General features: G+C 51.6%; 43 protein-coding genes and 1 riboswitch (1 of these 44 running past the window's edge). Of the genes, 20 read left to right on the top strand and 23 right to left on the bottom strand.

The annotated features are described in order from the left end of the window. The 4 genes from BUF15_RS09785 to BUF15_RS09770 all read right to left on the bottom strand — a co-directional run. On the bottom strand, positions 1-727 hold the 5' portion of the coding sequence (locus BUF15_RS09785) for a hypothetical protein (protein WP_073613294.1). The gene continues 14 nt to the left of window position 1, outside the view; the window shows 727 of its 741 coding nt (coding positions 1-727); the start codon lies at positions 725-727; the stop codon falls past the left edge of the window. A 671-nt stretch (positions 728-1,398) separates the two neighbouring features. Next, complete coding sequence (gene sstT, locus BUF15_RS09775; protein ID WP_073613292.1) at positions 1,399-2,655, bottom strand: serine/threonine transporter SstT; 1,257 nt, start codon at positions 2,653-2,655, stop codon at positions 1,399-1,401. Between the two features lie 422 nt (positions 2,656-3,077). Next, positions 3,078-3,239, bottom strand: coding sequence for a hypothetical protein (locus tag BUF15_RS27100; protein WP_159441276.1), 162 nt, complete (start codon positions 3,237-3,239; stop codon positions 3,078-3,080). A gap of 336 nt (positions 3,240-3,575) precedes the next feature. Further along, positions 3,576-4,774, bottom strand: a protein-coding gene (locus tag BUF15_RS09770) for an IS3 family transposase (RefSeq protein WP_234981148.1) whose coding sequence is annotated in 2 segments (ribosomal slippage) — positions 3,576-4,504 and positions 4,504-4,774 — 1,200 coding nt in all. Because the reading frame shifts where the segments join, the coding sequence is not laid out codon by codon here. 182 nt (positions 4,775-4,956) lie between these two features. On the opposite strand from BUF15_RS09770, the gene BUF15_RS09760 reads away from it, so the two are divergent. From BUF15_RS09760 to BUF15_RS09730, 7 genes are all read left to right on the top strand, one after another. Then, positions 4,957-5,847: a hypothetical protein gene (locus BUF15_RS09760; protein WP_073613290.1), complete on the top strand. Its 891-nt coding sequence runs from the start codon at positions 4,957-4,959 to the stop codon at positions 5,845-5,847. Between the two features lie 682 nt (positions 5,848-6,529). After that, positions 6,530-8,284, top strand: coding sequence for an acetate--CoA ligase (acsA, locus tag BUF15_RS09755; protein WP_073613289.1), 1,755 nt, complete (start codon positions 6,530-6,532; stop codon positions 8,282-8,284). 109 nt (positions 8,285-8,393) lie between these two features. Further along, positions 8,394-9,560: an isovaleryl-CoA dehydrogenase gene (locus tag BUF15_RS09750; protein WP_073613288.1), complete on the top strand. Its 1,167-nt coding sequence runs from the start codon at positions 8,394-8,396 to the stop codon at positions 9,558-9,560. 10 nt (positions 9,561-9,570) lie between these two features. After that, a complete protein-coding gene (locus tag BUF15_RS09745) occupies positions 9,571-11,157 on the top strand; it encodes a carboxyl transferase domain-containing protein (protein ID WP_073613287.1) in 1,587 nt (528 codons plus the stop codon). Between the two features lie 12 nt (positions 11,158-11,169). Beyond that, positions 11,170-11,964 (top strand): enoyl-CoA hydratase-related protein, encoded by a 795-nt coding sequence (locus BUF15_RS09740; RefSeq protein ID WP_073613286.1) that lies wholly within the window; start codon positions 11,170-11,172, stop codon positions 11,962-11,964. Between the two features lie 2 nt (positions 11,965-11,966). Further along, positions 11,967-13,982 carry an acetyl/propionyl/methylcrotonyl-CoA carboxylase subunit alpha gene (locus BUF15_RS09735; protein ID WP_073613285.1) on the top strand — a complete coding sequence of 672 codons (2,016 nt, stop codon included), beginning with the start codon at positions 11,967-11,969 and terminating at the stop codon, positions 13,980-13,982. Then, positions 13,969-14,868 (top strand): hydroxymethylglutaryl-CoA lyase, encoded by a 900-nt coding sequence (locus tag BUF15_RS09730; RefSeq protein ID WP_073613284.1) that lies wholly within the window; start codon positions 13,969-13,971, stop codon positions 14,866-14,868. The genes BUF15_RS09735 and BUF15_RS09730 overlap by 14 nt, the downstream gene beginning before the upstream one ends. Positions 14,869-14,949: 81 nt before the next feature. On the opposite strand, the gene BUF15_RS09725 is transcribed toward BUF15_RS09730, so the two are convergent. Continuing rightward, positions 14,950-15,870: a carbohydrate kinase family protein gene (locus tag BUF15_RS09725; RefSeq protein ID WP_073613283.1), complete on the bottom strand. Its 921-nt coding sequence runs from the start codon at positions 15,868-15,870 to the stop codon at positions 14,950-14,952. Positions 15,871-16,309: 439 nt separating this feature from the next. Here BUF15_RS09725 and BUF15_RS09720 point away from each other — a divergent pair, with 439 nt between their 5' ends. From BUF15_RS09720 to BUF15_RS09705, 4 genes are all read left to right on the top strand, one after another. Further along, positions 16,310-16,792 carry a hypothetical protein gene (locus BUF15_RS09720; RefSeq protein ID WP_073613282.1) on the top strand — a complete coding sequence of 161 codons (483 nt, stop codon included), beginning with the start codon at positions 16,310-16,312 and terminating at the stop codon, positions 16,790-16,792. A gap of 507 nt (positions 16,793-17,299) precedes the next feature. After that, positions 17,300-18,805 carry a methylenetetrahydrofolate reductase C-terminal domain-containing protein gene (locus tag BUF15_RS09715; RefSeq protein ID WP_073613281.1) on the top strand — a complete coding sequence of 502 codons (1,506 nt, stop codon included), beginning with the start codon at positions 17,300-17,302 and terminating at the stop codon, positions 18,803-18,805. Positions 18,806-19,328: 523 nt separating this feature from the next. Continuing rightward, positions 19,329-20,540, top strand: coding sequence for an ABC transporter substrate-binding protein (locus tag BUF15_RS09710; RefSeq protein WP_073613280.1), 1,212 nt, complete (start codon positions 19,329-19,331; stop codon positions 20,538-20,540). A gap of 178 nt (positions 20,541-20,718) precedes the next feature. After that, entirely contained in the window at positions 20,719-23,460 is a 2,742-nt protein-coding gene (locus BUF15_RS09705; RefSeq protein ID WP_073613279.1) for an ATP-binding protein, read from the top strand. Between the two features lie 35 nt (positions 23,461-23,495). Here the strand turns inward: BUF15_RS09705 and BUF15_RS09700 are convergent, their stop codons facing one another. Beyond that, a complete protein-coding gene (locus BUF15_RS09700) occupies positions 23,496-24,359 on the bottom strand; it encodes an NAD(P)-dependent oxidoreductase (RefSeq protein ID WP_073613278.1) in 864 nt (287 codons plus the stop codon). A 154-nt stretch (positions 24,360-24,513) separates the two neighbouring features. Continuing rightward, positions 24,514-25,494 carry an AEC family transporter gene (locus BUF15_RS09695; protein WP_073613277.1) on the bottom strand — a complete coding sequence of 327 codons (981 nt, stop codon included), beginning with the start codon at positions 25,492-25,494 and terminating at the stop codon, positions 24,514-24,516. Between the two features lie 245 nt (positions 25,495-25,739). Next, positions 25,740-25,867: riboswitch (molybdenum cofactor riboswitch) on the top strand. Between BUF15_RS09695 and moaA the strand changes: the two genes are divergently transcribed. From moaA to pepT, 4 genes are all read left to right on the top strand, one after another. Continuing rightward, positions 25,855-26,871, top strand: a complete 1,017-nt coding sequence (gene moaA, locus BUF15_RS09690) for a GTP 3',8-cyclase MoaA (protein ID WP_084553817.1) — start codon at positions 25,855-25,857, stop codon at positions 26,869-26,871. It overlaps the preceding riboswitch by 13 nt. An 8-nt stretch (positions 26,872-26,879) precedes the next feature. Further along, positions 26,880-28,088, top strand: coding sequence for a molybdopterin molybdotransferase MoeA (locus tag BUF15_RS09685; protein WP_073613276.1), 1,209 nt, complete (start codon positions 26,880-26,882; stop codon positions 28,086-28,088). Between the two features lie 214 nt (positions 28,089-28,302). Further along, on the top strand, positions 28,303-29,007 hold the full coding sequence (locus BUF15_RS09680) for a GAF domain-containing protein (RefSeq protein ID WP_073613275.1): 705 nt from the start codon (positions 28,303-28,305) through the stop codon (positions 29,005-29,007). Positions 29,008-29,036: 29 nt separating this feature from the next. After that, the gene (gene pepT, locus BUF15_RS09675; protein WP_200802362.1) at positions 29,037-30,296 is read left to right on the top strand and encodes a peptidase T; all 1,260 of its coding nucleotides are present in this window, start codon (positions 29,037-29,039) and stop codon (positions 30,294-30,296) included. Here pepT and modC read toward each other — a convergent pair. The 7 genes from modC to BUF15_RS27095 all read right to left on the bottom strand — a co-directional run bounded on the left by modC (position 30,293) and on the right by BUF15_RS27095 (position 37,896). Next, positions 30,293-31,348, bottom strand: a complete 1,056-nt coding sequence (modC, locus tag BUF15_RS09670) for a molybdenum ABC transporter ATP-binding protein (protein ID WP_073613274.1) — start codon at positions 31,346-31,348, stop codon at positions 30,293-30,295. The genes pepT and modC overlap by 4 nt on opposite strands. Positions 31,349-31,351: 3 nt before the next feature. After that, positions 31,352-32,032, bottom strand: a complete 681-nt coding sequence (modB, locus tag BUF15_RS09665) for a molybdate ABC transporter permease subunit (RefSeq protein ID WP_073613273.1) — start codon at positions 32,030-32,032, stop codon at positions 31,352-31,354. A gap of 48 nt (positions 32,033-32,080) precedes the next feature. Next, complete coding sequence (gene modA / locus BUF15_RS09660; RefSeq protein WP_073613272.1) at positions 32,081-32,845, bottom strand: molybdate ABC transporter substrate-binding protein; 765 nt, start codon at positions 32,843-32,845, stop codon at positions 32,081-32,083. A gap of 103 nt (positions 32,846-32,948) precedes the next feature. Further along, complete coding sequence (locus tag BUF15_RS09655) at positions 32,949-33,758, bottom strand: TOBE domain-containing protein (RefSeq protein WP_073613271.1); 810 nt, start codon at positions 33,756-33,758, stop codon at positions 32,949-32,951. A gap of 333 nt (positions 33,759-34,091) precedes the next feature. Further along, positions 34,092-35,708 (bottom strand): ABC-F family ATP-binding cassette domain-containing protein, encoded by a 1,617-nt coding sequence (locus BUF15_RS09650; protein ID WP_073613270.1) that lies wholly within the window; start codon positions 35,706-35,708, stop codon positions 34,092-34,094. Between the two features lie 271 nt (positions 35,709-35,979). Further along, positions 35,980-37,602, bottom strand: a complete 1,623-nt coding sequence (locus tag BUF15_RS09645; RefSeq protein WP_073613269.1) for an ABC-F family ATP-binding cassette domain-containing protein — start codon at positions 37,600-37,602, stop codon at positions 35,980-35,982. Positions 37,603-37,746: 144 nt separating this feature from the next. After that, a complete protein-coding gene (locus BUF15_RS27095) occupies positions 37,747-37,896 on the bottom strand; it encodes a hypothetical protein (RefSeq protein ID WP_159441275.1) in 150 nt (49 codons plus the stop codon). A 352-nt stretch (positions 37,897-38,248) separates the two neighbouring features. Here BUF15_RS27095 and BUF15_RS09640 point away from each other — a divergent pair, with 352 nt between their 5' ends. Further along, positions 38,249-38,725 carry a PaaI family thioesterase gene (locus tag BUF15_RS09640; RefSeq protein ID WP_073613268.1) on the top strand — a complete coding sequence of 159 codons (477 nt, stop codon included), beginning with the start codon at positions 38,249-38,251 and terminating at the stop codon, positions 38,723-38,725. A 64-nt stretch (positions 38,726-38,789) separates the two neighbouring features. On the opposite strand, the gene BUF15_RS09635 is transcribed toward BUF15_RS09640, so the two are convergent. From BUF15_RS09635 to pdhA, 5 genes are all read right to left on the bottom strand, one after another. After that, entirely contained in the window at positions 38,790-39,902 is a 1,113-nt protein-coding gene (locus BUF15_RS09635) for a Glu/Leu/Phe/Val family dehydrogenase (RefSeq protein WP_200802361.1), read from the bottom strand. Between the two features lie 61 nt (positions 39,903-39,963). Next, positions 39,964-41,391: a dihydrolipoyl dehydrogenase gene (lpdA, locus tag BUF15_RS09630; RefSeq protein ID WP_143170679.1), complete on the bottom strand. Its 1,428-nt coding sequence runs from the start codon at positions 41,389-41,391 to the stop codon at positions 39,964-39,966. Between the two features lie 9 nt (positions 41,392-41,400). Beyond that, positions 41,401-42,705 (bottom strand): dihydrolipoamide acetyltransferase family protein, encoded by a 1,305-nt coding sequence (locus tag BUF15_RS09625; RefSeq protein WP_073613267.1) that lies wholly within the window; start codon positions 42,703-42,705, stop codon positions 41,401-41,403. 14 nt (positions 42,706-42,719) lie between these two features. Then, on the bottom strand, positions 42,720-43,697 hold the full coding sequence (locus tag BUF15_RS09620) for an alpha-ketoacid dehydrogenase subunit beta (RefSeq protein WP_073613266.1): 978 nt from the start codon (positions 43,695-43,697) through the stop codon (positions 42,720-42,722). Next, positions 43,690-44,796, bottom strand: coding sequence for a pyruvate dehydrogenase (acetyl-transferring) E1 component subunit alpha (gene pdhA / locus BUF15_RS09615; protein WP_073613265.1), 1,107 nt, complete (start codon positions 44,794-44,796; stop codon positions 43,690-43,692). Before pdhA ends, BUF15_RS09620 begins: the two co-directional genes overlap by 8 nt. 419 nt (positions 44,797-45,215) lie before the next feature. Here pdhA and BUF15_RS09610 point away from each other — a divergent pair, with 419 nt between their 5' ends. The 4 genes from BUF15_RS09610 to BUF15_RS09595 all read left to right on the top strand — a co-directional run bounded on the left by BUF15_RS09610 (position 45,216) and on the right by BUF15_RS09595 (position 52,330). After that, positions 45,216-47,534, top strand: coding sequence for an HDOD domain-containing protein (locus BUF15_RS09610; protein ID WP_073613264.1), 2,319 nt, complete (start codon positions 45,216-45,218; stop codon positions 47,532-47,534). A gap of 306 nt (positions 47,535-47,840) precedes the next feature. Then, positions 47,841-50,048 carry an HDOD domain-containing protein gene (locus tag BUF15_RS09605; RefSeq protein ID WP_159441274.1) on the top strand — a complete coding sequence of 736 codons (2,208 nt, stop codon included), beginning with the start codon at positions 47,841-47,843 and terminating at the stop codon, positions 50,046-50,048. 9 nt (positions 50,049-50,057) lie between these two features. After that, positions 50,058-51,971, top strand: coding sequence for a hybrid sensor histidine kinase/response regulator (locus tag BUF15_RS09600; protein ID WP_073613262.1), 1,914 nt, complete (start codon positions 50,058-50,060; stop codon positions 51,969-51,971). A 20-nt stretch (positions 51,972-51,991) separates the two neighbouring features. Then, positions 51,992-52,330: a PilZ domain-containing protein gene (locus BUF15_RS09595; RefSeq protein ID WP_073613261.1), complete on the top strand. Its 339-nt coding sequence runs from the start codon at positions 51,992-51,994 to the stop codon at positions 52,328-52,330. Positions 52,331-52,338: 8 nt separating this feature from the next. Here BUF15_RS09595 and BUF15_RS28060 read toward each other — a convergent pair whose 3' ends face one another. The 4 genes from BUF15_RS28060 to BUF15_RS27090 form a co-directional block, all read right to left on the bottom strand. Beyond that, positions 52,339-52,467 carry a hypothetical protein gene (locus BUF15_RS28060; RefSeq protein ID WP_268753177.1) on the bottom strand — a complete coding sequence of 43 codons (129 nt, stop codon included), beginning with the start codon at positions 52,465-52,467 and terminating at the stop codon, positions 52,339-52,341. A gap of 74 nt (positions 52,468-52,541) precedes the next feature. Then, a complete protein-coding gene (locus tag BUF15_RS09590) occupies positions 52,542-54,620 on the bottom strand; it encodes a PAS domain-containing hybrid sensor histidine kinase/response regulator (protein ID WP_073613260.1) in 2,079 nt (692 codons plus the stop codon). 56 nt (positions 54,621-54,676) lie between these two features. Then, positions 54,677-57,385, bottom strand: coding sequence for a CheR family methyltransferase (locus BUF15_RS09585; protein WP_159441273.1), 2,709 nt, complete (start codon positions 57,383-57,385; stop codon positions 54,677-54,679). A gap of 1 nt (position 57,386) precedes the next feature. Next, positions 57,387-57,671 (bottom strand): transposase (locus tag BUF15_RS27090; RefSeq protein ID WP_073613258.1); only part of this gene is annotated, 285 nt, incomplete at its 5' end.

Raw genomic sequence — 57,671 nt, 5'->3', positions numbered from 1 at the left:
CTTTTTCAAAAGGCGATATCGGCATATCGTTTTGACCAATGGGAGCCGCATCGAGCATGTCAGAAGTTGGCGAACCGGGATGAGGAAGCGCGGTTGATGACTCCGGAACGCTTCCCGGCAGATCCAGTACTCCGGTTTTCGAACTACCGAGAGCATATAACGCCAGATAGACTGGTCGATCCTGAATCTGGTAATCAAATTTTACCGTAAGGGTGACAACCATCAGAATCGTCCCCAGCGTGGCCAGGATAATTCCGGGGGAACTGCTTGTCAGCATCACCTTGAAACCACCGGATTCCCCTGACAACTGACTTGACTCCTCCTTTAAGCGGCCAAGAATGAAAAAGGCGCCGACCATGGCCAGTACCATGCCGACCAGAAAGCCTGTCTGTCGGGTCCAGGTGCGCAGCAGAAGGGTCGCGTTGATTTGCTGGTAACGCATGCGGATAACGTCCTGTTCCAGGGAGACCAAGGTTTTCCACTGCACATATCCAAGCTGGCTTCGTTGACTTTCCGGTAGAGTATTTTCCAGCTGTTCCAATCGGTCGGGTTCTATTGGGCTGCCACTTCGCAGATCCTGATAGAGGAGATGGTATTGAACAAGGCTAACCAGGAAAAAAAAGAGTACCAGAGTTACGAGTCCACCACGCATGAGTGGGATCATTCGCCGTTGCCATTGTTCGACAGCCATATCTGGGTGCTTGCCGCTAACTTGCTTTGGTTCCATGCCTTACCTCCTGACGTTTTCTATCAAGGGTACCCACCTAAGCGCTTTGCTTATTTATGAGTTGCAGATTGCTTCAGCGGGGTTTGTTATGATTTGCATATCTGCATGACATCATTGACAATGTAAACCAGATCCGGCACTGATGGGGATGGATGCACACAATCTATAAAAACCTAACATAAACAGTATAGCAGATGAAGAGGTGTTAACGACAGGCGTACGCGTTAAAAAATAACGTGTTGAAAAAGCGCGGTAGTTATGCTGGTGGAGTGAAAGCATAGCAATTGGCGATGTATCTTTTTTTTGAAAACATCAGACTGCTTTTAAGGATACAAGCTAAAGGCCACAAAGCTAAAGAAGCTGATGGAAGGTTTCAGCTTAGAGAGGATCCCGAATGGTATATCACTGATCTTGACTCTAGAAAAGCCGGTATAGAGCGCTCCGCTACTCTCTATCCTGGAGAGAATGTCGTAAATTCCAATCTTTAGCGTGGTCAGTCCCACACACACAATCTTCCAATCTCAATGCGCTCCATGAGTCAGAGAACTCCGAACTCTGACTCATGGTTATCTGTCCTGTAACTGACAAATGCGCAGCTTGAAAATCGGGATTACTTCTCTCGCTTGCTACAGTATCGGGCTAATCCTGCAGCAAGGTGTTTGTAAGAAAAATTACGAACGCACTGTCTCAACAGATTGCTTTGCAACTACAGTAGTTGAGCAGTCGGATGCATAATCGGCCGCTGCGGTAAAGATAACATCTGTAGAACTATTGAGTGCAGTTTCAGCAGAATCCTGAATGACTCCAATAATAAAACCCACAGCAACAACTTGCAGGGAAATATCATTGGGGACCCCGAAAAGACTACAGGCAAGAGGAATCAACAAAAGGGAACCTCCGGCGACACCCGAAGCACCGCAAGCCGATACGGTTGAAACGAGGCTTAACAATAATGCCGTTGGCAGGTCAATCTGGATGCCAAGGGTATTGACAGCAGCAAGTGACAGTACAGTAATGGTGATTGCTGCACCGGCCATGTTAATGGTCGCCCCGAGGGGAATTGAGACCGAGTAGGTGTCTTCATGGAGGTTCAAACGCTTACAGAGATCCATATTCACAGGAATATTTGCTGCTGAACTTCGGGTGAAAAATGCCGTCACCCCGCTTTCGCGCAAACAGGTAAAGACCAGAGGGTACGGATTTCGTCGGGTTACGAAAAAAACAATAATTGGATTCACTACAAAAGCTATGAGCACCATTGAACCAAGTAATACAGCCAGCAAATGGGTATAGCCAGCCAATGCAGAAAAACCAGTTGTTGCAATGGTTTTTGCAACTAAACCAAAGATACCGATTGGAGCTATACGAATAACTATTTTTACAATACCAGAAATTGCTGTAGCGCTGGAGTGTAGTAGTTCCTTAACACTCTCAGCACTATGTCGAAAGAAGATACCAAGAGCAATGGCCCAGGCAAGGATGCCGATGAAGTTACCAGTCGCCAGGGCATGAACCGGATTATCGACAATCTTAAAGACAAGAACGTGAAGAATCTGGCCAATACCACTGGGAGGCGTCTGGCTAATATCGGATGAAACAAGAGAGAGCGTGGTCGGCATGAGAAAGCTCATGGTTACTGCTGTGAGAGCTGCCATGAATGTACCGAAAAAATACATGATGATAATCATCCGCATATTGGTCTGGGTGCCTTGATTTTGCCTGGCAATGGAATCCATAACAATGACAAAGACAAGAATAGGAGCAACAGCTTTTAATGCTCCCACAAATATGTCTCCCAAGATTCCACTTGAGATAGCGAATCCCGGGGAGAAGACAGCCAAAGCTATACCCGCAAGAATACCAACAATGATCTGTTGTACCAGGCTTCCAGATGCCAATTTTTTTATTATACTCAAGTCATTACCCATTTTAGATTTACCAGTGTTGAGATTTGTTTGTACTCAAAGAATGTCAAGTCTAAACCAATAGTGCAGGGCGGAGATATAATCGTAAATAGATGTATATGTCAATGCGAAGAAAAATAATGATTAAAAAACTAAATATGACTTGCTGTTATTGATGTAATTTGCAATTTGTGCAGGTGTGGTTGAGAGCCATCGGCCGAATGAACTCCTGTCACGAGGTAATGCTCTATGTTGTAGTCAGGATGTGAGGCGAGGTGGGTGGCCAATTTCAATCTCAGTAACTTCAACATACAACCTCACTTGATAGATCTACTGTTCGCCCACATTATATGTAAATTGTCACTGCTGTCCAGAAATAGGACAGACTTGAAAATTGGAAGCCTATAATCCGAGCAGTTACTGTTCTGAAAACAGATTTTCCGGGATCAGGTTCCCATGTTCACCTCTATCTTGATGATGGCTGTCCAAGACCTGGCAGCATTAGCTGAATCACAGGAGGAGACGGCGGCTGCCCAAATGGATCGTGAAGCTACTTCCCGATAGATAAAGAGATTGAGGCGCAGCATCGTCGTTGCCCGATTGGACATTGACCAACCAAACTTGGAAAGGTATTGCAGGTACTTGAGGAGTAGCAAGGTAATCAAGGCTGTTCAAATCGGAATACGTAGCGCATTTTCGTTAGTACCGATAAAGGTTTTCACCTTCAAGTGCTGCTTGAGATTCTTGAAGAAAATTTCTATCTCCTAACGATCTTTGTAGATAGCGGCAGTGAATGGTACTGGCACCAAACTCAGATTTATCTTCAGTAAGACATCCGAAGGGATTCGGCTCAGATTTTTACAGGTTGTGACAGTTCTCATTCTGCTGCAAATGTTCACAGGCGGTGTGACTGCGGTCGGTCGTCAATAACGGACACCAAAGCCTTAGGTTGAACTTTGCTTTTTGAAAAACTGTTGCTCATAGACCGCAGGTGACAGATAGCCCAATCTTTTCTGGCGCCTTTGGCGATTGTAGAAAATTTCTATGTACTCCGTGATTTCCTGCATTGCTTCACGCCTGGTGACGTCGCGACGATGGTATATTAACTCGTTCTTCAATACTCCCCAGAAGCTCTCAATGGGAGCGTTGTCATAGCAATTACCACGGCGACTCATAGAAGCTCGCATACCAAATTGGTCAAGCAATTTTCTATACTCCAGGGCGCAATACTGGCTGCCCCGATCTGAATGATGAACTAATCCTGGAGCTGGACGTTTGGCCGCTATGGCACGAAAAAGGGATTGGTAGACTAAGCTCTTGGTCATTCTCTCTCCCATCACATACCCGACAATTTCTCCTGTGAAGAGATCCTTATGGCCTGCAAGATACAGCCAGCCTTCAGCGGTAGCAATGTATGTCAGATCTGTAACCCAGGCTTGATTGGGAGCGTTAGCCTCGAATTTCTGCTCAAGAACATTCTCGGCAATCGGCAGAGCATGGTTGGAGTTCGTTGTCGCCTTAAACTTTTTCACCTGCTTGCAACGGATGCCGTGTTCTTTGCGGATACGCTTGATCCGGTGCACGCCGACCTGAATCCCATGCTCGGCAAGATCGCTTTGTAATCGTTCCGGGCCGTAGGTTTCCCGGTTTCTTTTGTGAGCCGCCTTGATCTCGAAGACAAGCCGTGCCTCTTCTTCCTGGCGTGGGGACTCTGAACGCTGCAGCGAGGCATAGTAGCCGCTTGGCGATACGTCCAATACCTGGCAGAGAAGAAGCACCGCAAACTCGGATCGTAGCTCTGTAATCATCGCGTACCGTGCAGCGACTCCTTGGCAGGTAAGCGAGCTTGCGAGACTCCGAAGTACGCGGCGGCTTTTTTTAGAATGTCGCGCTCCTGCTTGACGTGAGCCAGCTCTCGTTTGACTCTATCGAGTTCTAATTCGATTTCGGTCAGTGGCCGTTGCTGTCCGCCGATCTCGCCGAGTTTGCCGGCCTTGAATGCTCTTACCCAGCTCTCAAGAGTAGATTTTGGCAGTGCGAGCCGGCGTGAGGCCTCGTAGGAAGAAATGCCGCCTCCGACAACTAATTTTACCGCCTCATCCCGAAATTCCTTTGAGTAGCGGCCGTTGATACGTTTGGTCATTGAGACACCTCCATGTCGTGGGATTTGAAACATTGGTGTCCGTTTTATTCAACTTACCCCACCTGTAACTATGTATCATGGCAGGACATATAAATTATTTTTCAAATCTGCTAAAGAACTAAACAGTTCTTCCGATAAGAGACAATACGGATGTTTATGTCTTTGATTCAAGGAGGAACAGCATGAACAGTCTAGCACACAACATACCTTTTTCAGCATTGCCTTCACGGCAAAACCCTCTGTCGGATTACCGCTCGGCCGGATATGTTCAACAGCAGTCGATCAAGGCCCGGGAGAGTCTGGAAGCCGGTCTCGTCATCCAGACCAAGGATGGCGACCAGGTCACCCTTTCATCCAGCAGTTTTACCCAGATGGACGCCTTTTTGTACAATAGCAAAGGGTATGTCCAGAACGAAAATGGAACCGCCGCCTTCGGCACATCCCATCGCGAACTCACCCTCGCCTCAGGCCAGAGCTTTTCATTTTCCGTGGAAGGCAGTCTCAGTGAAGAGGAACTGAAAGATATCGAAAATATCCTCAAAGGAATCGATGGGGTCATCTCCAAGATGACCACGGGTGACATGGCCGCAGCCATGGACAAGGCCATGACAATGGGCGGCTATGACTCTGTCTCAGCCTATTCCGCAGATATCAGCTACCAGCAATCCTACGAGATGAACTCGGTGGAAGCAGCCACCGCAACCCGGTCATTGGCATCCTTGCATGACACCGAACCACAACCGGCTGTTGCTCCTGCAAGTGAAGAAATTGCTTCAGAAGACGCATTGCTTCAGCCAGCTCTGCAGGACTACGGCCTCTTCAGCGACGTTGACAGCCTGTTTAACAGGATTGTAGAGCAGGTTGAGCAGTATAACGACAGAATCATTGGTCTTGCCCGCAAGCCGGTCAATCAGCTTTTTGGTCATCACCTTCTGCAACGTGATGATGAGGCTGGCGAGCAGTTTGTCGATACTCTGGGAGCGGTTATGGCAGAGGTAGACTCCTTTATTGAGAACAAGATGAGCACACTGTTTGACCAGCTGCTCATCGATGTGGAAGAACAGGCCGAGTGACAAGAAACTCGGCAAAATTTCAAATATTGACAAAAGAAAAGGGGCTGCCCAGTATGTGGCAGCCCCTTTTCTTTTAAGCGCACCTTCCTCTGCTGGTTCTCCCGGCACGAGAAAGGCTCTTCTTCGTCGTTGCTCCTTGCTGTAACTCTATTTCCTACCCCGCATATGTCATGGTCATCGAGGGCTGTTTATGAATTTATGATTATTTTCAAAATATTTGTGATATCCATGAGGGGTTTGCCCATGTGCAATCCCCCGGCTATCACTCAGAGTACCTGCTAGCCTTCAGCTGCAAAGGCCGCTGATTCCGGAGCCTTCGCTTAAGAAAGATTCTATGAAATGTACTATGTTATTGAGTTATTACGGTTGAGTTGGTTGTTAAATGAACGATGGAGACGGTAACGATGCTATAAGAAATATCTAGTGACAAGGTAAAGAATTTTAGAAAAACTGAGACTAATGATGTTTCCTAACCAGGTAGGACTTCACCTGCCAACATGGCCTACCTATTTTGCAGGGTTTCTTGACTGTTCGTCCTGATGTTTCGTATTCTAAAGTATACATCCTAAATTCTGGTTTTCGGTAAACGTCCATTCACAGGACAGGTATCTGATCATAAAGTGTCCAATGGGACGAGAGCAGATATCTGGGAACATACCGAGAAAAGATAGGAGGTGCGAACATGAAGTGGACCGCAATCAGAAAGGACCCAGGATCGCCCAAACAATCTCCCCACCTATCAGATTATCAGGCGACCCTTGCCGATTTTTCCTGGGATAACATTCGTCGGGAGTTACCATCTCTTCCTGGTAAGAAAGGTTTCAACATCGCCCATGCCGCAGTGGACTGTCATGCAGAAGGGCAGCTTGCAAAGCATGTTGCGCTGCGCTGGCTGAGCCAAAGTGACAGGGTGGAACGTTTTACCTACGGCGAGCTGAAAACGCTGACCAGCCGTTTTGCCAATGTCCTGCATATGCTGGGTCTCGGTAGAGGTGACACGGTCTGCACGCTTACTGGCAGGATTCCTGAACTCTATATCGCAGCCCTTGGCGCCCTAAAGAACACCAGTGTCTTTTGCCCGCTTTATTCCGCCTTTGGTCCCGAGCCGATATATCAGCGTATGAGCAGGGGTGATGCAAAGATTTTGATCACTACTCGACGACTCTATCGTGAGAAAGTGGCAAAGCTTTTGAATCGACTGCCCTTACTACGGTATGTGCTGCTGGTGGATTTGGAGGAACATGAAGACAGCCGCTTGCTATCGCTTCCCCGATTGATGGCGAAGGTGCAGGATACCTTTACCATTCCGTCCACCGATCTTGAGGATATTGCTCTATTACATTTTACAAGCGGCACCACGGGTATGCCAAAGGGTGCGCTCCATGTTCATGGCGCTGCCCTGACCCATTACCTAACCGGTAAGTATGTCCTTGATTTTCACGCTGATGATGTCTTCTGGTGTACGGCAGACCCCGGCTGGGTAACCGGCACATCATATGGCATTCTTGCACCACTCCTGCACGGGATTACCAATATTGTTGACGAAGCCGATTTCGATGCCACCCGCTGGTGTAATATTCTCGAATCGCAAAAGGTCAGCGTCTTGTATACCGCGCCTACGGCGATCCGCAGGTTGATGCGCCTTGGGGCTGAGCCGGTGAAATCGTATAACCTCAGTCATCTGCGGCTTGTTCAAAGTGTCGGGGAGCCATTGAATCCCGAAGCGATTGTCTGGGGGCAAGAGGCGCTCGGAATGCCGATTCATGACAATTGGTGGCAGACGGAAACGGGCGGCATTATGATCGCAAACTTTCCCGCCATGGAGATTCGACCAGGCTCCATGGGGCGACCGCTGCCCGGTATCGAGGCTGCCATTGTCAGGAGGTCGGAGGATGGCGGTGCTGAAGAGATTGAGACGCCTGGCACCCAGGGAGAGTTGGCGCTTCGACCTGGTTGGCCGTCCATGTTTCGCGGTTATCTGCACGATGAGGAGCGCTATCGCAGTTGTTTTGCCAGTGACTGGTATCTGACCGGGGATCTGGCCAAAAGAGATGGGGACGGTTACTTCTGGTTTGTTGGCAGGGCTGATGACATCATCAAGACTGCGGGCCATATGGTCGGGCCATTTGAGGTGGAAAGCGTGCTCATGGCCCACCCGGCAGTAGCTGAAGCCGGGGTTATCGGCAAACCTGACCCGGTGGTAGGGGAGCTGGTGAAGGGATTTGTCTCACTCAAATCGGGATTCGAGGCAAGTGATGCGTTGCGTCTTGAACTCATAGCTTTTACTAGGAAGATGCTCGGTTCTGCAGTTGCACCACGTGAAATTGAGTTTAACCAGCATTTGCCAAAAAACAGAGCCGGTAAGATAATGCGGCGATTACTGAAGGCCAGGGAGCTTGGTCTGCCTGACGGTGATCTCTCGACCATGGAGGAGTGATAACAGCCGGCAATGTCGTGCTGAAAAGACCACAATTTTCTATTCCTGACAGGCTGTGATATGCTGTAATCAGCAATGATTATTGCGGATATGCTGATGGAGGATACGTATGGCACGACGAACCGGACTGGACTTCGGGTTGGGCGAGACGGTCAACCTGCTGCGCGACACGGTAGAGGAATTTTCCCAGCGGGAGATAGCACCGATTGCTGCTGCGATTGACCGGGAAGACGTTTTTCCACGGGAACTGTGGAACCGCATGGGTGGTCTGGGGCTGCTCGGCATCACCGCCCCCGAGGAATACGGCGGCGCCAACATGGGCTATCTCGAGCATGTGGTGGCCATGGAAGAACTAAGCCGCGGTTCTGCCGCTGTTGGCCTTGCCTACGGAGCTCACTCCAATCTCTGTGTCAATCAACTCACCTTGAACGGCACTGCCGAACAGAAAGCAAAATATCTGCCACGCCTTATCAGCGGCGAGCATGTGGGGGCGCTGGCCATGAGTGAGGCAGGCTCGGGCTCCGATGTGGTTTCCATGCAGCTGCGGGCGGTGGCCAAAGGCGATCGTTTCATTCTCAATGGGACCAAGATGTGGATCACCAACGGGCCGGTCGCTGATCTACTGATTGTCTACGCAAAAACTTCACCGGAAAAAAAGCAGCGGGGAATTACAGCCTTTCTCATTGAAAAGGGGATGAACGGTTTCGCTACCGGGCCAAAGCTGGACAAGCTGGGGATGCGTGGCTCCGCGACCTGCGAGCTGATTTTCACCGACTGCGAGGTGCCGGCCGAAAATATACTCGGTCATCTCGATGAAGGGGTCAAGGTACTGATGAGTGGTCTTGACTACGAACGGCTGGTCCTGGCCGGTGGTCCGCTTGGCATCATGGCCGCCTGCATGGATCAGGTACTGCCCTATATTCACGAACGCAAACAGTTCGGACGTTCCATCGGTGAGTTCCAGTTGATGCAGGGCAAGATCGCCGATATGTACTCCACCTGGAACGCCTGTCGTTCCTATGTCTATATGGTGGCCCAGGCTGCCGATCGGGGATCGCCGATCAGAAAGGATGGGGCCAGCGTCATTCTCTACTGTGCCGAACGGGCCACCCGGCTGGCGCTTGAGACCATTCAGATATTCGGCGGCAATGGTTACATCAACGAGTACCCGGCGGGGCGACTGTTACGGGATGCCAAGCTCTACGAGATAGGTGCTGGTACCAGCGAGATTCGCCGGATGCTGATCGGTCGGGAAATCTTTCAGGAAACGGCATAGAGGAAGGTGTATGACCCGACTGACATCGCATATCCGCACCGACAGTGCCGAGTTTCAGGCAAATAGCCGATCGATGGAGAAACTGGTTGCCGACCTTGAAGAGAAGGTGGCCGCGATTGCTCGTGGAGGCAGTGAGGGCGCCCGGCAGAAGCACGTGCAACGGGGAAAACTCCTGGTGCGGGACCGCATCACCGCACTTCTCGATCCCGGTTCACCCTTTCTGGAGCTCTCGCAGTTTGCGGCTTACGAGATGTATGGTGGCAATATTCCCGCCGCTGGAATCGTCACCGGTATCGGCCGGGTGGCAGGCCAGGAGTGCGTGGTGGTGGCCAACGACGCCACGGTGAAAGGCGGTACCTATCTGCCGATGACGGTGAAAAAACATCTGCGGGCCCAGGAGATTGGGCTGCAGAACCGGTTACCCTGTATTTACCTGGTGGATTCGGGCGGAGCCTTTCTCCCCGAGCAGGACCGGGTTTTCCCCGATCGCGACCATTTCGGCCGCATTTTCTACAACCAGGCGATCATGTCTTCGGCCGGGATCGCCCAGATTGCAGTGGTGATGGGTTCATGCACCGCGGGTGGCGCCTATATCCCCGCAATGGCCGACGAGTCGGTAATCGTCCGGCAGCAGGGTACCATTTTCCTGGGCGGTCCACCGCTGGTTAAAGCCGCCACCGGCGAGGTGATCAGTGCCGAGGATCTTGGTGGCGCCGATGTCCACTGCCGGGAATCGGGTGTGACCGATCACTATGCGGAAAACGATCACCATGCCCTGGCGCTGGCCCGGAGGATCATGGGAACGCTTAACCGCCAAAAGGTGGTGGATATCCCTGTTCGTGAATCTCGGCCGCCACACTATGATCCGAAGGAATTGGCAGGGGTGATTCCGGCTACTGTCCGTACTCCTTACGATGTGCGGGAAGTGCTCTGCCGGTTGGTTGACGAGAGTGAATTTGATGAGTTTAAGGCACTGTTCGGCACCACGCTGGTCTGCGGCTTTGCGCATATCATGGGTTATCCGGTGGGGATTATCGCCAATAACGGGGTGCTCTTTTCCGAATCGGCAGAGAAGGGCTGCCATTTTATCGAGCTCTGTTGTGCGCGGAGAATTCCCCTTGTTTTCCTCCAGAATATCAGTGGGTTTATGGTGGGCGGCAAGTACGAGCAGGGTGGTATTGCCAAACACGGGGCCAAGATGGTCATGGCGACCTCGTGTGCCAGAGTACCGAAGTTCACAGTGATCATTGGTGGTAGCTTCGGTGCCGGCAACTACGCCATGTGTGGACGGGCCTACGAGCCGCGTTTTGTCTTCAGCTGGCCTAATAGCCGGATTTCGGTGATGGGCGGCGAGCAGGCAGCCAACGTACTGGCCGAGGTGCGGCAGGGGGGGGATTCACCGGACGAACTCGAAGTCTTCAAACAGCAGATCCGTGACCAATATGAGCACCAGGGCCACCCCTATTACGCCAGCGCCCGCCTCTGGGACGACGGAATTATCCAGCCGGCGGATACCCGGATGGTGCTGGGCCTTGCCATATCGGCGAGCCTCAACGCGCCGATCGAAGCCACCCAATTCGGGGTTTTCCGCATGTAAGTGAGTGAGACGATGACAGGCCAGACAAAGAATATTTTACGCGATATTGACCACCGAGGGGTGGCGACCATTACCCTGAACCGGCCGGAGTTCCATAATGCCTTTGACGATATACTGCTGGCCGAGTTGCACCAGGCAATCAAATCTTTTGCGGATAACCGGAAGGTGAAGGTGGTGGTACTGGCGGCTAACGGGAAAAGTTTTTGTGCCGGTGCTGATCTGGGCTGGATGCAGCGCATGGCCGGTTATTCGGAGGCGGAAAACTATAACGACGCGCGGGCAATGGCGGAATTCTACGCCGATCTGGCGATGCTCCCCAAGCCAACCATCTGTGCGGTACAGGGAGCGGCTTTCGGTGGCGGTGTCGGCCTGGTTGCGGCTTGTGATATTGCGGTGGCTGTTGAATTGGCGCGTTTTGCTATCTCTGAGGTAAAGGTCGGTATTATCCCTGCTGTAATTTCACCTTATCTTGAGCGAGCACTGGGCCCCCGCAACACCCGGTATCTGGCCCTTACCGGTGATACTTTTTCCACCATCAAAGCCCAGGCATTGGGACTGGTGCAGGTGGTTGCTGAGAACGGAAAACTGCAGGCAGAAATCGATCGGCTGACCGCAATGTTGCTCACGAACGGACCCGAGGCCATGGCGGCTGTTAAGAAAAGAATCTGCGGCTGGCAGCGTGATGATTTACGGGCAGTAGGCAATGAGACCGCGAGAGCTATAGCCGAAATTCGGGTGAGTGCGGAAGGGAGAGAGGGGCTTACAGCCTTCCTTGCCAAGCGGAAACCCAGCTGGCGGAGTGAATGAAGATGTTCAAAAAAATCCTGATCGCCAACCGGGGCGAGATCGCCTGCCGCATCATTTACTCTGCCAGAAAGATGGGGATTGCGACCGTTGCGGTCTATTCTGAGCCGGATAGTAGTGCTCTCCATGTCGAGCTGGCCGATGAGGCCTATTGCATCGGCCCTGCCGCCGCGACCTTGAGTTATCTCAATCAGCAGGAAATTTTACGGGTGGCGAAAGCGGCTGGAGCTGAGGCCATTCATCCCGGTTACGGTTTTCTCTCGGAGAATCCGGAGTTCGCTTTGGCCTGCAAGGCGGCTGGGCTCATCTTTGTTGGCCCGAGCCCTGATGTCATTACCTCCATGGGGATCAAGAGTCGGGCCCGTGACATTATGGAACAGGCTGGAATCCCAGTTATTCCTGGCTGCTATATTGACGAAGTTCCGGACAGTGAGCTTGAGGGGAAGGGGGAGGGTCTCGGCTATCCACTGCTTATCAAGGCGGACCGGGGCGGGGGCGGCAAGGGAATTCGTCTGGTCAATGCCACTGAGGAGATGAACGAAGCGATTGCTGCGGCTAGGCGGGAGGCGGCCGGGGCCTTTGGTGATGCCAGTCTGCTCATGGAAAAACAGATCGTCAACGCCCGGCATGTGGAGGTGCAGATTTTCCGGGATATCCATGGAAATGCAGTCCATCTCTTTGAGCGGGACTGCTCACTGCAGCGGCGACACCAGAAAATCCTGGAAGAGTCTCCAGCGCCCGGTATCTCAGAGCGCATCCGCCAGAAGCTTCACCGGACAGCGGTTGCCGCCGCCGAAACGCTCGGCTATGTGGGTGCGGGTACGGTCGAGTTTCTGGTGGAGCCCGATGGTGAGTTCTATTTTCTTGAGATCAACACCCGGCTGCAGGTGGAACACCCGGTGACCGAGATGATCACCGGCCAGGATCTGGTTGCATGGCAGCTGTTGGTGGCTGCCGGAGAACCGCTGCCTCTTGGCCAGGAAGAACTGGAATGTAAAGGCCATGCCATTGAGGTCCGGGTTTATGCCGAAGATCCCGTGCGCAACTTCCTGCCCTCTACCGGTACCATTCACTACCTGCGGCAACCTATGACTGCCGACGGGGTGCGGGTTGACAGCGGTGTGCGGCAGGGGGATATGGTGACGCCTTTTTACGACCCGATGTTGGCGAAGCTGATCGTTTGGGGAGAGGATCGTCATGAGGCGATTTTACGTCTGCTTGCCGCTCTTGCTGAGTATCATTTTGCCGGAATAACGGTGAATATCGGTTTTTTGCGCCGCCTCGCGGTCGACCCCGCTTTTAGCGCGGCAACGCATACAACCCGTTATGTGGATGAGCATCTGGATGAACTGACGCGGCCTGAGCCGATAACGGATGAGACGCTTGCCATTGTCGCCCTGTACCGGGTCCTGGAAAATCAACGGATGCTCTATCAGCAGGTTGGCTCGGGGGGCGATCCGTACTCCCCCTGGAACTCCGGCAAGGGGTTTCGCGTAAACGAGTCTGACAGGATTGAGATGCAGCTTTTGAGTCAGGGCGAAATGGTGACCGTGCATATGTATCCTGTTGGCGACGGCTATCGTCTGGAGATGGCAGGCGTTGTCATGACCGTAACGGTGGTGGAGCTGCATGGGGCGAAATTACGTTGCAGGCTACAGGGCAAGAATGTTGCTGCGACATTGGTGACTCATGATGAACAGATCACTGTCTTTTGCGCTGGAAACACCTTTCATCTGTTGCTGCCTGATCTTGGCCGGGTGGGTTCTGATGGTGGGGGGGGGAATTCTCTGCGCGCCCCTATCCCGGGAAAGGTTACCGAACTTTTTGTCGAGGCTGGAGATACGGTGCGACAAGGCGATCAGCTGCTTGTGCTTGAGGCAATGAAGATGGAATATGCGATCCGTGCCCCGGCCGACGGCACGGTGATTTCCATACTCTACCGACAGGGCGACAGCGTTCAGGAAAAGGATCGGCTGGTGGAGTTCCAACCGCTGGAGGAAAAAAACGATGCAGCTGCCTGAGCGGGTTCGGATAGTGGAGGTCTCTCCGCGTGATGGTTTGCAAAATGAGGTTGTGCAGGTCTCGACCGAGGCCAAAATCACCTATATCGACCTGCTGAGCCGGGCCGGTTTACCCGTAGTGGAAATTACCAGCTGTGTGCCGGCGAAATGGGTGCCGCAGCTGGCTGACCATGCCGAGGTCATTCAATCCATTTCACGACTTCCCCATGTTATCTATCCTGTACTGGTGCCAAATTCGCGGGGGTTTGAAGACGCACTCGCCGCAGGTGCTTCGGCTGTGAGTGTCATTGCTTCTGCCTCGGAGGGGTTTTCGAAGAAAAACAGTAATTGCACAATCGCAGAAGGACTGGAGCGTTGCGGGGAGATTATCGACCGGGCGCTGACCAAAGGATTGGCCGTTCGTGGGTATCTCTCCTGCACCCTCGGTTGCCCTTATGATGGTGAAATCTCCGTGGAGAAGGTTCGACAGGTTGCCGCACAACTCTACCAGCTCGGCTGTCCTGAAATTGTGCTCTCCGACACCATCGGTGTGGGCACGCCCGGCAAGGTGCAGGCGATGATTGAAGCCGTGGCCGAGACGATCCCGATAGAGAAACTTGCCGTCCATTTTCATGACACCTACGGCCAGGCGTTGGCCAATATTCTGTCGGCCCTTGAGCTGGGGGTGGCTATTGTTGACAGTTCGGTGGCGGGGTTGGGCGGTTGTCCATATGCTCGTGGGGCATCTGGTAATGTGGCCACTGAGGATCTTCTCTATATGCTGAACGGCCTGAACATTGCCACAGGTGTTGATCTTGGGAAACTGCTGGATGCCGGCAACTATATCTGTCAACAGTTGGGGAGGGTGAGCCGGTCAAAAGTCGCGCTGGCCATGTCGGAGTGCTGACAGCTTGAAATGCAGGACAACCAAGCGAATAGCGGGGACGCTACGACCTCATATGGGAGGTCGTAGCGCCAGTTTGGGGGATCAGTAACTTTTACGGCGGTCTTCAAACTCTTCGGGAGTGAAGGTGTAGACCTGGGTTCCGTGGCATTCAACGGCAAACGAGGCACAGATGCTGCCGAGTTTGGCACTCTCCTCAAGATCGAGACCTGAAGCCAGGCCGGAAAGCAGGGCGCCGCGATAGGCATCACCACAGCCGGTTGGATCAATTACCCCGCGTGGTGCTGCCGGGGCAATTTTGGTTTCTGTACCGTTACGGTAGATCCGTGAGCCATGTTCACCGAGGGTGATGATGGTGTTGTCGGCAAGGGCCAGGAGCTCTTCACGGGTAAGCCCGGTCTTGTTTAAAATAAGATCGAATTCATAATCGTTCACAATCAACAGAAAACTGCCGGTGATGACGTCAATGAGATCCTCGGGTTGCAGAACCGGCAGAGCCTGGCCTGGGTCGAAAATATATCGGATGGACTTTTCCTTGCATCGGCGCGGATAGTTGATCATGTCGTCGAGATTTCCCGGTGAGGCGATCAAAATGGTGTTTTCAGGATCGAGACTGTCGAAATCCAACTCCGAGGAAAACTTCATGGCACCGGGGTTGAAACCGGTGATCTGGTTATCCGCTTTATCGGTGGTGATGTAGGCGCCGGCGGTAAATTCTTTATCGATGATTTTGATGCCATCGACGGCGATGTCATTGCTTTCGAGCCACTTGAAATATCTGCGGTGATCATGACCGATGGTAGCAGTGATGGTGGCCGCTTTGCCCATCAATCGGAGGGCGTAGGAAATATTGCCGGCGGTGCCGCCAAAATGTTCAGTGACGCCGTCGACCTGAAAACAGACATTGAGCATGTGAATCTTGTCGGGCAGAATATGGTCGGCAAAATATTCGGGAAAGGCCATGATCCGGTCATAGGCCATGGAGCCGGAAACGATAATGTTCATAGGGGTACCTGTTGAAAAAGAGAAAAAACTGTTCATGAAAAACTATACAAACCACCCACTATAATGGCTGGATGGGCAAAAAGCCACGAAAACGAGCGGTTCTGTATTGGGCAGTGAGGGTAGACATTGCTTGACAGATGATTGTGACTATTTTGAGAGACAGCAAGGATTGACTATGAAAAAGTGAGGTGGAAATTTGCTCGAGCTTTCTTTGCTCAACACCCCGCGATATAAATGAGGACGGCTTGTTTTCTGCTATGTAAGGATAATGGATACGAAAATTTTACAAATAGATGCGAGAAAAAAACATTGTGTATAGTTCAGCAAAACGATAGGCTATTTGCAGGTTGCAACGTAGAAGGTGAGCACGGCTGGCGTCCGGCAGGTGATAATCGGTTAGCTGAGCCAAATTATCAGACACCGTTGAAGGTGAGAACCAATGGAGAACATGATCATGTGGCTTGGACTGGGGATAGCTGTTGTAGTGGCTATTGCGGCGGCTGTGCTGCTGCAGAAAAAAGGCGGTGAGATCGCCAAGAAAGACGCGGTCATCGGTGAAAAAGACAGTGCGATCAGCCAGAAAGAGTCTGAAATCAGTCAGAAAGAAAATATCGTCAGGCAAAAAGATGAGTTGATTGCCGAAAAGGACAAGGAAATCGAACGTCTTACCAGCGAACTGGCTGCAGTCAGCGCTGAACGTGATGAAAAGCGTGATGCCCTGGAGAAGCTTGAGGAGGAATTCGAGACGAAAGTGGATGATGTCGTACAGTCTTCCATTCAGAAGATTGCTCATGCAGAACAGGCTAAAGAAGAGGCGGTTCAAGCCGCCCAGGATAATTATGAGGCAGCGGCAGAGGTTCATGCCCTGTTGAAGGAAAAAGAAGCATTGATTAATAAGCTGCAGCAGCAGGTGACCGGCTGACCGAAGCTGATCCCTGTTTGTGCTGTATCATTCTGTCCTCAGCGGGTGCTGTGGATGGTTGAGGTGCAGAGAGTCTGCACCGTGAGATTTTTTTAAGTCGTGTAGATTTTCCCCACGTTAACATCAGGTTGGCGTGGGGATTTTTTCGTTTCATGGGCCCTGTTTTCTTAAGGTTTCTTATTGAAATTGTTGTTTCCACTCATTTCTTGCTTTGTTGTACACGAAATATCTTCGTTTCTACTTCTTCGATCACTGTTTGTGGCCCGTATCCATATCAACAGAATTGAATTCCTGAATCATCATTATCCAATAATCTATCGTTGTTTTCCTGCATTTTATAGAGACAGTGATTACTACTATGTGGTAGTATTGGAAATGGTCCAAGTCAGTTTGGGCAGGGTTCGTACCCGGCAGCCGAGGTACACCGAAATGTAGCATGGGGGTATTCGAGGAAACCGTGTTTTTGGTTGCTCGTACTGAAGCGAAGTTCAACAAGGAGAAGTTCCCGTGATTCACAATTTCAATGATGACATTTCAACTCCGGAAAAATTTGTCGTAACTCTTGAGCTTATCCCCGGACGAGATTTCAGCGGCGATGCAATCGATACAATCAAGCAGATTTCACAAGATGCCTATAACGACGGGCGGATCACCGCCGTGTCGATCACTGATAATCCCGGCGGCAACGCCGCACTCAGTCCCGATGCCATCGGGCGTGAGATCCTTGATTTTGGTCTTGATGTCATCGTCCACTTTACTTGCCGTGATACCAACCGTATGGGCATGGAGAGTAGGGCGTTGCAGCTGGCCCGGATGGGCATGAAAAATATCCTGGCACTCACCGGCGATTATTCCGGCAAGGGATTCGGCGGCCGGGGCACTCCGGTGTTTGATTTTGACTCGGTGATCCTCACCTCGATGTTGAATGACCTCAACAAGCGGTTGATCAAGACCGGCCATTCGGAAGTTTTTGTTACTGGTTGTGCCGTCTCGCCGTTTAAGTACACCGAAGCGGAATCGTGGGTCCAGTATCGCAAGCTGCAGCGGAAGATAGAGGCCGGCGCCTCGTTTACCATTACCCAGCTGGGGTACGATATCGACAAGTATGAAGAACTGCTGATCTTCAACCACGAGAACAATATCAAGATTCCGGCGCTCGCTTCGCTTTACCTGTTGGGTAAAGGCGCGGCAAATATCATGCAGCAGGGCAAGGTTCCCGGTGTTTACGTTTCCAAGCGTCTCTACGAAACCATCGCCAAGGAATATGAAGTAAAGGGTGAAGGCCCGAAGAAGGCAATAGAACGACTGGCCCGCTTAGGCGTGGTACTGAAAGGTATCGGCTATAAGGGTATTCATATCGGTGGAGTGCACAAGAGTTTTGATACCGTGGCCGCTATTCTCGACCGCATGGATGAAATCCAGCATAACTGGCAGGACTACCGGGAAGAATTCCAAGAAGAGCAAAACGGCCGCTTCTATCTCTACAAACAATCTGCAGAGCAGAAAAATGGCATGAGCAAACAGGATGACATCAAACTGAAGTACACCGATGGTGCCCATTACCTGTTCCTGCGCACAGCTCACGACCTCTTTTTTGACAAGCGGGCTTCCCTCGCCCCGGTCTATAAAAAGATTTCTGCCACTCTCGATAAGAGTAACTCCTCATGGATGTTGAAAGCCTTCCTTGAGGACCCGTTCAAGAAATTGATGCTTTCCTGTCAGAGTTGCGGAGACTGCGGCATTCAGCATGTTGGTTTTCTCTGTCCCGAGTCGGGTTGTCCCAAGCACACACGAAACGGTGCCTGCGGTGGTAGTCGTGACGGCTACTGTGAGGTCCATGAAGACAAGTTCTGTGTCTGGGTGCGGGCGTACTACCGGATGAAGAGGCATAACGAGACCGACCGGCTTACCGCGACGTTTGTTCCACCTCGGCTCTGGGAGTTGAAAGACACCTCTTCGTGGATCAATTTTCATCTGGATCGTGATCACCAGCGGGAAGACAAAGCCGCCTGAAGGGAAAAATATCAGTTTCTGTTTTGCAGGCCCTTCTCCATTTTTGGGAGAAGGGCCTTTTTTGTATGATGTAACGCATTTATTATGCTGGAAAAATTGATGTAACGTCAGAGTCTTTTACGCAATGAGGATTTTCGTTCAAAATCAGGTAAACGTAGACTCCGAGGCATGTAAAAAAAATGACCACAAACATATGGATCATATTCCGAGGATAAATTTTTTAAGCATAACGCCGACTTTGGACGATAAGGCCATTCTGCAGGAGTCTCGTTAATAAACGTCGTTCTTCACCACCACACCAAGGGCTTCTCCATAGCCTTTCCCGCAACACTCCGTCATATTTTTGTACAAAATTTCACGCGTTAATTATATAGTCGATTTGACATGTTAAATTGTCAGGAAACTCTTTAAACCGATAATGGCACAAAGCATTGTAGTGTACCGGGAGACTCCGAAGGTGTAATCGGCGGGCTGGTTGCCTGGCAATGGATACTGTATTTTCGTAGTGTGTTAAGGGGATATCATGATGAATGCGATTTCTGCCTGTGGTAGTGAAAAAAAAGATACGAGCTGGTTGGTTAAGGTAATATTGTTTTACAGTATGTCGTTATTACTGGCTTTGGTTCTTACGTTCCAGATGGGTCCGGCCGTGGCCGAGACGAATCCTGTCGACAGCACACAACAGCCTGTGAGCATCGCCGTAATTTTTTCCCTTACCGGCATTGCCGCCCGTCATAACCAACCGGTAGTTGAGATGGTTATTGCGGCGGTAGGGCGAGTCAACGAAAGTGGCGGGGTTTTGGGGCGGCCGATCAAGCTGCTGATACTGGACAACAAAAGCACCTCTATCGGCGCATTAGAGGCGGCCCATGAAGCAGTTGCCGCGAAGGTAGACGCAGTGATCGGTGCCCACTGGAGTTCTCATTCTCTGGCCATGGCGCCGGTGCTCCAGAAGGCGGGAATACCCATGATTACACCGACATCGACGAATCCAGAAGTCACTTTCGGTCGTGACTATGTTTTCCGGGTCTGCTTTGGTGATGATATGCAGGGCAAAGCCATGGCCAAGTTTGCTCGTGATGAGCTGAAAATCAAGACTGTGTCCATTCTTGCCAATGTTGATGAGCACTATTCGGTGGATCTGGCGGCATACTTTCGTACGGAATTTCTTCATCTCGGGGGAGGGGTGGTTCTGGATGCTGTCTATCGGGGAGACTCTGCCGATTTTTCCGAGATCATTGATGAACTACTCAAATACCGGCCGGATGCTGTCTATATTCCAGGCTACACCCGTGATACAGCCCTGTTCATGAAGCAGGCCAGGAAGAAAGGTGTAAAGGCTCTCTTTCTTGGCGGAGACGGCTGGGACCTGATCGGTACCCTGATCGATGACGAAATTGAGGGAAGTTACCAGACCGTTCTCTGGCATCCTGATATGCCTTATCCAGAAGCCCAGGTTATCCGAGAGATGTACAGGGAGATGAGCGACAACCCGTTGTGGAACCTTACCGCCCCGCTCGGCTATGACGCAATTATGGTTCTGGTTGATGCCATTAACCGGGCAGGTTCATTTGATAGGAAGAAGATCCGGGATGCACTTGCAAAAACCCATGATTTTCGCGGTGCGGCCGGACCGATTGCCATGGATGAAAACGGTAATCCTCAGAACAAGGAAATTACGATCGTGAAGTTTGTGGGTGGTGAATCGCAGTATATTACCGCGGTACAACCGTGAGCATGGTGCTGTCCGGATTTTCGGGCCGACAGGACAGTTGGGTGAACGAGAGCGTAAACTGACCAATGGATTGGCGTTGATCCGGAAAGGATAGAATCTCTCGACGGCCTCCAAACTGAATCGTCTGCGTTTGCGTTTTTTCCGCGATGCCGACACAAAAAAATAACTCGTAGAAAAAATGCAATCTACCTGGTCCAATCACCTGCAGGTCCGAACGAGTGGTGCCCTTATCCTGGTGGCGTTTGGGATCGCGCTAATCTTTTTTGCTTTAGTCTATCCGATTGAAACCAGTAGAACCAAGGACCAAATCTACCGGGTAGAGGTGCTGCTTGAAACCATCTACAAGCAAAAACGAAATGACTTTGCCAATGCCATCTTCAATGGCCAGCATATTGCCATTTTAAAAACCCTGCAGGAGATCGACGACATTGTTGATGAAATTGATAATGTCTGTTTTTACCAACCTAACGGTTCAGTCCAGTACTGTTCATCAAATCGCCAGCCTATTCCCGCGGTTCTCAGGCCGGAAGACGGCAAGGAGCAACCCCATTTTGCAACTTATACGCTCGGGGAAAAGAGCTACGGTGGATATCTCAACAGGATCGATATCATTGGAGAACGGGTCGGGTATCTCGGCATCTATTATGATATAAGTCAGGTCATCCATGTTCAACAACAGATACTTACCCTTGCCACCATACTGTTTGGCCTTGGTGTACTGGTTATCATCTTGCTCCTCAATGTCTTTTTCCGGCGATCAATCATTACCCCTCTCAATTTGCTGAGACAGGGAATGAAACGGGTTGCAGATGGCAATCTTGGTGAAATCGTCGCTCTTGCACGCAGGGATGAAATCGGCGACATGGGCGCCACCTTCAATGAGATGTCAAAGAAGCTGTACCGCAACCGGCAAGAGTTGGGGCGGCATCAGCTGCATTTGGAAGAGTTGGTCAGAGAGCGGACGGAAGAGCTGACTGCTGCCAAGGATCTGGCGGAGGCAGCGAGTGAAAAGCAGCGGGAGCAGTGGAAGCTCTTGAAGACGGTGATGGAGACTATCCCTAACCCCATGTTTTATAAGGATGTGCATGGCAAGTATACCGGCTGTAACCTCGCTTATGAGGAATTTATGGGCCAACCGCGCCAGGCAATTGTCGGGAAGAGCGTCTATGAGTTCATCGACAAGCAGACGGCAGATCGCCTTTCCGAAAAAGATGCGGAATTGATGGCTAACCCTGGCAAGCAGTCCTATACCTGGCGTATTACCCGTCCCGACGGTGAAAACAGGGAGGTGTCTTTTGACAAGGCGACTATCACCGACGACAAGGGCACGGTACTGGGTATTGTCTGTATCATGTCGGATATAACCGAAATGATGCAGGCCCGCCGACAGGCGGAGCAGGCGAGCAGGGCAAAAGGTCAGTTCCTGGCCAATATGAGCCATGAAATCCGTACCCCCATGAACGGGGTTATCGGTATGACAACCCTGTTACTGGATACCGACCTTGATGATAAACAGCGTGGTTATGTGGAAACCATTCGCACCAGCGGCGATTCTCTTCTCTATGTCATCAATGACATCCTTGACTATTCGAAAATTGAGGCTGGTAAGCTTGTGTTGCAGTTTGAGGAGTTTGACCTGCGTGAGATGCTGAATGACTGCATTGATATTCTGGCACCGCGTGCAAAAGAGAAAAATCTGGAGCTGTTCTGCGAGATCAAGCCAGATGTGCCGGTGCGGGTTGTCAGCGACGGTGGCCGGATTCGCCAGATTCTTTTAAACCTGGCGGGTAATGCCGTCAAATTTACCGAAACAGGTTCGGTCTCAATCTCCGTGGAAAAGTACCACCAGAAGCAAGACAGCACCATGTTGCGCTTTTCGGTAATTGATACCGGAATCGGCATTGATGTTCAGGATAAGGATGCTCTTTTTGGAAGTTTTTTCCAGGTTGATGGCTCCTTTACCCGACGGTTTGGCGGCACCGGTCTCGGACTTGCCATTTCCAAGCAGCTTGTTGAACTGCTGGGCGGCGAGATCTCAGTGGATAGTGAAAAAGGGCGTGGTTCCACCTTTTATTTCACGGTCAACCTGCATGCGGTTGCCCGGATAGTGGCCCCTGAAGATGGACTGGTGTTACAACCGGTTGAGAAGAATCTGGAACGAAGAATCCTGCTTGTTGAGGATAACCGCATTAATCTGCAGGTGGCGATAGGTGTTCTTGCCAAGCTTGGCTACCGTAATGTCGATACAGCTATCGACGGAACGAAGGCGCTTGAGGCGTTGGCCAGGCAGGCCTATGATCTGGTATTGATGGATCTGTCCATGCCGGAAAAAGATGGCTTTGAAACCACCCGCCTGCTCAGGAGCTCTGCCGAAACCGTTAGGAACGCACGGGTGCCGGTCGTGGCACTTACCGCCCACGCTATGCGTGGCGATCGGGAGCGGTGTCTTGAAGCGGGGATGAATGGGTATCTGAGCAAGCCTCTCGATCCCCAGGAGCTGGACAGGTTGATGACTGAGGTATGGCGTCTTGATCTGTCGGCGGAAACCGTTATGGTGGGCGAGGCGAAATTGCCGCAGGATGAGGAGCCTCTCCTTGATTTCAAGGGACTGGTTGGACGACTCCTCGGTGACGAATCCTTGGCCCGGATGATCCTTGAGGAAATGGCAAAGGAGCTACCGAAAGAACTGGCCGTATTGGTGCATCTGGTTCACAATGGCAAGCAAGAAGAGGCTGGTCGGCAGGCCCACAAGATGAAGGGCGCAGTGGGTAATGTTGGGGCGACCGTCCTGCAGCGGATTTTTATGGAAATGGAGATCGCAGGAAAAGGCAGGCAGCAGGGACGATTGCAAGAACTGCTGCCGCTCGCCAAAACGGCAGCACAGGATCTGCTGGATGAAATGGCCCGGCGCCACCCGTAATTCTCAAGGAACGTGCGGGCCGGGCACAGTAAATGTCAGCTGGTGATAGCTTTCAGCACTGCTGAAAAATCTTCATCGCCAAAGCCGCTGTTTCTGGCCTTGATAAAAGCGTTATTGGCTGCTGCGGCAGTATGGAGCGGCTGGCCGTGTTGGTCACCCATGAGCAGAGCCAGCCGCATATCTTTCTGCATATGTTTCAGCGGAAAGGCTGGATTGAAATTACCCTCAGCCATCAGTGGTCCCTTGAGCTGGAACATTGGGTTGTTGATTGCACCCTGGGCCAGCACATCCAACACACTGGTCATGGGCAGACCGAGCTTGTCTCCCAGCGCCAGGCCTTCGCCAAAAGCTGTCATCATCGAACCCATGATCATGTTGATCACGAGTTTCATCTGCGCGCCCTGGCCGATTTCAGGAAAATAGAATGACTTTTTGCCCATGACTTGCAGGGCTGGTCCAGCCTCGTCGTAGAGTGCTCGATCACCGGCGCAGAGAAAGACCAATGCGCCGTCCTCGGCAGGCTTTTTACTACCGGAAACAGGGGCCTCCAGATACCGGCCACCTTTTCCCTGAATCGCTCTGCCGATCTTCATTGCGGTTTCCGGATCAACGGTGGAGACATCGACATAGCCTTTTCCCGCCGATACGCCGTCTAGGACCCCATTTTGTGCGAAACAGAGTGATTCCGCTGCTGCCGGGTCAGAAACCATGGCAAAGGTGATATCGCTGTCTGCCACCACCTCGGCCGGGCTTTTGCCTTGTCTGGCTCCCATATCGATAAGGGGACTGCATCGTTCAATGTTCCTGTTCCACACCATCACCTCAAAGCCTGCATGTAATAGGTTGGCGGCCATAGCTTTGCCCATGATGCCGATGCCGAGAAATCCATATTTTTTCATCTGTTGTTCCTCCTGATACTGGGTGATGGTTGTCTATGAAGCGATGAATGAAGTCTCTTAGGTGAGTGTATATCGCTAAAAAAAATCGGTCAATCTGTCTGTTTGTCTGTGACTCTGTGTCGGCTGGCTACGGGATTCTCTCACCAGAAAGCAACTACAAAAAATGGATCAACCAGTAGAGCCACGGCAGCACGACGACGAGGGACAAGGTGGAGACCAGCCAGCAGGCATTGGCTAGATCAAGATCAAGGTCATAGATCGAGGCGGCAACGAGTGAGTTGAAAGCCACCGGCATGGAGCTGAGAATCAGCACAACCTGCAGGGGCAGGCCTCCATCGATATTGCCGAGTCCGACCATCCATGCAAGACTCGTAATCACCACGGGGATGATCGCTGACTTGATTACTGTGACAGGGAAAGCAAGGGGCAGATAGCTGGCAATCCGGGAAAAGCGCATGCCAAGACCGATGGAGACGATTAACACAAAAGTGCCTGCAGGAATAAAAAGGCTGTTGATGGTTTCGAAAAATTTCGGTCTTGCCAGGCCGGAAACATTCAGAATAACTCCCGCGAGGAAGGCGGCAAGAATGGTTGCGACGAAGGGGTCTCGTACTGTCCCCCAGATCTTGGCAACGAGTGTTCTGTTATCGTTACCGGTAAGGCCTGAGTAGAAACGGGCGATGGGAAAGCCGATGGTGTAATAGACGATCTCTTCAAACATTTTGTAAAGCGCGACCAGAGCAAAACCGGCTTCGCCAAGAAACATATAGCACACCAGGGCGCCGATTGCCCCGATATTGGTAAAGGAACTGCAGCAGAACAATACCCCTATCTGTTGAGGTGGCGCTTTGGTCAGCCGCGCAAACAGCATACCAAGAAGGCCACCGGTTATAAGGGCGGTTACACCGATGAAGGGCAGCAGGGCGATGCGCAAGTCGGTAAAGTGCACCACCCAGACAGCGGTCATAAAGGATATGGGCAGGAAAAAGAGCAAACCCGTTTTTTGCAGGAGTTTGCGAAGCTCGGTAACCGGTAACGGCAGGGTGATACTGCCTCGTTCGGACAGCAGCCGCAGGCCGCAGCCGAATAGGAGACCGGAGATTATAAGGGCAAGTGAGAAGAGGAGTTTATCCATTTAATTGCTGGGGAAAAGATGAGGGGAAATTTGATTCAGAGCGCAATGTATACATCACTGTTCGTTTCGGCAACCGTAGCTGGCGGTAAAAGGTTATGTTGCAACCCCGAAGAGTCCTTTTGCCAAGCCGATGATTTTCGAGTGAGGGGTGCATAGGCACGCTGCTTATTGCATTTCCCGAGTAGTTCATGTACATTTTAAGAGTGTGAGGCTGGCGCGTTTATGTAGTACTGCCATAGAGCATCACGAATACATAACTCCGAGCCAAAAGACCTTCCGTTCCCATGGGAATCACGGTCTTCGGCCGATAGGGTAATGCGGGAAACTGTATTGCCTTCCAAACCTTGAGAAGGAGTCTGCATGAATGCACGAGTCCGTTCCGGCGAATCCGCCGGGGCTTTCCAGTTGGTCGACCCTTTTGGCCGTCGTGTTACCTATCTTCGCCTCTCCATCACCGATCGTTGCAATCTCCGCTGCCGTTACTGCATGCCGGAAGAGGGGGTGAATGTTCTCGGACATGACCATATCCTCTCTTATGAAGAGTTGGAACGGCTTGCCGCTATTTTTGTTTCACTTGGCGTGGACAAGATTCGCATTACCGGCGGAGAGCCCTTTGTCCGCAAGGGTTGTCTTGAGTTCATGCAGAGGTTGAAAGCTCAAAATCCATCCTTACGCCTGCACCTCACCACCAACGGTGTCGCGGTGCTGCCCTATCTGAATGCCTTGAAACAGCTTGATATCGGCGGCATCAACCTGAGCCTCGATACCTTGGACCAGACGCGGTTTTTTGAAATCACCCGGCGTGATCGGCTGGAGACGGTGCTTGCCGTCTTCAACGAGATTCAGAGGCTGGGGTTGCCGCTCAAAGTGAATGCTGTGATTCAGCCCGACACCCGGGATGAAGAGTTGCTGCAGCTGGCCTCACTGGTAAAAGATGCACCCGTTGCCCTGCGCTTTATCGAGCTGATGCCTTTTTCCGGCAGTAAGAAACGTGAGCGGCTGCAGACGGAACCGATCGAGGAGCGGCTGCAACGTCTCTTCCCGGAGATGGTCGAGAATGCTGTAAGCGGCGTGGAGACAGCCCGGCGTTTTACCATACCCGGTTATGCAGGGACGCTTGGCATCATTGAGGGTGAGTCGCGAAAATTCTGTACCACCTGCAATAAGCTCCGTATCACTTCAAGCGGAATGCTGAAGAACTGCCTCTACGACAAGGGTGTACTCGATATGCGCACGCTGTTGCGAAGTGAGCCTGATGACGCGCGAGTCGCTACGGAGATTATTCGGGTCGTTGGCCAGAAACTGCGTAACGGTTATGAGGTGGCGCGATTGCATGAAGCAGATTGCCAGGATTCAATGGCATCCATCGGGGGGTGACAAGAGATATGATCTCAGTACAAGAAGCATTGACCATCCTGCAGCAGAATCTTCCCGCACCACGGGTCATCCGGGTTCCCCTGGAGGAGGCATTTTCTCATCGTCTGGCCGAGGATATTTGTGCCCCCGAGCATTCACCGCGCTATACCAGTTCCGCCATGGATGGTTATGCGGTACGCTGGCAGGATGTGATGGGTGCTGCTAACCAGACCCCGATACGTTTGCAGATTGCTGGTGAGAGCCAGGCCGGAATCCCCTATGACGGTGTTGTGGGTGTACAAGAAGCAATCCGGATCAGTACCGGGGCAATGTTGCCAGAAGGGGCTGATACCGTGATCCGGGTGGAGGATACCCGGGAAAACGGCGGCGGGGTGGAGATCCTCGATTGTCGCAAACAAGGTCAGGATGTTCGTTATGCCGGTGAAGAATTTACTGCCGGCACCAAAATACTCGAGCAGGGGCAGGTTCTGCATCCTCGCCATATTGCCCTGTTGTCAGCGGTGGGTGTCGATAGTATACCGGTCTATGATGCTCCGCGCGTGTCACTTTTGATCACAGGTACCGAGCTGGCACACCACGGCGACGGTTCGATCAAGCCCTTCCAGGTGAGGGACTCCAATGCTCCGATGCTGAAAAGTGCTGTTCTTGAGGCTGGTGGTGTCCTCATCGAATGTCTGCATGTGGAAGATGACTATACTGCCACTGTGGAAGCTATACGCCGGGCACTGGCCAAAGAGAGCGATATCATTCTCTGTTCCGGTGGGGTCTCGGTAGGACGGCACGATCACGTGAAAGAGGCTGCCGAAGAGGTCGGTCTTCACCAACTGTTCTGGAAGATCAAACAGAAACCTGGCAAGCCACTTTTTGTCGCGAAAAACGGTGCAACCTTGCTGTTTGGCTTACCTGGTAATCCCGTTTCTGCATTTATGTGTTTCCAGAACTATGTCATCCCCAGTCTGGCAGCGATGCAGGGGGTGAGCTATCTGAAAAAATCGATCTCAGCACGTGCCGAGGTAGTGATCGAGAATAGCGGCAAACGTACTGATTTCATTCGGGTGGTGATCACTGACGAGCCCAATGCCGTACCAACTATCCGGCCCATTCCGCAACAGGGTTCGCATATGTTGAGTTCTATCGTTGGCGCGGACGGCTATATCGTGGTGGAACCGGGATCGACTCTTGCCCCTGGCGAGCTTACGGAGGTTTTTGTCTTTTAAATACTTACATGTTCGGCATACTGCTTCCTCACTCCCTGCCATTGGGAAGCTGAGCTTTCAGGACTGTCAGATCGTTTCTTTGTCTCATGAGGGGGAGAGGCAAATATTCTTGCTGTTGCTGTTTTCTCCGTGATAGGCTGATTGTATGGGATGCTTGATGTTTCTTTGAAAAGTTTCCAAAGCCTGTAGTTCCTGATCCTTGCGGGGAGGGGTGATGATTGATATTTCCGCGAAAGCCAAAGATCTGAAAATACCAGAGCAGGTGTTGCGCAGCTGGCAGGATATTGTCGATTTGCTGGCTCAAGTCGCCAATGTTCCCGCTGGGCTCATCATGCGTCTTGTCGACGAAGACCTCGAAGTCTTTACCTCCAGTAGAAGCAGAGGCAACCCTTACCATGTCGGGGACAGAGAGCGGTGCGCCGGTTCGGGTCTATATTGCGAACGGGTACTCAACACCAGAAAACGTTTGCATGTTGCCAATGCCCTGGAAGATGAAGAGTGGTGCACAAATCCGGATATCAAGTTGAATATGATCTCCTATCTCGGTTTTCCTATTCTTCTGCCCGATAATTCCCTGTTCGGAACCATCTGCATCCTTGATTCCCGAGCGAATGACTATTCGGATACCCTTGATCTGCTGATGCAAAAATTCAGGGATATGATCCAGTCCCACCTTGAACTGTATTTCATGAACGCCGTCCTCGGTGAGCAATATGAGCGGCTAAGCGATTATCTGCAGGAACTGCAGGTTCTCCGCGGACTGATTCCCATCTGTTGCTCTTGCAAGAAGATCAAGGATGAGGAAGGGCAATGGCATTCCGTCGAAAAATATCTTCACAAAGATCTGGATGCGGATTTCTCTCACACTTACTGCCCTGTCTGCTATAAGAAGGCAATGGCTTCTATCCTTTCAAAATAATTGTCTCTTACCATAAAGGATTCAACACTTTGAAAATTTCAACCCTTGCTATTGAGGAGATGGTTGAGCGGTTTTGTCGCTACGTGCGCATCGATACCCGCTCGGCGGAAGATTCAGATACCTATCCGAGCACGCCGGGCCAGCTGGATCTCTGCCGGTTGTTGCAACAGGAACTGACAGCACTGGGGCTGGCTGATGTCGAACTAACCGAGCACGGTTATGTATTTGCCACCATACCAGCCAACATCGACAGATCGGTACCGGTTATTGGTCTGATCGCCCATGTGGACACCTCGCCGGAGGTGACGGGCACGAACGTTCAGCCAGTTATTCATCGGCAGTATCAGGGCGGAGAGATCACGTTACCCGGAGATCGGACGCAGGTGATCCGGCCTGGTGAGAATACGGCACTGGCCGACTGTCTTGGTCACGATATCATCACCAGCGACGGTACAACGCTGCTGGGAGCCGACAACAAGGCTGGGGTAGCGGAGATAATGACCGCAGTGGCCTATCTTCTCTCCCACCCGGAGATCAGCCATGGGCCGATTCGGGTGGCTTTCACGGTGGATGAAGAGGTGGGGACCGGTACCAAATATTTTGATGTGGAGCATTTTGGCGCCAGGTACGCCTACACCATCGATGGCGGCACCGCCGGTGAGATTGAGGACGAGACGTTCTGCGCCGATTCGGTCACAATCAGCCTCAAGGGTATCAATATGCATCCCGGCTATGCCAGGGGGAAAATGCTTAACTCACAGCGGATTGCTGCGGAATTCATAGATTTCCTCCCAAAAGATACCATGTCGCCCGAGACCACCTCAGGCCGCGAAGGCTATGTTCATCTACATGCTATCGCCGGCACGGTGGAAGAGACGGTGCTGAAGTTCCTGATTCGGGATTTCACAGTTGAGGGACTGAGTGATAAAGAAGAGATGATGCGGATCATACTGGCTGCGCTGAAGGTAAAACATCCTCGCCTTGAATACACCTTCGATATTGAGGAGAGCTATCGCAATATGAAGTACGTGCTGGATGAACATCCGCAGGTGACAGCGTATGCAGTTAAGGCGATCGAGAGGGCAGGACTCTCGCCGCGGCAGGGGTTGATCCGCGGTGGTACCGATGGTGCCAGACTCGCCTATATGGGGCTGCCGACACCCAATATCTTCACCGGTGGTCACAATTTTCACTCAAAAACTGAATGGATATCCATCCAGGATATGACCAGGTCGGTGGAAACCATCATCCATCTTGTGTCTATCTGGTCAGAAGAATCCGAACGTTAAAAAATACGCGAAAAGGCGGAAGCCTTGATTGCTGCAACTACTTCGGAACCTTTCTCGATGCCCAGTTCCCGTACCGATTCCGGTACTATCTGAGCAATTAGACTCTTGCCGCCTGTCTCCAGTTCGACCCGTGCCCGATTGCCTGACATATAAACCTGCAGGACTTTACATTGCAGGAGGTTGCGGGCGCTGGTTGCCTCCGGATGACGTTTGAAGAGAATGATCTCACGGGCGTCCAGTTCAAAGAGATTTTCTGGTGCTTCTCCCGGTTCGGTCAGAATCAGACAATTATCTCCCCAATTATAGGAAAATAGATCGTGGTGTCGCTGCGAGAGTCCAAGTGAAATGAGGTTGATATAGCCTTTCCGGCCGGTATCCCAGGTGGTTCTGGCAAAAGATTCCGTTTCCAGTTGCCTGGTGATTGACCCCTGTTCCATAACCAGTAGCTCTTCTGTCATCATCCGCATTTCCAGTAAGGAGTGACTGATAAAGATGAGGGGGATGGAGTATTCACCAAAGACCCGTTCGAGATAGGGGATAATCTGGAACTTTCTTTCCTCGTCGAGGCCGCTCAGCGGTTCATCCATCAGAATCAGGCGAGGGCAGGTAAGCAGGGTCCGGGCCAGGGCGACACGCTGGCGTTCTCCACCCGACAGTGTCGTTACATCACGGTCTTTCAGCACGTCGACACCCAGGACTTTGAACAGTCCTTCCGGTTCAATTTTTCGTTCTTTCCGAGCTGTTCGTGAATAGCCATACAGGAGGTTCTGGCGTACACTCATATGGGGAAAGAGATGAGCGTGCTGAAAAACCACGCCGATCCGACGTTCTTCCGGTCGTTTGTTGATCTTACGGCTGCTGTCAAAAAGAATCTGGTCATCCAGGCGGATGTGACCATTGTCGGCTGTGGCAAGGCCAGCGAGGAGATGCATAAGTGTCGATTTTCCGCTGCCGGATGGGCCGAAGACTCCGGCTCTGCTGGCGGAGAGCGAAAAGGTGCAATCGAGATGAAAATCCCCGATTTTTTTCTGTACGTGTACATCAAGTTCCATGGGTTACCCTTTTCGCAATCGTTTGGTTACTGCTTCACTTAGCAGCAGCACCGTAAAGGAGAGAACAATTGAAACCAGACAGAGGGTGAGGGCCATGCTGTCACCTCCTGGGGTGCTGGTGTATTCGTAAATGGCCAGGGGAATGGTCTGTGTCACTCCCGGAATGTTGCCGGCCAGGATGACGGTGGCTCCGAATTCGCCAAGACTGCGGGCAAACATCAGGGTCATGCCGGCATAGATCGCCCGGCTGCAAAGCGGTAGGGCAATGGTAAAAAAGCTGTCCCACCAACCCGCACCAAGGGTTCTGGCCACCTTGAAATAGGCTGGATCGATGGCTTCCATGCCGATCCGGATCGAGCGTACCAACAGTGGGAATCCCACCACCATCGAGGCAATGATAGCTGCTTTCAATGTGAATATGATCTGGATATCAAAGCGGTTCAGCAGCGAGCCGATGAAACCGTTTCGGCCAAAACTGAGCAGCAGCAGATAGCCCACCACCACCGGAGGAAGCACCAGCGGCAGGTTGATAATTCCCTCAACTATAGCCTTGCCACGCATTTTGCCAAAAGCGAGAAAAAAAGCGATGGCAATGCCCGCGGGGGTTGCCAGAATGGTAGCTGAGACCGCGACCTTCAGGGAAAGGGCGACAGCCTGGAGATCATGTGGTGAAAGTGTCAGCATGGTCAATACACCTTACGAAGTTCTCACGGATGAAGAAGTGGCTGTCCATCAATGTGAGGCGATGGAAAAGCCGTGTTTGGCGATAATTGTTTTCGCTTCCGGGGAGACGATATAGTCATACAGCGCCTTCGCTTCAATGTTGGCCGCTCCGGAAGAGGTCAGTCCGATGGGATAAGCAACCGGATCATAGAGATTCTGTGGAACCTCGAACAGAATTTTGGCAGATGTCATAAGCATGGCGTCGGTTTTATAGACGAACGAACCGTCGGTTTCACCGCGATCCGCATAGATCAAGGCCTGACGCACATCCTTGGCCATAACGAGTTTGCCGCTTTTCAGCAGCTGGTCATAGAGGCCAGATGCCCGTAATGCCTGGGCGGCGTATTGCCCCGCAGGTACACTTGTCGGTGTGCCGATACCGATGCGCTCAAGTTCCGGCAGATCGGCAAGGGCAGTAATCCGTTTTTCGTGTTGGCCCACAAAAACCAGACTATTGTAGGCAAATATAGCTTTGGTTCCCGGTGCGATCAGCTTTTCGTCGACGAGCAGTTTCATCCATTTCGTATTGGCCGAGATGTAGAGATCGGCAGGAGCTCCCTGCTGGATCTGTTTGGCAAGACCGCCGGAAGGGCCAAAGTTGGGCACAATCGTTACGTCAGGGTGCTGGGCAACAAATTGTGCTGACAGCTCATGGATAACATTTGTCATGCTGGCGGCAGCCGAAATGCGCACTTCTGCGGCCTGGGACAGAGAGAAAGTCAATACGGTGACAATTGTAACGGCCAGGATAAATGCTAATCTGAACGGCTGCATGGGCAACTCCTTATGATGGTGGGTGCGACAATTACGTTTGGTTGGAATCTGTTATCGTTTCTCACAATACTGGCCCAAAAGTTTTATCGGGAGAATAGTAACATCAGGGAATTGCCAGAAGCACGCTCGAGGCCTTTATGATGACGGAGATGGGCATCCCCTGAATCAACTTCATCCTTCGGACACTTTCGCTGGTGAGGATAGAAGTGACGGTGTTACCACCGGCGATGTCGATAACAACCTCATCGTTTACCATCCCGGCGACTATCCTGTTGATGGTGCCACGCAGGATATTTCGTGCTGAGATTTTTTGCGGATCGACCTCATGGCTCAACATGACGGAGGGAGCCTTGACGATGGTAAGCACCTCTTTGCCTGGTTCGAGGCCAAGACGTTGCACCGAATTTTCAGTGATGACGGAGACGATGGTATCTTCCCCTTTCAGACGAACCGTCACGACGCTGTTGACTGCCCCAGTCTCTATAGCACGTACGTTACCGAGCCAGACATTACGGGCGCTGATTTTCATTTCCATTCCATGTATGGTTTTGAGCATCGCCAGAGCCTCCTCTGGAGTATCCTGAAAAAAGGTGACAAGCTTCTTCAGATGTTGCTGAAAAAGAAGTGCTTTTTGTAAAAACTGCTGGCCATACTCAGTGAGAACCGTGCCGCCACCGCCGCTGCCCCCTGTCTGGCGGACAATCAGTGGTAAAGGGGAGAGATTGTTCAAGGCTTCGATCCTTTCCCAGGCGGCTTTGTAGCTGAGCCCGACAGATTTCGCTGCCTGATTGATGGAGCCGTTGGTGCCGACGGCATGGAGCAGTGCAAGAATTGGATCGTCAATAGCGGCGTTCTGGCCGGTAAGTCCCAGCAGGGACGTCGCTGCAATTGTCTGCTGAAGTTTTTTCACCATACATTCCTTTTGGTTGCCGTTGTGCGAAATTCGAATAACGAATACGACAAAAATTTCAAATGGTAAAGCAGAAAGTGTGCCAGAAGATATTGATTCGGTGCAACTTCTGGCGGGGAAGTTTCCTAACGTGTTAAAATTCAGTGCATTGTGAACTGGTGCAGGTTTTGAAAGAGAGCGAGGTTGGAAGTTCGAACGAGAGTGTCAGTCTGACAATGGCGCTTTGAGATGTGACAAAAGTGAAGAGAATGTACTTTTTCGTAGGTAGATCTTTGTAAACGGCATCGGAACTCGCGAGTTATCGCCTTTCGGTTCCGATGCCGTGATGGAAGTGTCTTACCGGCGGTATTGCGCCTGTAGCTCTTGAACCCCTGCATCCTCAAGGTAGTCGTCAAAAGGCAGCATCTTATCGATATACCCCCCAGGCAGAATCTCAATGATCCGGCTGGCGACCGTTGCCATGAGGGTATGGTCGTGGGAGGAGAACAAGATGATTTCAGGAAATGCCTTCAAGGCGTTATTGAGGGCAGTGATCGATTCGAGGTCCAGGTGGTTGGTGGGCTCATCGAAGATAAGGGCGTTGGCATCGGAAAGCATCATGCGCGCCAACATGCAGCGAACCTTCTCGCCACCAGAGAGGACGCTTGTTTTCTTAAGAGCCTCATCGCCGGAAAAGAGCATTTTGCCAAGGAATCCCCGGGCAAAACTTTCACCCTCGGTGGGGGGGATATATTCCCGCAGCCAGTCGACCAGCGTTTTGCTGGCTGTGAAAAAATCACTGTTTTCCTTGGGGAAATAACTGTGACTCATGGTGAGGCCCCAGCGGAAGGTGCCGCTGTCCGGCTCAAGCTCTCCGGTCAGGATCTGGAACAGAGTGGTTATTGCGAGGCTGTTTGTGCCGACAAAACCAATCTTCTCGCCTTTGTTGACCACCATAGAGAAGTTGTCCAGCACTTTGGTGCCGTCGATGGTTTTGCTGATACGGTCGATTTCAAGGATGACATCGCCGCAGGAACGACCGGGCTTGAATAGGATGAACGGATATTTACGCGATGAAGCCGGCAATTCTTCCAATTCAAGTTTGTCGAGGAGTTTCTTGCGTGAGGTTGCCTGCTTGGCTTTCGAGGCGTTGGAGGAGAATCGGGAGATGAACTCTTTTAACTCTTTTGCCTTGGCATCCGCCTTGCGACTCGCGTCCTGACGCTGGGTTTTCAGCAGTTCGGAGGCCTGGTACCAGAAATCGTAGTTACCGACATATACCCTGATCTGGCCGTAGTCGATGTCAGCCATGTGGGTACAGACCTGGTTGAGGAAATGCCGGTCATGGGAGACGATGATGACGGTGTTCTGGAACCGTTCGAGAAAGCCTTCCAGCCAGACGATCGACTTGCGGTCGAGGTTATTGGTGGGCTCGTCCAGCAGCAGAATATCAGGGTTTCCGAAGAGCGCCTGGGCAAGCAGTACTCTTACCTTCTCGCCGCCCTCCAGTTCTTTCATCTTCTTTTCGCGAAGCTCTTCACCAATACCGAGCCCGGAGAGCAAGGTGGCCGCTTCCGACTCGATTTCATACCCGTTCATTTCTGCGAATTCCGCTTCGAGCTCCCCGCTTCTGATTCCGTCTTCTTCGGTGAATTCGGTCTTGGCATAGAGCGCATCGCGCTCTTCAAGCACTTCTAGCAGGCGGGTATGAGCCATGAGCACGGTTTTGGCGACTGTAAACTCATCAAAGGCGAACTGGTCCTGGTTGAGCACTGCAATTCTCTGGCGTGCATCAACATTGACTTCGCCTTTATCGGGATCCATCTGACCTGCGAGAATTTTCAAGAAGGTGGACTTTCCTGCACCATTGGCGCCAATCAGGCCATAACAGTTACCGGGAGTGAACTTAATATTGACGTCTTTGAAGATGACGCGCTTGCCGTACGAAAGGGCAATATTTGAAGCATGAATCATGAAATAACTCTTGAGAACGGAAAAAGGATCAGGACAGAGAGTGATACTGTGTCCAGTTGGGTACCTTGTGGGGTGTTAGCTGAAATATCGGTTTTTGCGTAATTTGTGAAGCGGCCATCATAATGGACTTGTGGAAAATATCAAACCGTATTTGCTTTTTGCTGAAATTCACTTGCTGCGAAAAAACGTCGGCTGCTCACTTCGTTGCTTCCGAAGTGAGCGGGATGAGTGGGTTAATGGTCGCTTGCGCGGTGCGAATTGTGCAGAGCGTTTATTCGTCCCTGGTTTCGCGCAGGTAATAATCGTAATCGCCTTCGTAGATACGCATTTCGCCGTGGTCGATTTCAAAGACCCGGTTGACCAGTGAGCGGAGGAAGTGACGATCGTGGCTCACCAGCAGGACAGTCCCTTCAAACTTCTGTAACGCCTCGAGGAGTACCTCGCGCGACAGGATGTCCAGATGGTTGGTCGGTTCATCGAGAATCAGGAAGTTCAACGGTCGGGCCAGCAACTTCGCCAGTACAACCCGGCTCTTTTCGCCTCCTGAGAGGTTGGCGATCCGTTTGTCCGCATCGTCGCCGCTAAAAAGAAAAGCTCCCAGCAGGTTACGGATAACGCCGATGTTCTCTAAGGGCAAGCTCTCCTGAACCGCCTCGAATACCGTGTGCTCGGGGTTGAGAATATCCATGGCATGCTGGCTGAAATAACCGGTGGTGACACTCGCGCCGGTGATGACCTCGCCCTCGGTTGGCTCGGTCTGGCCGGCAATGATCTTCAGCAGCGTCGATTTACCGGCGCCGTTAACGCCCACCAGGGCAATTTTTTCGAGGCGACGAATGGTGCCGGTCAGGCCGTGAAACACCGGCCGGAGTTCACCGGTGACAGTCGTCCATTCTTTGCTGAGATCTTTCAGGTGGAGGACGTCGTCACCGCTCCTCGGCGGTACTGGAAAATCGAATTTTATTACCCGTTGCTCCGGCGGGATCTCGATACGCTCAATCTTCTCCAACTTCTTGACCCGTGACTGGACCTGGGCGGCATGAGAAGCTCTGGCTCCGAATTTGGCGATGAAATCCTCTTCCTTGGCGAGCATTTCCTGCTGACGGCGGTAGCTGGCCAGCAACTGCTCCCTGCGGATTTCCCGTTCCTGCAGGTAGAAATCGTAGTTGCCGTTATAGGTGGTTGCCTGGCCGTTGGCTATCTCGATGATCCGTGAGACGATGCGGTTCATGAAGTCGCGGTCATGGCAGGTCATCAGCAGAGCCCCTTTATAGGAACTGCTGAGCCACTCCTCAAGCCAGAGGATCGATTCGATGTCGAGGTGGTTGGTGGGCTCGTCCAGCAGCAGCACATCCGGGTTGATGGTGAGAATCTTGGCGAGGGCGATACGCATTTTCCAGCCACCGCTATATGTTTCTACCGGCAGGGAAAAGTCGCTGTCGGCAAAGCCGAGGCCTGAGAGCACTGCCTTTGCGCGGGCGTCAAGATCGTACCCGCCCCGATGTTCGAAGATCTCAGTGATGGTGCCATAGCGTTCCAGCAGTTCGGCGAGGGCATCATCTTCCATAGGCTCACTCATCTGCGCTTCCATCTCCCGCATCTGCACGCCGAGTTGGACGAGGTCGCCGGCGGCAGACATCACTTCTTCCAGTACCGTGCAGCCAGACATCTCCCCAACATCCTGGGAGAAATAGCCGATAACAGTCTTCTTTGAGCAGGAGATCTCGCCTTTATCAGCTTCTTCCTCGCCGGTAATGAGTCGAAAAATTGAGGTCTTGCCGGCACCATTGGGGCCGACGAGGCCGGTTCTGGTCTGGGGCAGAATCTGCAGGCTGGCTCCGCTGAAGACAATCTGGGAGCCGTGCTGTTTCGAGATGTTGGTGAGATGTATCATGGCGTGAATCTGTTGTTAAAAGGAAAAATGGCGGGAAACTACCATAGGTGCGGAGTGGAGACAACAAAAAAGGCGAATCAGGTGGGACCCGTAATGGGCAGCCACCTGTCGCCTCTTCTCAAAAGATGGTCGATACGATGGAGGTCAGCGGTTATAGGCGATGGCAATAAAGTTGTCGTCTGCTGAGATAGGAACATTCCATCGTTTCTGGTCGGTAATGGCAGCTGCAGAGTGGGCTAAGCAGGCAAGGACCAGAAAGATAAAAGTGAGGTGAAAAAATTGTTTCATTTTCATCGTCGTCTCTCCCTAGAAGCTGGCATGCTGATATGACAAACTCTTTCATCCGGTACGATCTTCGCGCATGCAAAAGGATGATGCGAGTCGTTCACTGATAAAACTGTTGAGAGGCACAACACCCATATGCGGGCAAGTCTTACATCTGTTTTGGAAAATGTCAATAGTATATTGAGCTAAATTCCTAATTCTCGGTGTCTTCTGAATCTTATTGATCCACTTGGGACAGAAGCGTTGAGATATGCTGGCGTGCTCGGAAAAAATAGATTACCGTTTGATTCTATTTGCTTTTTTGCATGAGAGAAAGCAGGTTGATGATGAATACGGTTTGCACATACAATCAGGAGGGAGTATGAGCGAAAAATCTTTTCAGGACTATTATCCCGAATCGCTGCAGCACTGCTATGGTTGCGGCCCGAAAAATCCAGAGGGGCATCATATCCGCAGCTTTTGGGAAGGGGAAGAGTCTGTGGCACGCTTTACCCCGAAAGAGTATCACCTTGCTTTTCCCGGTTATGTGTATGGGGGACTGGTTGCATCGCTGGTGGATTGTCATTGTGTCGGTACAGCCGCTGCTGCGGCTTATCGGGCAGAAGGGCGGGAGCCGGGAACCAATCCACCGTTTCGCTATGTGACCGGCTCACTCCACGTGGATTATCTGCTGCCAACCCCCCTGGGGGGAGAACTTGAGATTCGGGCCAGAGTGGAGGAGATCAAGGGCAAAAAGACCATCGTCACCGCTTCGGTCATTGCCGAAGGCAAGGTGACGGCCAAGGGGCGGGTTATTGCCATCCGCATGCCGGAACATCTGCGGCCTGATCCTGGCTGATGGCTGACCGGCACCTTTTGGGCGATGAGGTGCCGGTTCGGGAAAAAGCAGGTGTCTGCCAAAATCAGAAAATAGACCAGCGTTTGGAGGCCATAATCTTTTTGAGCCGGTTTCGGGCAAAGTCGTCGGCCGCCGCCCGCGGGGTGACTTTTTCTTCTTTTGCCCTGGCCAGGATATGGGCGGTATTGCGGCGCAGGGTTTCTTCAATTCGGCTCATAGCCTGTGCTTGTGTCATTCCCTGATATTCGGTGGCGGCGCAGATAACGCCACCTGCGTTGGCGATATAGTCGGGCAGGCAGAGAATGCCATGATCATGGAGATACTGCTCCGCACCGGGCGTACATGGGATATTTGCACCCTGGGCTACCATCCTGGTTCTCATCTTCTTCACATTCTGCTCGTTGATGATGTCTGGCCGTGCCGCCGGAATCCATACATCGCAATCAACCGCCAGAAGCTCTACTGGGTCGATGGTCTCGGCCTTATGGTAGGACGTTACGCTTTTCTGAGATTTTTTCAGTGCAACGAGTTCATCGACGTCGATGCCATTTTTGTTGACAATAGCCCCGCCCGAGTCGGCTACTCCCACCATCACAGCGCCATGTTTTTCGAGAAATACGGCGCTGTGTTTACCCACCGCCCCGAAGCCCTGGATCACAAATTTTGCACCTTTGAGTGAAAATCCGGAGTACTCCGCCGCCACATCGATGGCGTGAAACAGTCCCCAGCCGGTGGCGCCGATCTCATCGAGCGGGATGCCACCGAGTTCGGTGGGCAATCCCACAACCCGGTTGACTTCATCTTTAATCCAGGCCATGCATTCTTCATTGGTGCCCATGTCGGGGGCGAGGATGTACTCACGAATGTCTCGTAAGCTACAAGCCAGGGCGCGAATCAGGGTTTCTTTTTTTTCCCGTGCCATCTTCGGGTCGCCATAAACTACCACCTTGCCGCCTCCATGAGGCAGGCCAGCTGCTACGTTTTTCATGGTCATGGCCCGGGCCAGCCGAAAACACTCTTCGACAGTCACATCCTTGGCCATACGGATGCCGCCAACGGAGGGACCGGCGGCGACGTTATCCACCACCAGAATAGCTTTTAGGCCGCTTCGTGGTTCATAGACGTGCAGGATCTTGGTGGGGCCGAATTCGTCAGCAAACCTTGAGATTTCATCCATGTGGTCACCTCGTCGGTTGCGGCCGCCTGAAGGAAAAGGAAATGGTATACGGCGGCCTGTTTTACCTTTTCTGTTTGGGTAACAGATGTGTTGGGCTGCCAAGAAATATTTCGGCCGCTTCGCCTTCCGTCTCCGAAAGGGTCGGATGTGGGTGAAGGCTGAGGGCCATGTCTTCGGCCAGGGCGCCCATCTCGATGGCCAGCACGCCTTCGGCGATCATGCCTTCCGTTTCACGGCCGGTGATGCCGATGCCGAGAATCCTGCCGCTTTCCGGATCGGCCAGGATCTTGGTCAACCCGTCGGTCGCACCCATGGTGTTGGCTCTTCCGGAATATTTCCAGGGATATTTCAAGACGGTGATGTGGATATTTTCCTTTACTGCCTGCTGCTCGGTGAGGCCGCACCAGGCGATTTGTGGATCGGTGTAGATCACGGCCGGGATGGCGCGTGCGTCAAAGGTGGATGATTGGCCGGCGATTACTTCTGCTGCAATCCTGCCTTCGCGGGTGGCTGTGTGGGCCAGCATCATGCCACCAACAACATCGCCTACGGCGAAGATGTTTGGCTCAGCGGTCCGCTGCTGCTCATCCACCACAATAAAGCCTTTGTCGTTCATCTCCACCTGGGTGTTGGCAAGGCCGAGATTGGTGGTGGCCGGAGTTCGGCCCATGGCAACCAGCACCTTGTCAAATCGCTGTTCCTGTTCACCATTCGGGGTGGCGAGGGTTACTTGCACATGGTCCGCGGTTTCTTCCATTCGTTTGATTGCGGTGGCAAGGTGGATCTGCTCAAACAGCTCGGTGAGACTGCGATGAAGTGGCGCCACCAGATCGGGGTCTACTGCCGGCAGCAGCCGTTCCTGTAGTTCGGCGAGCTGGACGTTGCTGCCAAGGGCTGCATACACGGTACCCAACTCAAGTCCCACATAGCCACCGCCGACAATGAGCAGATTATGCGGGACATCGGCAAGACTCAGTGCTTCGGCTGAACGCATGATCCGGCTGCTGGTTGTGGACCTGGTGCCGGGGAAGGTGATTGGTGTGGAGCCTGTCGCGATAATGGCGTTTTTGAATTTCAGTCGGCTCAGTTCCGAATCTTCAAGCCGGAGAGTGGTAGCATTTTCAAAGTGGGAGATGCCACGGATCAGCTGGATGCCACGTTGCTGGCAGAGGTGCACCAGGCCGCCCGCCATATTGTCGATCACTTCACCTTTCCAGGCAGCCATCGCTGCGATATCAATCCTGGGCGTACCAAAGTGCAACCCCATCTTTTCGACCCGGCGCGCATTGAGGATCATCTCGGCCAGAAAGAGAAAGGTCTTCGAAGGGATGCAACCTTCATGCAAGCAGACTCCGCCGGGGCGATGGCGCGGGTCGATGAGGGCCACATCGAGACCGAGGTCGGCGGCTCGAAAGGCTGCGCCGTAGCCGCCCGGCCCGCTGCCGATGATGGCGAGATCCACCGTCATTTCCATGTCACCCATTACCATGGTGTCTCCTTAAATCATGGTTATCAGCAATTCGTCCGGGTCTTTCAGGCCATTGATGATGACCTGCAGGAAACGAATGGCGTCTGCCCCGTCGGCGACCCGGTGGTCGAAGCAGAGGACAATCGGCATCATCAGCCGCGGTACGATGGTATGGTTGCCCTCTTTATCCGTCAAGACCGCCGGTTGCATTCGCCCTTGCCCAAGGCCTAGGATAGCGATTTCAGGATGGTTGATGATGGCGGAAAAATGACTGCCGCCGATAGCCCCAGCATTGGTGATGGTGAATGAGCCGCCGAGCAGCTCTTCCCGGTTCACTTTTCGTTCCCTGGCCCGGCTGATAGCCTCGTGCAGTTCGACAGCCAGCTCTTTGATCGATTTGCGATCAACGTCACGGATTACCGGCACCATCAGGCCGTGCTCGGTATCCACGGCCACACCGATATGAAAATATTTCTTGATGATGATTTCCTGATTGGCGAGATCGAGGCTGGCGTTAAACTGAGGATAATTCTTCAGGGCCGTGGCCACCGCCTTCAGGGCGAATACGGTCATGGTCAGTCGTCCGCCGATGGCAGCAATCTCCTTTTTATGCCGCTGTCGAAACTCTTCGAGCATGGTGATATCCACCATGTCCTGGCAGTTGACATGGGGAATCTGGGACCAAGAGGCGGACATTCGATTGGCGGTAGCCCTCCGGATTGAGCGGAACGGCAACCGTTCAACTTCTCCGAACTGGCTGAAGTCGGGCAACGGAGCAATGTCTGTGTGAGCCTGCACTATTGGTGGATAACTCTCACTAACCTCGGAGCGTTTCAGTTGAGGTTCGGCTTTTAATGCGGGGCTTTCGGCAAACCGTTGTACATCTTCTTTGGTGACCAAACCGCTTGAACCGGTGGGTGTGACGAGATGGAGATCCACCCCCAGTTCCCGGGCCAACCTTCTGGTCGACGGGGAGGCGGGTACAGGGCGTTTTTTGTCGACTGCTGGTGCTTTGGTCGGCGTAGAAACCGCAGGTTCCGGCGCTGAATCGGGCTGGGCGGCTTCTTGCCTGGATGGTTTTGTCTCTTGGAGTTTTTCCTCAACGGTAAAGCTGATGAGTACATCACCCACTTTGGCGATATCGCCAGGCTGGACATGGATCTCACGTATCAGTCCGGTAACCGGCGAGGGGATCTCTACCGCGGCTTTGTCGGTTTCCACTTCAAGGAGTGGCTCGCCCTCTTTGACGGATTGACCGACAGTAACCGCTACTGCCAGAATCTCTGCTTCATGTACGCCTTCGCCCAGATCGGGCAGACGAAAGGATGTGGCCATGGAAACTCCCGCTCTTACGTGTTGAGTGTTGCCCGGGCTGCCTTGATAATGCGGGCTGTGTCGGGCATGTATGCTTTTTCTCTGCTGAAATATGGAATCACTATATCATAGCCGGTGACCCGCTGCACAGGTGCTTCGAGATAATAGAAGGCCCCTTCCAGCAAACGGCTGACAATCTCGGCTCCGGCACCGAAACTGCGTGGGGCCTCATGGACAATCACCGCCCGACCGGTCTTTTTTACCGATTCTATCAGCAACCGGTCATCAAGGGGCGAAATGGTGAGCAGGTCGATAACCTCTACGTTTATCCCTTCGGCTGCGAGTTGTTCGGCCGCTTCAAGGGCAGGCCGCAGCATGGCACCGTAGGATATAAAGGTTACATCGTCGCCTTCCTGTACCAGCTGAGGGACTCCGATCTCCATCACTTCCTCTTCCTCTGGGACTTCCTCACGAAAGGCCCGGTAAAGCCCTTTAGCCTCATAGAAAATAACCGGATCGGGATCGCGGATGGCTGCGACAAGTAATGCCCGGGCATTGCGTGGCCCGGACGGAATAACCATCTTCAGTCCAGGGGTATGCGCCCAGTAGGCTTCACGGCTTTCTGAGTGGTGCTCGAGCGCCCGGACTCCACCGCCATACGGCGCACGCATCACCATGGGTACAGTGAGACGCCCCTGGGTGCGCCAGCGCATTCGTGCCGCATGGTTTTCCAACTGGTGGAAGTTCTGGTAGGCGAAACCTGAAAACTGGATCTCGCAGACCGGTTTCAAACCGTGGATGGCCATGCCGATGCCCATGCCGACAATGGCCGATTCCGCCAATGGTGTGTCGATGACTCGTTCTTTGCCATAGATGTCGATCAACTGGTCTGTGACCCTGAACACGCCGCCGTCTGGGCCGACATCCTCGCCCAGCAGCACCACACTGTCATCTTGAGCCATTTCCTGTTTGAGTGCCAGGTTGAGAGCCTGAACCATAGTCATCTTAGCCATGGTGCACCTCGCCTGTGTTATTTGCAAGATACTGCCGGACTTCCTCTTTCTGGCACTGCAGAGAGGGAGGCATTTTGGCGTAGAGGTGATTAAACATGTCGAGTGGTTCGCCGAGTGTCTTCATCTGTTTTTCGGCGGAGTCCACCGCAGTCTGGATCTTGGCAAGCACCTCGGTCTCGATCTCCTGCTCTCTTGATTGGTCCAGTAGTCCCTTGTTCTGCAAATACACGGCAAATCGAGTGAGGGGATCTTTTTGCCGCCATCGTTCCACCTCTTCATCATCTCGGTAACGACTGGGATCGTCGGCAGTGGTGTGCATCATTACCCGGTAGGTCACACATTCAATGAGGGTTGGGCCGTCGCCATTCCTGGCTCGTTCTGCAGCTTCTTGAGCGGCGGTATAGACGGCGAGCACATCGTTGCCGTCCACCTGGATGCCTGGCATTCCGTAGGCCAGGGCCTTCTGGGCGATGGTGGCTGAGTGAGTCTGCTGTTTCAGCGGAATAGAAATGGCCCACTGGTTGTTCTGGCAGATGAAGATCACCGGTGCCTGGTAAACTGCGGCACAGTTCAAACCTTCGTGGAAATCTCCTTCCGAGGTGGCACCGTCACCAAAATAGGTCATGACGATTTCATCTGTGCCGCGATACCTGGCAGCGTAACCGAGACCGGTTGCGTGAAGGATCTGAGAGCCCACCGGTACGGCCATCGGCAGATCGCGCTGGTCGGCAGGAATAATGGTCCCTTCGTTAAAGCCGTTGTAATAGAGGAGTATGCTTTCAAGCGACCTTCCACGCCAGATCTCGGCGGCGGTTTCACGGAAGGCGGGAACGAACCAGTCTGTCGATTTCAGTTGAAAAATGGAACCTATCTGAGCGGCTTCCTGCCCTTTAATGGGCGGGAATGTGCCGATGCGGCCCTGGCGCTGCAGATCAAGCATTCGTTCATCGAAACGGCGACCGAGCAGCATGGCCGAGTAGAGTGCTATTAATGTTTTGTCGTCAATTTGCGGTTCAAGTTCCGTATCCAGCACCCCGTGTTCGTCGAGGATGGAGAGGTAGTGAATGGTTTCGGGAATATCAATTCGGGAGCGAGGCATAGTGTCTCCTTTTCGGAAGAACGGTGGGTTGGTCGGGTTCTACGGCCGGGTAGGAGAAGGCTAAGTATCTGTATCTTATTAGATCCTACCTCAAGTATATCCATGATCAACCAAATAGCAAATAGAAGGGGGGAAATGTGAACTGTTGGATATTTTCTTGTTGCACCATCAGCAGGTGGTTGTGGCGTTATTCTGCTTCAGACGGTGAAGAATATGTGATATTCACGTAATGAGACCATCTTTATGAATTCCGGCGGAAAAGAAATAATCACTTTAAACGAGTATTGACGAAGTGTGGGAATGTCGTGTAAGTGTTAAAGATTATTCTTTGAACGGGGAGTGGTTTCCTTATATACACTGAAGATGCAGCAAGATGCCGGCCGCACCAACAACGAGACGGGATACGTACAACAAAGGGCATGACAAAAGCAATTGTCATAACAAGCGGCAAGGGTGGGGTCGGTAAGACCAACATCAGTGTAAATATCGCCGTGGAGCTTGCCAGACGGCAATACCGGACCTGTCTCTTTGATGCGGATCTTGGTCTGGCCAACGTGAACCTGCTGTTTGGGCTTCATCCGGAAAAGACCATTGATGATCTGCTTTTTGAGGATGCACCGCTTGAACAGATCCTGATAAAGACCGATCTGGGGGTCGATATCGTTCCCGGCAGTTCTGGCGTCGAGCAGATTGCCAATCTTGATTCGGCACAGCTTGGCAGCCTGGTGGAGCGGTTTGCAGCATTCTCCGGTTACGATTTTTTCCTGATTGATACGGCCTCGGGTATATCCCGTGGCGTAATCTCCTTTTGCCTTTCTGCAAAAGAGACCATTCTGGTACTGACGGCAGAGGCCACCTCCCTGGCTGACGCATATTCGGTACTGAAAGTACTTTCCTTGAATAATTACCAGGGCACAGTCAAAGTTCTGGTCAATCGATGCTCTTCCATTCCTCAGGCGAAAAAGACTTACCTACATTTCAAAGCTGTTGCTGATAAACATCTGAAAATCGATGTGGCTCCCGGTGGAGCGGTACTGTTCGATCCTCTGCTGGCAAAAGCGGTGTCTCTTCAGTATCCAGCTGTTGCGCTTTACCCGGAATCCGTATTCTCCCAATGCATACGGGCGCTGGTGTCGAATCTGGTGCGGACGGAGGAGGGGCCCGAACAGTCCGATAATGATGGGTTCTGGACCCGCTATGCCCATTTTGTCAGCTCCTCGCTGATACTGCCCGGTGAAGATCGACCTACTCCTCGTAAAGGAAGTGTCGCCGAAGCCGGTTCTGGCGACAAGTCGTTGGCATCACAGGCAACAGCGACCGCGGAAAATGAAGAAAGCTCTGAAAAACACGATGTGGCTGTTGGCGAATGCGAACCTTGTGGTGGTCTTCTCACCGTCGGCAGGATTCCTGGCCCAGCACCAATCTACAGTCATCTGCTGGAACTGGAAAGTTACGGTGAGTTGACGGTAGATGAGATGCAGCGCATCATCTCTCACGATCCGGCGCTGCTTGGTCGCTTGCTGGAGGCGTATCATTGTGTTCGGTTGCCGAAGGAGGAAGGGGCGTTCCATGTCGAGCATATTTTTCAGGAGCTTGGCGAGGAAACGGTGCGGCGGTTTCTGGTCACTACTGCCACTGATAATCTGCTCCAGGCTGAAGTGGTTGAAGATTTCATGGCCACCAATGAGCTTTGGGCGCATAGCTGCCGTTGCGGGCTGATGTCCGAGGCTCTTGCCAGGTTGATCGACTATCCATTTCCGGAAGAAGCCTATATTGCTGGCTTGCTTCATGATATTGGCAGGATGGCGCTCCAGAGCAGGTTCTCAAAAATGTATAGCGACTGCCCACCTCACGCCCACACGGAAGAGGCCTTTCTGGCTGAGAGGGAGGTCGTGGGGATGACCCATGCCGAATTGGGTGCGGAGATTTTGGCCGGCTGGGGGCTGAACAGTTTCATTGTCGACGCGGCGCGCTATCACGCTGAAACAAGTGAACGTATTGCCACTGCTCTTGATATGACCAGGCTGGTTTGTCTGGCTCACATGCTTTGCAGTCCGTTGGAGGAGAAGGTAACCAAGGCAGTGGAGGAGGCCCGGGAAATTTTCAAGCTCTCTGCAGCGCAGGTTTTCATCAGTATGCAGACCGTGAGTCAAGACTTGCTGCGGTTGGCTACCACGTATTCTATTCCACGACGACAGGATGCCGACATCGAAGGAGCCTGCCAGAAGCTGCGTCAATACCGCCGGCAGGCGGTGGAGTTCACCACCTTGCAGGGCTGGTTGCCCGCTCCCAGTCAATCCGGCAATCTTGGAGAAGAGGTGCGCGCCATTTGTCGGGGACTACATCTGCTCTTTGGCCTTAGTCGAGTAATCTGTCTCTTTCCTGATCAGCGTCATCGTCAACTGCGGGCTGAGGGATATCCCCTCTGTTATGGACATGATTTTATAGAGAATGTGTCTTTTATGACAGCTTCATCGGAAAGCAGGATTGTTGACGCCTATCACAATGTAAGATTTAGTGTCTTGTCGGCTAGCGCACTTCGTGCGATGGCGGATAAACAGCTGTTACGCCTTATGGATGCAGAGATGTTGCTCTGTGTGCCTATGCATTCGGGTGGAGCCGGATGTGGAATAATCGTCTGTGCCATCCATGCTAAAGATTGTGAGCATTATCAGCTCCTCCGAAAAAAACTTGAGATGTTTGCCGCCAGGGCGGTAGCCAGGCTAGCCTTTTGCTGAACCTGTACCGAGCTGTTTGTTGTAGAATTCGCAAGAGGTGACGAGCCACATATCAAAGAATGGTTTAAAAGATCTGCATCTTCGCATTGTTAGGAATATATAAAAAAACAGTAGGTGGGGAAAAACTCATTGTAAAATCCTATGTAAATGGTATTTCATGTAACGATGATATGTTGCTTGGAAGGCTTGAAAACAGCGACCTTTTTGTTTTTTCACTTGCAGGATATCGACCTCGTTGGGTAGTCCTTTGACCCGTGTTATATTGTTGTTGTAGTGAATTCAAATATGAATTCACGGGTTTATAATATGATGAGCAAAGACAGTGTCTATACACAGTTAGAAAGTTCCGGAAAGCTGCCCGTTTTGCCGGAAGTCCTCCTGAGTCTTCTCGCCGCTTGCGAGGATCAGGATTGTTCCATTTCTGATATTGCTGATATCATCAGCCGGGATCCCGCCTTAAGCCTCCGAGTGTTGCAGCTCGTCAATTCAGCCTACTATGGGTGCCGGCATTCGTTTGGCGGTATAGAGCAGGCTGTTATTTATCTTGGCGCCAATACAGTAAAAAATCTCGCGGTGACCACCTCTGTTCACCAGGTGTTTGAAGAAAAAAAGGTGAGTGGGACTTCTGCCAGCGATAGCGGCAGGTTCTGGTATCATTCGCTGTTGACGGCAACCATTGCCCGGCGGATTGCGCTGGCCTTTGGCGGGTGCAATGCCGACGAAGCCTATCTGGCCGGTTTGCTCCATGACATCGGCAAACGACTTCTGGCTTCCGCGTTTTCAGAAGTTTATCCGGTTCAGAAGCTCCAGGACCTGCATGGAGAGGATAAACTGCAGCTTGAAATGGAAACAACTGGCCTGCATCATTGTGAGGCTGGTGCCTGGCTGGTACGGCAGTGGAACTTGGGGTCTCTGGTGGCCGATGCTATTGAGTATCATCATGAACCGCTCGACCAGGTGGGCGAGGCCTTTCCACTGGTCAAAATTGTCTATCTTGCCAATCTGCTGGCGAACAGTGGCCAGGATGAAAGCCAGCTGAATGGCGTTCCGCTTGCGCTTTTCGGTGATGAACATCCCGATATTTCAAGTTGTGTTGAGAGTTCGTCCGAAGAAGTGGCACAAGTTGCGGTGAGCATGGGGATTCATGTGAGTCCTCCCGCAATTGCTCCAGTCAGTGCAAGCGGGCAGGAACTCGCAGCAAGTGGTGGAGATCGTGACACAATAGTAAAAGATACTGCCCATCATGATCATGCACAGTTGATGCGGGCAACGGTTGCTGCCCGGGTACGCAACATGTCACTGTTGTCGACCTTCCAGGAAGATCTCATGCAGGCGGAAGGGACCGACGCCATTCTCGCGGCCTTTGAAAAGGCGATGGTCATCCTTTTTGATATTCATAGTGTATTGTTCTTCCTGCCGGATCGTGAAGGAGTGCTGCTACGCTGTCAGGTATCAGAGGCCGGTATTCTGCGCCATGTCAGCCAGGGGCTCTCTTTTCCGTTACGTCAGAGTGCAAGTCAGATTGTGTCAGCGTATATGGAGAAGCGGCAACCGGGCTATATTACCCGGGATCGCAATGGGGCAAGCATTGCCGATCAGCAGATCCTCGCGGTGTTGGGCAGTGACAGAGCATATCCGGTGCCGCTGGTTGTCGACAACAGGGCGGTGGGTGTGGTTGTGTTGGGGTTGCCTGATGGCTGGGATCTCCTCACCGAAGATGACCGGCGACTGGTCATGATTATTGTCCAGCAAGTGGCGCTCAGGCTCTATGTTGAACAGGAGAAGATCCTGAAAGCAGAGGCGCTCAACCGTGAACGGATGGAGGCCATTGCCACCACTGCACGAAAACTGGCCCATGAGATCAATAACCCGCTCGGTATTGTCGGTAACTATTTAGTGACGCTCAGATTGAAGCTTACCGGTGAGACGGATGTGCTGAATGAACTGGCCATTATCGACGAGGAAATTCAACGTATATCGAGCATGGTCGGCCAGATGGAGATGTATTCTCAGGCGCCCTTTTCCCGGTTTGAGCCGCTTGATGTGAATGCGGTGGTTCGGGACATCATCCAGATCGCCAAACCTTCGCTCTTTAATGGAAATGGTCCCACTGTCTCGTTTATTCCCGGGACGGAGCTACCTTTGCTCACCACCTCGAAGGATGCCGTTAAGCAGGTTTTGATCAACCTGTTGAAAAACGCGGCGGAGGCCATGCCGGATGGTGGCAGGGTTATTGTCCGAACCCGAAAATCGCAGCCGGAAGGCGTCGGCGATTCTGGTGGTGTCGAAGTGATTGTAGCTGATTCCGGGCCGGGTTTGCCGGAACAAGTGATGCAAAATCTCTATAAGCCGTTTATCACAACCAAACAGAACGGTCACTCCGGTCTGGGCCTGTCAATTGTGCAGAAGGTTGTGAAGGATATCGGCGGTAAACTTTCCTGCCTTAGCAGTCCGGCAGAGGGAACCACCTTTACCATCTACCTCCCCGGTGTTCTGCCGGAAGGTTTTTCGTAACGGAGTATTATGAGCGCGAACCCCCATATCCTGCTGGTGGATGATGAACCAAGATTTGTGGATAGTCTTGAGAGTATTCTCGGTCATTACGGTTACGTATGCAAAAAAGCGCTTACCGGAACGGAAGCGGTGGAACTGCTGAAAAAACATACTTTTGACCTGGCTCTGCTTGACGTTGCCCTGCCGGATATGTCGGGTTGTGACATTGCCGGCTATATCAAGAAGTCCTGTGTTCAAACCGCTGTCATCATGCTGACGGGTATCCGTACGGTTGAAACGGCGGTCGAGGCAATGAAGCAGGGGGCATATGACTTTCTGACCAAGCCGCTCAATCATGAGTTACTGCTGAAAACCCTGGAGAAGGGGATAGAGCATCATCGGCTGAAAGATGCACTTGCCAGTAGTGAGCAAAAGTTCAGGCTACTGGCAGAGGCGGCCTGGGAAGGAGTCGCCTTCCATGAATCGGGCATAATTGTTGAGGCGAACAAGCCATTTCTGGAAATGTTTGGCTATGGTCAGGATGATCTGAAGGCAGGACTACGGGTTGAGGATCTGCTGGCAAGCGAGACTGTGAAAAAGTCCGCTGAGAACGGCCTTGTCTCTGCCGGTGTCTCTTGCACTGGCAAAGGCCGAAAAAAGGATGGAACTGCGTTGCCGGTCGAGATCCGATTTTGCAGCATGGATTATAATGGCAAGCCAGTGAAGGTGCTGGTGGTACGGGACCTCACTGAACGAATCAGAGCCGAGCAGGAAAATCTCGAATTACAGAAAAAACTCGCCGAGGCAAACAAACTAAACGCCCTAGGTCTGATGGCAGGACAGGTGGCCCATGATTTAAACAACATCCTGACCGGTATTGTCAGCTATCCCGATCTGCTCTTAATGCAGATGGACAAGTCGGACAAACATTATGAACAGATTCAAAAGATCCAGTCAGCGGGTAAACGGGCGGCGGCAGTGGTTTCCGATCTGGTGGCGATTACCAGAGGCAAAACACAACAGAAAACCGTTGAAAATATCAATGATCTGGTTGTGCAGTACCTGAGCTCACTCGAGCATGGTGAACGGCTGGCCCTGTATTCCGATGTTGCCATAGAGACCTCGCTTCGCATGGACATCTGGAATGTCTGTTGCTCGACCCCGCATATTCACAAGGTATTATTGAACCTCATAGGCAATGCGGTAGAGGCGGTACAGGAAAACGGTGTTGTGCGCATCAGTACGGAAAATTGTCATTTCAACCATCCCATGCGCGACACAAATGATCAGGCGCAAGGAGATGAGTACGTCAAGCTGGTTGTGGCGGATACTGGTCCGGGCATAGATGATAAAGACATTGATCATATCTTTAATCCGTTCTATTCCACCAAGGTGATGGGCAAGAGCGGCACCGGTCTCGGGCTGTCGGTGGTCTGGAATATCGTTCAGGATCATGGTGGCTGGATAGAGGTGAAGGACAACGCACCCGGTGCGATGTTTGAGATTTATCTGCCGGCAACTCGTGACCAGATTTGTCAAGTTGATCTTCCTGCTGGTGAACCGGTTGGTAGAGGCCGTGGGGAGAGGATTCTTATCGTCGATGATCAGGCAGAGCAAAACGAAGTCTTGGAGATTGCCCTTTCCGGTCTTGGCTATAGCACCTATTCGGTAACCAGTGGTGAGGCAGCGATAGATTTCGTCAAGAATGAACCTGTCGATCTGCTATTGATGGACATGATTATGGGCAAGGGATTAAATGGCCGGGAAACTCTTGAAACCATTTTCAAAGACAACCCGGCGCAGAAAGCCATAGTGGTGAGTGGTTATGCAAAACGTGAAGAGATCGAAAAAACCCGGAACCTCGGGGTTTCGCTTTTTCTCGAAAAGCCAGTAACACTTGCCAGAATCAGTGCCGCTATCCAGCAGACCCTGACGCTAAATTAAACCTGTATCGGAGGCCTGAATTGACACGTGAGAGAAGGGCGTTTACCCGCATTCGTCTTGATGTGCCGGCCAGTCTGTTTCTCTACCAGGTCGATATGCGGCATGAGGGATCAATTACTGACCTGAGCATGGGAGGCTGTTATTTCCCTATTCCCCATACATTTCCCGTTGGTCAAAAATGTCGTTTCCAGTTGACCATCGGAGAAGGGCTCGAGATGGAAAGAGTGGATGTCGAAGGTACTATTGTCAGAAGTGATGGCAAAGGTGTGGGCATCCAGTTTTTGGACGTCACATCCGAGATTCAGGCCACACTGGCACGAATCATGGCCAAAAAGGGTATTGCCCACCAGGAAACCTGATCGATAGCCTAACCTTTTGGGGCGGCTGTTGAGCCGATTCCCTTGTCTTTGTCAGACATATGTTCATTGCCGGTGGAATCCGGTTTTTTCAAAGGTTGCTGCAATCGTATTGCCGTCTGGCAACCCATTATGATCATTGATATCTCCGTGGACCGGACTAAAGCAAATACGTGCTGGAAAACGAAAGAGAGTCATTGTGCGCGTATTGAGTTCACTTTTTTTCATCAAAAATTTCCCGGATTGTTTCGGCAAGCATCATTCTACTGATAGGTTTTGTCAACACTTGCGCTACCCCAAGCTTTAGCATTTCCTGTCTCGACATCTTTGCTTGATACCCGGTGCAAATCAGCACTGGCAGCTCAGGGCGGAGCTCAAGCAGTTTTGAGGTCAGATCCAGACCGGAAAGCTGCGGCATTGAATAATCGGTTATCACAAGGTCATAATCGTGGGGTGCTTTTTGAAAACATTGAAGGGCTTCCTCGCTACTGGTATGGCCGATGACGGTATAGCCTAATTGGTTTAGAGCGAGTGCGTAGAGATTGACGATGCTTGTTTCGTCGTCAACAACAAGAATACGTTCATTGCCGCGAGGTGCATCTGTTTTCCGTACTGGGGTGTCATTTGCACTGGCGTCAAGGATGATCGGTAAATAAACCCGAAAGGTTGTTCCACTGTCGGGTTCACTTTCTACATGGATGAACCCGCCGCAATTGCTGACTATCGATTTGACAACGGCTAACCCTATGCCGCTTCCCAATTCGAAGTTTTTGGTGGTGAAGTACGGTTCAAAAATATGGTGAATTGCATCCTGCTCGATGCCACATCCCGTATCAGTGACCTGCAGTTCGACATATGCTCTACCAGCGTCTTGCAGGTTGGGGATGAACTCTGTGGGGGGGAGCGCTTTCCTGAGGGAAATGGTCAGCACACCTCTCTTCTCCCCCATTGCATGAACGGCATTGGTGCAGAGGTTGACGATAATCTGATGGATGTTTATGGGGTTGGCCAGGACTAAGCCACAGTCGGGGGCCACATTTTCACGAATGGCAACGCTGACAGGTATGGAGGCTCGCATCAGTTTCATGGCCTCTTTGATGACCGGGGAGATGTCCAGTGGTGATTTGGTAAGCTGCTCTTTATGACTGAAGCTTCTTATCTGCCGGATGAGCTCTTTTGCTCTGTGGGCGGCTTGAACTATTTCCTGAGCATGATTTCTGGATTCTTCTGGCACTGATTTGGTTGCGCAGACAATATCGGCGTAACCGAGAATTGCTGTAAGTATATTGTTGAAATCGTGAGCAATTCCTCCGGCGAGCGTGCCTAGTGCTTCCATTTTCTGGCTTTGCAGGAGTTCTCGTTCAATTTGCTTCTGTATCGTTATGTCCTTGATAACCAGGATAACTCTTGCTGGAGTTCTGCTTTCGGCGGCAAGAGAAGAGCAGGATATCAGGAGCGTTTTTCCCGATTTATCGAGGGTGGTGGTCGCGGTGGCAGGGATCTCTTCCGAATCCGGCGAGGTTCCTGGACAATTACAGCAGTGACCGTCGCTGCCATACAAAATTTTATGGCAGAGTGCACCTTCACCGGGATCGAGCCCTTGTTCCAATAATGTCTGAGCCGCCCTGTTGGCACGAAGAACCTGGCAGTGCTCGTCCAGAAGGACAACGCCGTCGTCCATGGCATCAAATGTGGCACACCATTCGTCCCTACTCTGCAGTAGACGGGTCTCAAGAACTTTTCGATCTGAAATATCAATTATTGTCGCACGGAAGTCTTCGCTGTTGCCGTCTATATCCAGATTGATCTTTCCTTCGAGAAGAACGTGAAGCAAGGAGCCGTCCGCCTTAAATACGCGCAACTCACACCTTTGTTTTTTACTCGATATCATGAGCATTTTTCGAAAGGTCTGGTAAGTTTTCTGGTCTTTGTCATGGATAAGCCGAAAGAATGGGTAACCCAGCAACTCATGCCGTGTCAGACCAAGCATTTCGGCAATGGTGAAATTTGCCTCACAGATGAGTCCGGTCTGCTTGATTGTCAGGTATCCTGCCGGAGCAAAATTGTAAAGACATGCGTACCGTTTCTGTGAACGTACAAGGTCGCTTTGGGCAAGGCGTAGGTCCTCATTCTGGAGTTCAAGCTCAATCACGTGGGTCTGCAGTTCCTTGTTGAGCTGCATTACATCGTCTATCTGCAGTTTCGGCAGCGATTGGTCACCATTTTGCTTCAACCACTTTTCCGCCCGGTCTCGTAATTGTGCAAAATCAGTATTGGAATAAGTGAACGGCATTCGTTTTATCTGTATGTATATTTTTTATACCGGCTCTGTATTGCACCGGCAGTAGTTTACGTGGAGAGTGTCTTCAGGCATTTCTCCGTTGTTGCCAGGTATTGCACTTTTCCATGCTGATCGAGTAGCCGTGTGACGGTAAGGGCAACAAGAATGTGTTGTCCATTGTTGCCGATGCGCTCAACAGGCAGAGCCCGGACATCCTCATGTTGGAGTTTTCGATACAGTTCATGAGTGTTTCCGTGCAGGTGTTGAGGGATGACCTGACGGATATTCATTTTCAGGGCGTTTTGCTCCGCAATTCCATAGAGCTGCTCAGCCGCATTGTTCCAGGCGAGGATGTTGCCATCCGGATCTTGTAATGTGACAGCATCATAGGCATCTTTTACCACAACGGCAAGACGATTGGTGTTTTCCTTAAGGCGTGAGGACTTTTCTTTGAGATGATTCAATTCAGTGATATCTTCGAAGGTAATGACAATGCCATCGATTACATTATTTACTGTGCGGAAAGGCCGGAGACGCATGCGGTAGATATTACCTTTTTGGTCTGGCAAATGGATTGTTTTTGTTTGTAGCGACTTCTGTACGCTTTTGGCATGGCTCAGGATGTTGGCATTCTCCAGGGAACAGGCGAAATGTGCTATCGGTCGGCCAACATCTGAATCGGTCAGGGGAAAGATGTTCCTGACGCTCGTGGTGAATCTTCTGATATTGAATTGATTGTCAAGGAATATCGAGGCAACGCTGGTTGATTCCAGCAAATGTTGAATGTCATCGTTAGCCGTGACAAGTTCTTCTATCCGTTTTTGTAATTCGGTATTGACGGTAACGGATTCTTCATTTAACGATTGCAGTTCTTCCTTTGATGTTTCCAGTTCTTCATTGCTGCTCTGCAGTTCCTCGTTGGTCGACTGTAACTCTTCGTTAGTCGATTTCAGTTCCTCGTTTGACAGCTCCAGCTCTTCTATGGTGGTTTTGAGATTTTTTTGCGTGATGCGCAATTTCTCCTTCAGACGTTTCGCCTCGTCGCTGTTGCTATTTACTTGCGGCAATGCTGGTATCTCGCCGTTGTCTTTGGCAGACTCAATAACAACTGTTTCAAAAATAACCAGCATCAGGCCTTTACCGAATTCTGAGTCAGTCAAGGGACGTACAACAATATTGACTTGTTCACGGATGTTGTCTGCCTGGCGGCACAGGACTTCTGTCCGGCATTCGTGTCCTTCACCTTTGGCTGTGTGATATGCTTTGGCCAATCCTTGCCTGATGTCATGACGAGCCATCTTGAGCAGATTCATAGAGGCTTTCCCTTCAGCAAGCTCAAGATACTGACTGGTTCGACCATGAATGAACTGTATTTCTGCAGCATCATCCGTTATGACGCAAGACGTTATATCAGACTGTGCGAGGATCATTTTCAGCATTTTTGCCGTACTGGTATTTTTGAGTGGTTGGCTTGATTTCGATATTTTTTTGTCTCGCATTCTGGGGACCGGATTACTGTTGGGGAATTGTAGAAGAGGATGTGGGAAGGGTGCTGCATCTATCTTTTTGAATATTTTATATTTTTTATCAAGTGAAGAGAAAAGGTCGTGGAAAATGCCAATGGTTTCAGAGGTGCCGATAAAGAGGATGCCTGATTTATTCAGGCTGTAGTGAAACAACGGGATCAGTTGCTTCTGCAGTTCAGAACTGAAGTAAATGAGGAGATTGCGACAGCAGAGTATATCAATCTTGGTGAATGGGGGGTCCTTGATGATATTCTGCTGTGCGAAGGTAATCATTTCCCTGAGGCTCTTTTTAACCTGATAGGCGTTGTCCTTTTTGTCAAAAAACGCATTAAGGCGTTCCGGACTGACATGTCCGGAGATCGATTCGGGGTACAAACCAGCTCTTGCCGTTTCAATTGCCCTGGCATCAAGATCGGTGGCAAAAATCTGAATATCGTAATGTTTGTCCAGTTGTTTGACGCATTCTGAAAGCATGATGGCCACGGAGTATGCTTCTTCTCCCGTGCTGCAGGCCGGTATCCAGACCCTGATCGATTTGTCCTGTTCTCTTTCTCTTAGAAGCTCGGGGAGATATTTGTCCTTGAGGATCGCATAGGCTTCCGAGTCCCGGAAGAAAGAGGTGACACCGATGAGCAGTTCCTTGAACAGGATAGAAGTTTCATGCTTTGAATTTTCCAGAACAGACATGTATTGCTCAGAACTGGTGAGGCCGAGCACCGCCATTCGCCGTTCAATACGCCGGATTATCGTATTTTTCTTGTAACGGGAAAAATCATGATCTATTGCGCTTCTGAGAATTTCAATAATCCTGATCACTATCTCGTCAGCGTGTTCCATATCCTTCTGGTGGCCGCTGATGAGCACGTTTCGTCCATTGTTGACATAACGGACGATTTGAAGAGGCATTTTCTCAGGCGGTAAAATGTAGTCAACCAGCCCTGTATCGACAGCGCTTTGGGGCATGCTCTCATATTTAGCTGTAGAGGGCTCCTGTACCAGTATCAGGCTGCCCCGGCTTTTAAGGTTTCTTACGCCGCGTGTTCCGTCCGATCCGGTTCCTGAAAGGATGATGCCGATGGCCTGTTCTGCCCGATCGTTTGCAAGGGAGCTGAGAAACGTGTCGATCAGGTTTTGCGCTAATGTCTTTTCATCAAGCCCAGAAAGAGTGAGGCAATCATTGGTTATTGAGCCTCTTGCAAAATGACCAGAGCGTGAGGCTTTGCACTGTGGCCACAAATAGATCTTTGACAACCTAACCAAGCAGCCGTAAAAGTTGATCTGAAAATAAGGTGATAACTCCAAACATCAAGTGGAGAGACACCTTCGCGTGCCCCTTGACCATGACGTTGTTGGCACCAAAATCTTCTTTCAATCGGCTGTTTGCCCGTTCAACGCTGGATCGAATTTTATAGCGCTCCGCTTCGTGAGGAGCCATAGGTAAGACATCTTTTCCACGTCCATTTTTATCGATGATAGGGACATGTCCAAAGCCCCGGCTGATCTCTTCGATTCGCTTGGCGTCGTAGGCCGCATCCAT

Source organism: Desulfopila aestuarii DSM 18488, assembly GCF_900143695.1.
Classification (GTDB): Bacteria; Desulfobacterota; Desulfobulbia; order Desulfobulbales; family Desulfocapsaceae; genus Desulfopila; species Desulfopila aestuarii.
Note: the sequence above shows the minus strand (reverse complement) of the source record. Positions and strands in the feature narration are given on the sequence as shown.

Excerpts from the sequence above, each read along its gene's own strand:
- BUF15_RS09610 (WP_073613264.1), top strand. The coding sequence starts at position 45,216 with ATGACAAAAGCAATTGTCATAACAAGCGGCAAGGGTGGGGTCGGTAAG.
- BUF15_RS09640 (WP_073613268.1), top strand. The coding sequence starts at position 38,249 with ATGAGCGAAAAATCTTTTCAGGACTATTATCCCGAATCGCTGCAGCAC.
- BUF15_RS09740 (WP_073613286.1), top strand. The coding sequence starts at position 11,170 with ATGACAGGCCAGACAAAGAATATTTTACGCGATATTGACCACCGAGGG.
- BUF15_RS09720 (WP_073613282.1), top strand. The coding sequence starts at position 16,310 with ATGGAGAACATGATCATGTGGCTTGGACTGGGGATAGCTGTTGTAGTG.
- BUF15_RS09590 (WP_073613260.1), bottom strand. The coding sequence starts at position 54,620 with ATGCCGTTCACTTATTCCAATACTGATTTTGCACAATTACGAGACCGG.
- BUF15_RS09650 (WP_073613270.1), bottom strand. The coding sequence starts at position 35,708 with ATGATTCATGCTTCAAATATTGCCCTTTCGTACGGCAAGCGCGTCATC.
- modB (WP_073613273.1), bottom strand. The coding sequence starts at position 32,032 with ATGCTGACACTTTCACCACATGATCTCCAGGCTGTCGCCCTTTCCCTG.
- pdhA (WP_073613265.1), bottom strand. The coding sequence starts at position 44,796 with ATGCCTCGCTCCCGAATTGATATTCCCGAAACCATTCACTACCTCTCC.
- BUF15_RS09645 (WP_073613269.1), bottom strand. The coding sequence starts at position 37,602 with ATGATACATCTCACCAACATCTCGAAACAGCACGGCTCCCAGATTGTC.
- acsA (WP_073613289.1), top strand. The coding sequence starts at position 6,530 with ATGAAGTGGACCGCAATCAGAAAGGACCCAGGATCGCCCAAACAATCT.
- moaA (WP_084553817.1), top strand. The coding sequence starts at position 25,855 with ATGAATGCACGAGTCCGTTCCGGCGAATCCGCCGGGGCTTTCCAGTTG.
- BUF15_RS09695 (WP_073613277.1), bottom strand. The coding sequence starts at position 25,494 with ATGGATAAACTCCTCTTCTCACTTGCCCTTATAATCTCCGGTCTCCTA.
- BUF15_RS09605 (WP_159441274.1), top strand. The coding sequence starts at position 47,841 with ATGATGAGCAAAGACAGTGTCTATACACAGTTAGAAAGTTCCGGAAAG.
- BUF15_RS09700 (WP_073613278.1), bottom strand. The coding sequence starts at position 24,359 with ATGAAAAAATATGGATTTCTCGGCATCGGCATCATGGGCAAAGCTATG.
- BUF15_RS09745 (WP_073613287.1), top strand. The coding sequence starts at position 9,571 with ATGACCCGACTGACATCGCATATCCGCACCGACAGTGCCGAGTTTCAG.
- modC (WP_073613274.1), bottom strand. The coding sequence starts at position 31,348 with ATGGAACTTGATGTACACGTACAGAAAAAAATCGGGGATTTTCATCTC.
- BUF15_RS09705 (WP_073613279.1), top strand. The coding sequence starts at position 20,719 with ATGCAATCTACCTGGTCCAATCACCTGCAGGTCCGAACGAGTGGTGCC.
- BUF15_RS09680 (WP_073613275.1), top strand. The coding sequence starts at position 28,303 with ATGATTGATATTTCCGCGAAAGCCAAAGATCTGAAAATACCAGAGCAG.
- BUF15_RS09620 (WP_073613266.1), bottom strand. The coding sequence starts at position 43,697 with ATGGCTAAGATGACTATGGTTCAGGCTCTCAACCTGGCACTCAAACAG.
- BUF15_RS27095 (WP_159441275.1), bottom strand. The coding sequence starts at position 37,896 with ATGAAAATGAAACAATTTTTTCACCTCACTTTTATCTTTCTGGTCCTT.
- BUF15_RS28060 (WP_268753177.1), bottom strand. The coding sequence starts at position 52,467 with ATGATCATAATGGGTTGCCAGACGGCAATACGATTGCAGCAACCTTTG.
- BUF15_RS09635 (WP_200802361.1), bottom strand. The coding sequence starts at position 39,902 with ATGGATGAAATCTCAAGGTTTGCTGACGAATTCGGCCCCACCAAGATC.
- BUF15_RS09685 (WP_073613276.1), top strand. The coding sequence starts at position 26,880 with ATGATCTCAGTACAAGAAGCATTGACCATCCTGCAGCAGAATCTTCCC.
- sstT (WP_073613292.1), bottom strand. The coding sequence starts at position 2,655 with ATGGGTAATGACTTGAGTATAATAAAAAAATTGGCATCTGGAAGCCTG.
- BUF15_RS09710 (WP_073613280.1), top strand. The coding sequence starts at position 19,329 with ATGATGAATGCGATTTCTGCCTGTGGTAGTGAAAAAAAAGATACGAGC.
- modA (WP_073613272.1), bottom strand. The coding sequence starts at position 32,845 with ATGCAGCCGTTCAGATTAGCATTTATCCTGGCCGTTACAATTGTCACC.
- BUF15_RS09655 (WP_073613271.1), bottom strand. The coding sequence starts at position 33,758 with ATGGTGAAAAAACTTCAGCAGACAATTGCAGCGACGTCCCTGCTGGGA.
- BUF15_RS27100 (WP_159441276.1), bottom strand. The coding sequence starts at position 3,239 with ATGTCCAATCGGGCAACGACGATGCTGCGCCTCAATCTCTTTATCTAT.
- BUF15_RS09600 (WP_073613262.1), top strand. The coding sequence starts at position 50,058 with ATGAGCGCGAACCCCCATATCCTGCTGGTGGATGATGAACCAAGATTT.
- BUF15_RS09735 (WP_073613285.1), top strand. The coding sequence starts at position 11,967 with ATGTTCAAAAAAATCCTGATCGCCAACCGGGGCGAGATCGCCTGCCGC.
- BUF15_RS09760 (WP_073613290.1), top strand. The coding sequence starts at position 4,957 with ATGAACAGTCTAGCACACAACATACCTTTTTCAGCATTGCCTTCACGG.
- BUF15_RS09625 (WP_073613267.1), bottom strand. The coding sequence starts at position 42,705 with ATGGCCACATCCTTTCGTCTGCCCGATCTGGGCGAAGGCGTACATGAA.
- BUF15_RS09730 (WP_073613284.1), top strand. The coding sequence starts at position 13,969 with ATGCAGCTGCCTGAGCGGGTTCGGATAGTGGAGGTCTCTCCGCGTGAT.
- BUF15_RS09750 (WP_073613288.1), top strand. The coding sequence starts at position 8,394 with ATGGCACGACGAACCGGACTGGACTTCGGGTTGGGCGAGACGGTCAAC.
- lpdA (WP_143170679.1), bottom strand. The coding sequence starts at position 41,391 with ATGGTAATGGGTGACATGGAAATGACGGTGGATCTCGCCATCATCGGC.
- BUF15_RS09725 (WP_073613283.1), bottom strand. The coding sequence starts at position 15,870 with ATGAACATTATCGTTTCCGGCTCCATGGCCTATGACCGGATCATGGCC.